The organism is Nocardia sp. NPDC056611 (assembly GCF_042792755.1).
In the GTDB taxonomy this organism is placed as follows: domain Bacteria; phylum Actinomycetota; class Actinomycetes; order Mycobacteriales; family Mycobacteriaceae; genus Nocardia.
Genome location: NZ_JBHTVV010000005.1, coordinates 395,478 through 450,515, shown reverse-complemented (window position 1 = coordinate 450,515; position 55,038 = coordinate 395,478). Strand labels below are relative to the sequence as shown.

Sequence of the window (55,038 nt, the reverse complement as noted above, 5' to 3'; positions counted from 1 at the left end):
CACGCAATTGAAATTGCAGAGTAGATTGTCCAGCGCTCTAGAGGAGACGATGGAGCATGTCCAGCGAACATCAATCTGAGGAGCCGCAATCGGCGCGAGGAGCCAAAGGCTCACGAGATACCGGTGCGGATACACCAGGCGGCGGACCGGCGGATCGACCGGCCGGCACATTCGACGAAGAAGAAGTCACCTCTACACACGACCATAACCCGAAGGAAGAGAACGTCGGCACGACCGGGACCCTACCCCCGAAAGACACGGAACCGGCCGTACCACCCTATGAAGGCAGACAAACAAGCGCCGAAGGAAGAATTACGAGCACAAGTGCAGGTGAAGGGACCGGCGCCAACACCGGAGGCGCCGCACACCCTGTGATCGACCCGAAGCTCAAAGCCCCTGAGCCTGACGACACTCCGGGGGGCGCCACCACCACGCCAGCCGACGAGCAACCCGCGTCACAGGCCGCAGAAAGCGAAGCCTCCGACGAGGGCGTAGAAGGTGACCACTACAACGGCGTGCGCAGAGCCGAGGATCACCCCGGCGAATCCCGTCCGAAATAACCGTGTCGGACCGGACGACTGCGAGAACCCGAGCTCAGCTCGTCGACGGCCACAACGACGAGGAGCGGTCACGACTCCCCGGAGGACGCGACGTCCGCTACGCACTCGATGGTCTGTCCTTGCCCGCTAAGCGTGTTACTGCTCCACCTCAGCGATCAGACGAACGCCCGAACCCGAACCAGCAAGGGGAGGGCGTTCGGAAAACGATGGTCAGCGGTCCGCGTCAGGATGCCGTGTGTGGAGGTGCGGGTCGAGGGCCGAGACCCACGGGTTGGGGCCGCGGGCGTCGTCGATGGTGTCGACGGTGATCAGGTGGTTGGGGCCGCAGACTTCGAGCATGCGGTTCACGCAGCGTGGTCCGACGACCACGCAGAGGGCGCGGTAGTGCGCGCGGGCGTGGTCGTCGGCGTCGATGAGGGCTTCGATTCCGGAGACGCTGAGGAAGGTGACCCCCGACAGGTCCACAACGACCAGCCGGCCGGTGGCGGCGACCGCGTCGGAGAGGTGTTCGCGCAGCTCGTCGATGGTGGTGGCGTCGACCTCGCCGGTGACGCTCAGGATTACGATCGACGGCGAGGGCCTGCTGCGGGTGATGTGCAGCAGCGCTCCCCTGTGGTTCGACTCTCCAGCCGAATCACGCATGCCGATGAATGAATCCGACATCAACATAAGACCCGCTATCCGACGGCGGGGATACGCGGTCAGCGCCACGCAAGGCACCGCTTTCGCCTCGAAAGACACAGGCAGAGCTGCTTTTCAACCGTGATAATTGTATTCCTGCGGTACCCGGTGACACATCCGCAGACAGCCGACCCCGCAGCGGTGAAGGGGCACCACGCCCACGCGATGCCTACAGCCACAGCTCGGTGTCCGGGGAATCGCGATCGGCGCGATGCGACAACTGCTGCGCGAAGGACTCCGTCCACGCCGCCGATTCCGATTCCTCGCCGATCCGACCCGCGCGCCGACCCGGCCGTCCGGATGCGGCTCCACGCTGTTTGTCGGTCTCCGAGCGGGCCTTGTGCATGAAACAGCCAGCACCCCAACACCATTGCCGAGCCACCCGGCATCGGATGACCAGAGCTTATGGATCGCCGGAGACCATCTGGTCACAGATCGGCTCGCCACACGCTGTGCCTGGTTGCCTTCGCGGTCCCTCTCGGCAGTCCAGGCCGTCCTTCAGAGATCACCGCCCGAAGGTGTAGGGGTGGCTGTGCGTCAGCTACGAGCAGTACTACAGCCGCTGGACGCCTATCCCGCCGCGCCGGTCGGTGTGGTCGTGGTCGTTGCCAGCGCAAGGTGACATCTCAAGCACGGCTCGCGCCGTGGTCGGTGAACTTGGCGAAGCTCCCTATCTGGTCATGGTCCGGGTCGAGGGCGCGGGAGAGCCAGAGCTCATACCAATCAAGGAACGTCAGCGGCTTGTGGGTGTCCGGATGAAGCACAGGCAACGCGGCGGCGTGCTCGTAGCTGTGCCACCACACCTGCCCTGCGGCGGGGCCGCGCAGGATCAGGAGGTTGTACATGCCGCATCCTTCGTTCGCGAGGAAGGTTGCACCGCGGTGGATTCGGCCGATGTTCTCCGACCACTGGATCTCGGAGTCCTCAGCGGCGGGTGCGCAGGGCCGATCTGCGGTGAAGGGGAAGTCCGCGGCGTAGTCGATCGCGGCGTCCTCGGCCTCCTGCGCCAGTGGGAGCAGTCCGAGCATCGGTCCGGCCCCACCGTCGCCCACCCTGGTGATCCACTGGAAGTAGTCGGCCGGAAGTCCGACGCCGAGTCTGCTCTCGAATGCCGCGAGCATTTCCGAGTCCGCGGGAGACGCGTGCTCGTAGCGGTGCACGGCTGCCCCGTGGATATTGCATTGGTAGCCGATGACCTCCCGGTCACCGAGCGACACGACCGTGGTCCTCAGATCAGCTGCTCGGAGTCGGTCGAGTCCGAGCAGGATCCCAGCGATCCGGTCCTCGTATGCGTGCTTCATGCCCACATCCTGATGAAGGTCGGAGGGAGGCTCGCGAGGTGGGCAGGCGCACGAAGCGTTCGGGAAACGATCGACCGCCCGGTGGCGGTGCAGGAATCCGATCGGCGGCTAGGTCCAGATTCGCACCAAGAAAGGGGAGTGCGCTGGCAAGACGCCCACTGCCTGCGTAAAAACCGGTGGATCCGTGGTCTTTTCAGGTCAGCTTCCGCTGTTCGGCGACGAGCATGAAGACTTTTGCCGGCCGTAGTGAGCTGTGAGGAGATCCTGCGTGGTGTCGGCGGGTTGGCTGGTTCGGCGGGTGATCTTGAGATCTGCTGGGGTAGAGAGGGTTTGGGTCAAGTAAGGCATGCCTTGCCTTGATGGAATAGGTCCGCAGACGTGGCCAGGGCGCGGTCCGCGAACTCTCTGCGCGCGGTCGGACTGCCGGGATCCCAGCGCGCGGCCTTCCAGGCCCGGGCCACCGCGGCACCGTCCATGACTGCCCGCTCGCTTCGCTCCTGATTCATAGCGAACGACTCAAATAAGCTCCCGAGTGTTTGCCGCGGTACGACATCGCATGTGGTTCCTCATTCCCCAGCGCGGTCATGGCCTGCGGGAGAGCCTGGACAGCATTGTTTTCCGAATACGCCAGCGACCGGTGGAGGGAAGGGAGGGGCGGAGTGCGTGGAAAAGGAGCAGACTGGACAGCAGGAAGGTCATCATGGGAGCGATACAGGGCCTGCTCAATGTGGTGTTGGGGATCCTGACGGCCGTGCTCGGCACGGTAGTCGGGTTGCTCGCGACCGTGGTGTGGATTCTTGGTGCGGTGTTGTGCGCGACGATCCTCCTGATCCCGCTGGGACTTCCTGTCATCAGGCTCGCCAACCGTCTGTTCGGTGCTGCTCGGCAGCTGATGCATATCCCCTGACGCATCTCCCCAGAGCAGCTTGAACGCCTGTTCGTCACTGACGCGGTACATGCGCATCAGCACACCCTCGGCCTGATCGGCTTCCGAAGATCTGTCCTTCGACCTTCCGGTTTACCAGTCCCCCGAAGCGAGCTGTCGGTCGAGTGCCGGTCTGTTCCTCGCCTTGCCCTTACGCGACGACACGCACTCCTTCCCTGGCAGACACGCCGTCTGACACAGCGATCAGGTGGGACGAGTTCGCCAGCCACTCGGGCCCTGATCTTTTGCCGGGCGTGGCGAATTCGGGGGTGCGCGAGGACACTGAAAACGTAGCGCCGAATTCGTCTCCAGGAGCAATGTGATGGCAACCGACAGGCCTTTCGGGATCGATCCGGAAGAATTCGAGCGCGCGTTACGAGCGATGGGGATCGAATTCCGAGACCTCCTCGGAAAGGCCGGCGAGTACATCGATCGCGCAAGTGTGAGTACGTTGGCGTCGCTACTCGGTCAGTTCGGTCAGCCGGAGGGTCCGCGGCCGGCGAAGCCCGAAGGCGAGACCACCGGCGAGACCGGCAGTGGGGTGTGGGTCATCTACAGCATCGACGACGCCGGCGAGGCCAGGGTGGAGCAGGTTTTTCCGAGTGAGCTCGAGGCCTTGCGTGCGCATCGCGACAATACCGATGAACGCCGCCGCGTGCGGTTCCTGCCCTACGGCGTCCCCGCAACTGCGTTGGACACACCCTGACGCTCGTTGGGCGCGACCCTCGTATCGGCTCAGCCGTCGAGGGTGTGCTGCGGTGTACGCACTACCAGTAGTGCCGGTGGCCGAAGACCTCGTAACCGAGAGATCCGACGAGGAACAAGATGGCCGTCGGAGTCAGATCCGGCGGTTGATATCGGACTACATCTTGGTGTAGCGGGCCATAGCGAAGCTGTAGAGGCCATAGGTGATGATGCCCAGGCCCGATACGATCAGGAGAGCCGCTCCGAAGGGTTGAGCTCCCACGGTTTTGAAGGCGCCGTCGAGTCCGGCGGCTTTGTCCGGCTCGGATCGGCTCACGGCGAGGATCACCAGCAACCCGACCGCGGCGATGGCCAGCCCTTTGGCGATGTATCCCACCGTGCCCAATCTTCGTACGAGGTCGCTGGTGGCGCCCTCGAGATCCTCGAGGAAGTTCTGGCTCACTCCTTTGTAGACGTGGTAGCCGCCGATCGCGATGATGATCAGCCCGCCCGCGATGAGGGCGACCGTGCCGGCAGTGGTTTGCATCATGCGGGCGGTGATCCCCCTGCTCTGTCCGCTGCTCGACTTGCCACTCCTGCGGGCGAATTCGAACGCGGTGAGAGCGAACGCGAAATAGACCACCGCTAGCCCAGCCGCCTTGACGCGATCGATCGCCTCGGATTTCTTACTGTCGGTGGCGGATTCGGACGAGCTGCCGAGTGCCGCTTCGGCGAGCCGCCACAGCGCCATCAGCCCGAATGCGACGACGCACACCCACAGGGCGATGACGCCGCCCGGCTTGGCCGCCAGTTCCGCCATGGCTCCGGATTGGTCGGCGGTGCCCGCTGGGCCGCCGAAGGCGATCCGGATGGCGATGTAGCCGATGATCAGGTGAACGATGCCGCTCATGACGAATCCCGCGCGGGCGAATCGTTCGAAGACACCGTTCTGGGCCACCCGGCCCGCGACCGAGGACGAGTTGTCGGACGACGATCCGCCGGTCGACGTCGAGGACTGTTTGTTGTCGGGCATGGCGCTCGCCTCGTACTAGGTGGTCGTGAAACCTCCGCCGACGGCGGTGACGGCCACCGGATCAGAGTGCAAAACGCGATCCAGAGGTCGGTAATCGCAAACCCATCCAGGGGTCAGTAATAGTGGCTTCGGCCGCCGACGGCGTGGCCGGCCATCCCCAACAGCATTAGTGCGACCCCGATGACGAGGACGACGATTCCGATGGTCCAGATGATCGGGATGCTGAAGATGAACCCGACGAGAAGAAGGATGATTCCGAGAACGATCATGGTCAGCTACCTGGTTTCGCTGCTGTCGTGGAGGGGCCTGTGAAGCCCTCTGGTGCTGGTGCTGATATCGATCGAGTGCGCAATGCCAGCACGGGTCACTACGCCCACCTGATTCCGCTGTTCCGGTAGACGTCTCGGGTTCAGAAGCGGCCATGACCACGGCCCGCTTTTCGAAGTTTCCCGGTCTACCGGTTCAGCGGTCGCCTGGCGGATAACCCGGATTCGGACAGTTAAACAACGCAGCCAGTAGGGCGTGTCGGCCCGGATCGACCTTGTCCGCGAACTCCCAGTCCTTGTCGGTTCGTGAATCCGTCGCGCGGGATGGACCCGCCAGCTGGGGCAAGTTGCTCGGGCTGCGGCCGTCCCGACCCGTTTCCCTTCTGCCCGGCTCCTGACGGCCGCCGGCCCCCGCACGTCACGCTGGCCGAACTCGATTGAAGCCATCGAGATCTCGGCCGATAAGGACGAGATTGCTGGGTATACGCCAGGTAAGGCTGTGCGCAACATGGCCTACCCACTCATCGGGTCTCGACCGACCCAGGGCCGCGTCGGTGCAGCGGGAGTCGAGCAAGCAAGCAAGCAAGGAGTAAGCCATGAAAGGTGGCACAAGAATTGCGATAGGCGTGGGAATCGGCTACATCCTCGGCCGCACACGCAAGATGCGTTTCGCGTTGTCGCTGGCGGGTGCGGCAATGGCGAAGCGGTCTTCGGGACTGCCCGGGGAGCTGCTTGGGCGAGGAACTGAACTGCTCAAATCGACACCTGAGGTGGCGGAGCTCACCAACACGGTTCGCGGCGAGTTGGTGGGTGCGGTCCGGTCGGCCGCGGTGACCGCCGCAAGCAACCGTATCGACGCGCTCAACACACGGCTACAGCAGGGCTCAGCCATCGTCTCGGATACAGACCGAGACCGTTCGCACGAAACGAATTCAGACGAAGACCAGGACGGCGACGATACCTCCCGAGACACCGGGGAATCGTCCGCCGGCGAGGACGAAGATCTCGAGGACCGAACCGAGTCCGGAACAGACCACGACGACGAGGAGCACAGGGAGCAGCCCGCGGCACGGGCGCGATCCAGCAGCCCGAGAACCACCCGCGCGCGTAAGTCCGGCTCCCGGACCCCGGTTCGTAGGTCCGGATCTTCGGATCGTCAGCCTGCCTCGTCCACGCGACGCCGTAGTCGCGCCGATGCCGACGAAGCGCCCGTGCGCCGCACGAGGAGATGAGATCGATGCCGAAGACGTTGCACGACAAGACCAACGGAGTCGGCAAGCTCGCTGCCGACGCCGTCGGCAAGATTGCGGACACCGCAACCCATGCGGGGGACAAGGCCGGGAAATCCGTTCGATCGTCCACCCCGACGGGGTTGCTGCAACAGTCCGTGCAGAACCTTGCTGGAACCCTGACGGAACGCGCCGTATCCGGGTTGTCGGACCGGGCATCGCGAACCGCGGACCGGCTCACCGACTACGCGGAAGGCAATGGAGGCAATCTCCTGGCGGCGGTGACCGGCGTGGAGAAACTGGCCGGAGGCGCATCGCCATTGCAAGCGACGCTGAGCGGAGGCGTGAGCAAGCTCGGGCACACGGCCCGGGAGGCGTTCGAGTCTGTCAAGGAGTCGCTGACCGGCGGCAAGGGCAAGGGCGGCACAACGAAGTTGAAGCTGACCAATATCGTCGAGCACATCGACGTCGGCGTGCCGATCGATTTGGCCTACGACCAATGGACCCAGTTCGCGGACTTCCCCAAATTCACGAAGAAGCTCGAACAGGTCGAACAGGTCTCCGATGAGAAGCTCAGCTGGACCGGCAAAGTGTTCTGGTCCAGACGAACCTGGGAGTCCACGATCCTCGAGCAGGTGCCGTTCGAGCGGATCGTGTGGCGCTCCAAAGGTGCCAAGGGCTATATCGACGGTGCCGTCACCTTCCACGAGATCACCCCGGACCTCACCCGCATCCTCGTGGTGCTCGCCTACCACCCGGGGGGAGTCTTCGAGAAGACCGCCAATCTGTGGCGCGCGGCAGGCCGCCGGTGCCGGCTGGAACTCAAGCACTTCCAGCGGCATGTCATGACCGAGGCGGTGCTGCACAGTGACGACATCGTGGGCTGGCACGGCGAGATCCACGACAGCGAGGTCGTCGAAGACGATGAAACCGCACGGCGCAAGGAATCCGAAGAAGATCGCGCCGATGAAGAGGATGAAGAAACGGAAGAGGCCGAGGAAGACGAGGCCGACGAGCAGGACGAGGATCAGCGCGCCACGGACGAAGAAGAACCAGAGCCGCCTCCCAATCGTTCGGCCGCCCGCCGCAGCAGTCCAGCGGCCCGCCGGTCGCATAAGAATGAAGGAGCAAACCGATGACCATCGAACCCGCAGGCGGCGGCGCAACCAGCACGTTGGCTCGACCGAACTCTTCCAGCCTGGCTGATGTCGTCGACACCATCCTCGACAAAGGCCTGGTCATCGATGCCTTCGCCCGTGTATCGCTGGTGGGCATCGAACTGGTGACCATCGACGCACGCGTCGTGGTGGCAAGCGTCGACACGTATCTGCGTTTCGCCGAAGCGGTCAACCGGCTCGAGATCTCGAGCAGCGAACCCAAGGGCCTGACCGACATCGTCGGCGACGTCACCGAAGGCGCCGCCAAACACAAAACCCAAGGCGCACTCGATGCGGCCGGACAGAAGGTCGCCGACTTCCTCGGCGATGTGCAACAGAAGCGTCAGACCGCGCGCAGGCCATCCGAACGTGAGGAGGAGTGATGGCTCCCGGATCAACAGCCGTATACGTCTACGGCATCGTGCCCGCCGACGTCGAGACCGAGCCACACGCCACCGGTGTCGGCGATCCGCCGAGCGAAGTCACGGTGGTGCGGCACGGCGAGATCGCGGCGCTGGTCAGCACGCTCGAGTCCGACCGGCCACTGGGTACACCCCAGGACCTCACCGCCCACGAGAAACTGCTGGACGGATCGGCCGCAGTCAGTCCGGTGTTGCCGTTGCGGTTCGGTGCGGTCATGACCGACACAGAGGCAGTGGAAAACGAACTGCTCGAGGCGAACGAGGACGAATTCCGCGCCGCCTTGGAGGAACTCGAGGGCAAGGTCCAGTTCGTGATCAGAGGGCGCTACATCGAAGACGTGATCTTGCGGGAACTCCTCGACGAGAGCGCCGACGCGGCTCAACTGAAAGACGAGATCCGTGACAAACCCGAAGACGCCACCCGCGATGCGCGAATCGCGCTGGGCGAGCTGATCAATCATGCCATCGAGGCCAAGCGAGCCGAGGACACCGGAAAGGTCGTTTCCGAACTCGAGACACTCGAAGCGCTGGTCAACCAGCGCGAACCCAGCCACGAAGAGGACGCCGTCCACCTAGCGGTACTGGTCGAATCGACGCGGCGAAAAGAGCTGGAGGACATAGTGCGCCGACTCATCGAGGACTGGGACGGCCGGGTGGAGCTGAACTTGCTCGGACCGATGGCGGCCTACGACTTCGTCACGAAACGAGCCCCCGAGGGCTGAGACATGGGTCTGTTCTCATCGATATTCTCGCTGCCCCTCGCGCCGGTTCGCGGTGTGATCTGGGTGGGCGAACTGATCCAGGACCAGGTCGAACGGCAGCTACACGATCCCGTGGCACTGCGGAGCGAACTCGAGGAGATCGACAGTGCCGCAGCGAGCGGTGAGTTGTCCGCAGAACAGGCCGAGCAAGCGCAGCGAGCGGCCCTGGATCGCATGACCGGCTCCGGGGTCGACCCCATCGACCGGAAGGAGTGACTGACGTGGCCCGCGACACCACCTCCAACGACTCCGACAATGCTCACCCGGCATCGAATGAACAATCGGCCCTCAGCGCGGTGCAAGCCGCCGCGGTGGCCATCGACCGCCTCGCAGAACTGACTTCCAACGACCTCCAGGGCGTCACGCGCGTGGAACCGACGGAGGATGGCTGGCTCGTGGAGATCGAGGCACTGGAGGATCGCCGCATCCCGCGCTCGGCGGACATCATCGCACTCTACGAAGTGGAGATCGATTTCGACGAGAATCTGCTGGCCAGCCGCAGAATCAAACGCTACACCCGCGGCAGCACCGACATCGCACCCAGGAATCAGCAATGACGGTCGTCGGAGGCGGCTCCTACGCACCCCAGCCCTACGGGGGCGGGCACCAGTCCACCAACCTTGCCGACATCCTGGAACGGGTCCTCGACAAGGGGCTGGTGATCGCAGGCGATATCCAGGTCAATCTCCTCGATATCGAACTGCTCACCATCAAACTGCGGTTGGTGATCGCATCCCTGGAGACGGCCAGGTCAGTGGGCATCGACTGGTGGGAGACCGACCCCTGGCTCAACAGCAAGGCTCACGCGCTGGAACGGAAGGAACCCGACCTCGAACTCGAGAACCGGGAACTCCGAGACCGGATCGCCGAACTGGAGGCGGCAAATGGACGCCGTCAACCCATCGAACGCGGTCGCGAGCGGAAAAAGAACGATCGTGACCGGTGATTTCGCAGTCTGGCTGTACGCGGTGGCATCCCGCCGCGGCGGCGCGGCGGAACTGAGCACACTGACCGGAGTCGCCGGCGAACCGGTGCGGACGGTCGTCGCGCGGGACCTGACAGCGGTCGTCGGCTCGGTGCCGCTGGACGTTTTCGGGGAGCAACCACTACGCCGCAACTTCGAGGATCTCGACTGGCTGGAGACGACAGCACGAGCACACGACGCGGTCGTATCCGCCATGGTGCGCCGAGGTCCGGCCGTCCCGCTCCGGCTGGCCACTGTCTTCCGCGACGACAACCGCGTGCGTGAGCTGCTCGATGAGCGGCAAGCGGACTTCGACGCCGCCCTGCAGCTGGTGAGCGACCGTACCGAGTGGGGTGTCAGGGCCTATGGCGATCGTGCTGCCCTCACCGCTGCCGTTGCCGAGGCCAGGTCTGCGAAGGAGGTCGGCACAATGACGCCCGGGGCTGCGTATCTGGCCCGGCGCCGCGCGCAATTGTCCGCACAGGAGAGCGTGGAACGCGATGCGGCAGAGCGCGCCGAAGAGATTCACGCGCGTTTGGTTCACCACGCTGCGGCGGGAAGACGTCAGCCGCTGACCGACCCAGCAGTAAGCGGCCGACGGGACTGGATGGTCCTCAACGGAACATACCTGGTAGACGACGACCGGACCGACGACTTCACCACAACCGTCACGACACTCGGCGCCGAATTCCCAGGTATCCGACTGGAACTCACCGGTCCCTGGCCGCCGTATTCGTTCGCCGGCCTGACACGAGAGCCGACATGACCAGGACCGAGCCCACTGTCGACGCCGAGCGTCGCGTCGCACTGGTCGACCTCCTGGACCGAGTGCTGGCTGGTGGCGTGGTCATTTCCGGCGACATCAAACTCGCTATCGCCGACGTCGATCTGGTTCAGATCTCGCTACGAGCCCTCATCTCCTCCATCAGCACCCTGTACCCGCCAGTCGGATCCGTGACGCGCGATGGACTGGAAGGACCGGCCGGCGATGACTGAATTCGGCGGCATCCCACCGCGAATCGACACCGATCCGGAATCGGTCGAGCGCGGGCTGGTCACCCTGGTCCTCACCTTGGTGGAGCTCCTGCGGCAACTGATGGAGCGGCAAGCGCTACGCCGAGTCGACGCGGGCGACCTCACCGACGCCCAGATCGAACGTATTGGCCGCACCCTGATGCTGCTCGAAGAACGCATGGAAGAACTGCGCGATCACTTCGGACTCACTCCGCAAGATCTCAATATCGACCTCGGCCCCCTCGGCCCGCTTCTGCCGGACCCACTCGATCGCTCCCTCGAGTGACCTCGACGGGCGACCAAGCGCGCTGCGCAACATCCACGGCCGCTGAACATAACCAATGCAGAACCGGCTGCCGCGCCTCGAGCCGGTCGGTTGCCCGGTGCCGGTATGACTTTGTCGGGTTCCCTGAACTTCCCTGGGGAGATCCCGCGGCTGAAATCGGCGGCGTTGGGCACCATCGTTATTCGGGCAGCGAGAACCGAAACCGGTGCGATGCGCTGCCATCGCTGTGAACTGCCATGGGCAAGTCGAGGCGTCGGCTGGGATGGCCGTCTTCGGCCGACACCGACACCTCGATCGCCGATGTCACTCCGGTCACCGCTTGAAGGCGTCCTTGACCTTCTCTCCGGCAGACTTCAGGTCGGACTTCACCTGCTTGGTCTTGCCTTGTTGCTCGCGCTTGGGATTATTTGTCGCTTGGCCGGCCTTCTCCTTGGCCTTGCCGCTGAGTTGCTGGGCCTTGTTCTTGGCCTTGTCCGTAACACTCATGGTGTAGTCCTTCCGACTGCGGCCGTGCCCGGCCGCGGTTTACATCACATGCGACACTTCGGCCGCCCGCATATGACCGGACTACCCGAGACGACATTGATCACTCGCTACCCGCTACATGTTCTTGGCGGAAGTCACGCCGACGGCCATTGGGCCGATTTACTCCCGACCGAAGTCCACGAGGGGGAGAGAGATCGCGGCGTGCGGGGTCAACAAGAACCGTGTCGGTCCGGAGCGGCCGGGGGGTCTATCGAAGCACCTCGGGCCAGGCTTGCAGCGGGTCGCGGGAGTACCAGTGCCCATCGCATTTGCGTCCCTCGTCGCAGGCCGCGTGGAAGTCCTCGTCGTCGGGCAGTTCGGGAAATACACGCTCCCCACGGGTCTGCGGTGGGTGTCCGGCCGGGGCAGGTCGCGCCCACGGAGCCCGACCTTGTCGAGGACGTCCTTGTCGTCGCAGTGGGCGAAGCAGCGGACGATAGTTTTGGACCGCTCCGCCGCGATCGGGTTCGGATGGGATCGGCAGCCGCGCGTAGTCGATGGCCTTGTCCACCAACGACACTCGCTGCTGCTGTGCCTGCTGGGCTGGGATTGCGGGCGGCGTTGCCCGCGCTGGTTGGGGTTGCGTTCGGATAGTCGGCGGGCCGACGCAGAACGTGCCGCGTTCGTGCGGGCCGGTTGCTGGTCGTGCGACGGTCGGATCGTCAGATTCGCGTGCGCCGTGGGGCGCAACGGCATTGGTGCCCCCATGATCGAACCGGCGTCGCCGCCGGTCACCTGCCACCGCCGTTCGTCCCCGCGGGGGTGTACATGGCGTATAGAGGCGGGCCTTCTCGTTCTCAGGGTCGGGCCCGGTGTAGGTGACCGACAGCGTCGCGCCGACGTCGAAACTGGTTGCGCCGGTAGTGTTCATCGCCGGTCCGATGGCCTGCTCCCTGCGGCTGGTCGGGTACAGGTTGGGGCGATGCCGTGATGTTCGAGGCGTGCACTGCGACCCGCATCGGCGAGGTTTCTGGTTGCCGGATCCGCGACATCGACACCGCCGAGTGGATGTGGACCTTGCGCCGCCAGACGACACCGGAGCCGGGCGGTCTCAAAGACAAAGGCACGAAAGGGAAGAGGCCCGACGCATCCCGATCATCGGCCACATTCGGCCACTGGTGCTGACCCACATCAACGACGCCCGTGGCCGAGCCGGTCGAACCCATCCGGAGGCGAGCGAACGTGAGTTGCGTGTGGCGCTCATGGACGCGCGGTTGTTCGTCGGTCCACGCGGTGGCCGGATCGCTACCGGCGTTCTGCGGGATGCGACGCACCGGGATGATGTGGTGGCGCGGTTGGGATTCGAGCATCTGCACCGGCACGACCTGCGGCACACCGGGCTCACCTGGTTCGCCGACGCGGGCGTGCCCTTGCATCGGCTGCAGCAGATCGCCGGCCACACCGACCCGCGGATCACCCAGCGCTACCTGCACCCGGACGTCAAAGCCCTGCAGGACGACGGAGAGTTGCCGGCCCGCTTCCTCGCGCTGCCGAATGGTGGCCTCCAGATACCCGACCTACTGGCCCGGAGGGGATCCGATTATCCGCGAGCCAGCCCGAGTGGCCCCAAATCTGTGGGTCGTCGAATAACAGAAAATCCCTTCCGACCGAGGTCGGAAGGGATTTTCTTGGTCGGGCTGACAGGATTTGAACCTGCGACCACCTGACCCCCAGTCAGGTGCGCTACCAAGCTGCGCCACAGCCCGTTGCATTTGCTCTCGCTCGTGCTCGACGAGATTACCTCACTACCCCCCTGAACATCCAAATCGGCTGGTTATCGGCGTGTGGGTGGGGTTGCTGGGGGTTGCGGGGGGAGGGGTGGGGTGGGCTCAGGGTTGTTCTGGCGCAGGGGAATCCGTGGGGGTGCGGACGAAGGGGGCGGCTACGTCGGGGGAGAGGGGGTAGGGGGTGGTGGCTTCGCGGCGGGTGAGGGCTTCGGCGGCTTCGGGTTCGTTGTTGGTGGTGAGGCGGTGGATGGCTCGTTCGAGGATGGGGAGGACTTCGGGGACCTGGAGGGTGCCGTCGGCGCATTGGGCGAGGAGGGACGAGGTGAGGTTGGCGAGGATGACGGCGATGTCTTCGAGGTAGCGGGGGGTGGCGCCGGCGAGGACGGCGGCGGCGATGGGGAAGACGGCGTCGAGGCCGTGATTGTCGAGGCGGTGGCGGGCGGGGCCGGTGCGGGCGCGGTGGTAGGCGGTGAGCATGGTGGGGTGGCGTTCCCACGGGTCGAAGACGTGGCGCATCACCCGGAGCAGGCCGTCGCGGAGGGGTTCGCCGGGGGGTGGGGGTTCCATCGGGAGGTAGGTGTTGTCTTCCATCCAGGCTTCGATGGCGGAAACCAGCAGGTCATCGCGGGTGGGGAAGAACTTGTAGATGGTGGTGAGGGAGACGCGGGCGCGACGGGCGACCTCGCGGAGCTGGACGGCGTCGTGGCCTTCGGACTCCAGGAGGGTGCGTACCTCGAGGAGGATTCGTGCCCGTATTACCTCTTCCGTCTCCTTGGCCATGCCGCTACAGTAACGCCGTTACTCGAGTAACCCGGTTACTCGGGGTGTGACTTCCGTGGAGAAAGAGCACTATGCCTCGTCAGCAGTACTCGCCCGTCCCGGCTGCCCGGCGGCCGATCAGCTACGTCAAAGTCGCCGTCGCGGCCCTCTCGGTCGTGGCCGGTTGCGCCGCGGTGACGCCCGCCGCGGCCGAACCGGTGAGCGACTTCTATTACCCGCCACAGCAATTCGACTCGGCTCCCGGCGCGGTGATCAAGACCGAGGGCACGTCGGTGCTGCCCGCGCTGCCCGCCGCCGACGGGACCTGGCCGCTGGCGGCGCAGCGGGTCATGTACACCTCCCGCACCCAGGACGACACGCCCGTCGCCGTGACCGGCACGTTCATCGATTCCAGCCGCCCGTGGCAGGGGCAGGGCCCGCGCCCGACGGTGCTGATCGCGCCGGGCACGGTCGGACAGGGTGACCAGTGCGCGCTGTCGCTGGCCTTCCCGACCGGCATGTACGCGAGCCTGACCCCGCCGACCTTCTCGGCCAACCAGGAGGTGCTGGCCGCGTTCGCCTGGAACGCGCTCGGCGCGCGGGTCTTCGTCACCGACTACATCGGGATGGGCACGCCCGGCATCCACACCTACGCGAACCGGATCGAGGAGGCGCACGCCGTGCTCGACGCCGCCCGCGCCGCGAACCGGCTCGCGGGCACCGGGGCGGACACGCCGCTCGCGTTCTGGGGGTACTCGCAGGGCGGCGGGGCGAGCGCGGCCGCCGCGGAGATGCAGCCGAGCTACGCGCCGGAACTGAACCTGAAGGGCGCCTGGGCGGGCGCGCCGACCGCGGATCTGTCGGCGATCCTGGACCGGATCGAGGGCAGTTTGATCGGCGGCGCGGTCGGGTTCGCGCTCAACGGCTTCCTGGACCGGTACCCGGACCTACGACCCGAATTCAATTCTCGGGTGACGCCCGCCGGGCAGGGTCTGCTCGATGAACTGTCGAACGCGTGCATCGGCGATGTGATCGCGCTGCATCCGTTCCTGCGCACCAACGCCTTCACCGTCGATCAGCGGCCGCTCGTCGACCACATGCGCGAAATCCCGTCGATCCAGGACATTCTGCGGCAGCAGCGGATCGGATCGATGACCCCGGCCGCCCCGGTGCTGATCACCAGCGGCGTCAATGACGACACCGTCCCCTACGGTCAGGCCAAGCAGTTGGCGAGCGATTGGTGCGCCGCGGGTGCGACGGTCAGCTTCCGCACCAACGAATTGCCGCCCATCCTGTCGGGTGCGACGATTCCCAATCACTTCGGACCGGAATTGATCGACGGTTTCGGCACCAACAACGCGATCGGCTATCTGATGGACCGGCTCAACGGCACACCGCTCTCGGGTTGCGCCTTCGCCTGAGAATTCCCGCCGCCGTTCCCTTCTCGCCGATCACCTAGGTGTCCCATGTCTGAAATCTCGCGTCGCTCCCTGCTGTCCGGAGTCGCCGCCACCGCCGCCCTGCTCGCGAGCGCACCCGCCACCCGCGCGGGCATCGCCGCCCGGATCAACCGGGTCGAGCTCACCCGGGAGGAGCATCGGGTCATCGTCATCGGCTCGGGGTTCGGCGGCGGGGTGACCGCGCTGCGCCTGGCCGAGGCCGGGGTACCGGTGCTGCTGCTGGAGCGCGGTATGCGGTGGCCGACCGGTCCGAACGCCACCACGTTCCCCAATGCCACCGCACCGGACAAGCGGATGCTGTGGCATCGGTCGAGTCCCGAATTGTTCGGCAGGCCGGTCGCTTTCGACAAGTACACCGGTTTGGTGGAGGCGGTGCCCGGCGAGAACATGACGGCCTTGTGCGCGGCCGGACTGGGCGGCGGATCGCTGGTGTACCAGGGCATGTCGTTGCAGCCGACCGAGGCGGTGTTCAGCACTCATTTCCCCGGCGGGCTGGACTGGGCGGAGCTCGACAGCGTCCACTACCCCCGTGTCGCACGCATGCTGGGCTTGGCCGTCGCACCCGACGAACTCGTCGAGACGCCGAACTACAAGGCCGCCAGGGTTTTCGCCGAGCACGCCCGCGACGCGGGGCTGCCCGTGTCGAAGATCCCCATGCCCATCGACTGGAATTACGCGCTCGCCGAACTGCGCGGCGAGATGGCGGCCTCCTACACCAACGGGGCCGGTTCGCTCGGCGTCAACAATGGCGGCAAGCACACCGTCGACGTCACCTACGTGGCCGCCGCCGAGGCCACCGGCCGGGTCACCGTGCGAACCCTGCACGAGGTCACCGATATCGAGCGCGCTCCCGACGGCCGCTGGACCGTGCACGTGAACCGCACCGACACCGCCGGCACGGTGCTGGAGAACAAGATCCTCACCACCAATGCCCTGGTGTTGTCGGCGGGCAGCCTCAATACGACCCGCCTGCTGGTGCGCGCGGCCGCCAAGGGGCAGATCCCCGATCTGCCCGACCAGCTCGGCCGCGGCTGGGGCACCAATGCCGACCGCATCTACGTCTGGACCGCCCCCACCGAGGAATTCGGCCTCGCGCAGGGCGGCCCCGTCGTCTACGGCAGCCTGAACTGGGACGACCCGGACGGCGCGCACACCGTCATCCAGGCCTCCATCCCGCCGTTGTCGGTGGACGCGCACAGCACCATGATGGTCGGCTACGGCGTCAGCGCCGGCCGCGGCGAATTCCGCTACGACTCCGCCGCCGACACCGCGACCCTGCACTGGCCCGCCGACGGCGACGCCACCATCCAGAACAACCACATCGGCCCCGCCGTCCAGCGCATCGCCGGTCCGTCGAGCACCCTGCTCGACACCAACCTCGCGTTCCCCTCCACCTGGCACCCCCTCGGCGGCGCCGCCATGGGCGCGGTCTGCGACCTGGACGGCCGGGTCCTCGGCCAGTCGGGTCTCTACGTCCTCGACGGCGCCCTCATGCCCGGCAATACCGCGGCCTGCAACCCGTCGATGACGATCGCCGCCCTCGCCGAGCGTGCCCTGGATCGACTGGTGAAAACCGATGTGGGGCACGTGATCTGACAGCCGAACGGCCATACCCTCTGCTCCACTATCGTTGATGCGCTGTTTCGGAATGGGAAGAATTGCGCGGTACCGTCGCGTCGGAAACTTTCCACCCGCGATTCGATAAGTGGTCTACTTGACGCACCCCGTCGAAGGGGAACTCAAACATCCACGCCGACAATCGGAGTCGAGCATGTTCCGCATACCGATCGAGGGCCATGAAGCGGTGACCATCATGACGAGCGCGTACGCGCGGGACGTGTTGCGGGTACACGAGGGGTGCTCGATGTCAGTGTGCGCCAGGAAACGTCAGGCAATTGCCGTGATCAATCCGGCGGCGCGGGGGATGGGGGTGCGGTCGTGAGGGTGATTTCGCACGACGCGCCCGACTATCCCGTCATGAATTTGCAAGCGGCGCAGCGGGGTTTGACCGTGCATCAGGGGTGCGGTGAGAGTTGTGATGCGCGGCGGTATTTCCAGGGACTGGTACCCCGGCTCGAGACGATCGCCAAGGAGATCGAGTCGATGCGCGCGCGAACCAGTTGGAACATCTGGTAGCCGCCCGTACGCGGAGCGGTCACCGACGTGAGCGGTGAATGATGGGCAGGGCGAGCACCGGCCAGGGGTTCAGCCGGCGGCCGGGGTCGTCGAGCTGACCGGGCTGGTGGAGGTGATGGTGTAGGCGCCGACGGTGATGGTGATCGCCTGGTCCGGGGTCACCGAGGCTCCGGCTGCCGGGTTCTGCGCGATCACCTTGCCGTCCTTGGTGGAATCGTTGGTCGTCCCGGTGGATTTGGCGACGCTGCCGTGCCAGCCGAGAGCCTGGAGCGCGGAGGTGACGGCGGCGGGGGAGAGACCGATCAGGGTGGGCACGGTGATGGTCGTGGTGGTCGAGGGCCCGGAGGACACGGTCACCTTGACGGTCGAGCCGACCGGCTTCGCGGTCCCGGCGGCCGGGGAGGATTCCAGGACAGTGCCTTTCGCGCTCTTGTCCTCGCGTGGAACCTGTTCGACGACGAACCCGTCCTTCTCCAGGCGCGCCTTGGCCTGCGCGATCGCGGACCCGACGACATACGGCACCGGAACGGTTTTCGGCTGCTGGGATGTGACCGGAGGCGGCGTGTACGGGGCCGCCGTGGTCGGCTGCGTGTAGGGCGCGGTCGTGACCTGCGGAACCTCTGTGGTGGTGGACGGTTCGGTCGTGACCGCCCCGGTGGTCGTCGCCGTGATGGTGGGCGTGTTCGAGGCCGCCGCGTTGCTCGGTCCGGGACGACCGTCGCCCGCGCGCACCAGCAGGTACCCGAGGACCGCGACGGTGACCACCAGGGCCACGGCCAGCAGAATCCGGCCGGGGCCGCGGCGCTTGCCGGGAACGCTTGCGCCCGAGCTTGTCCCGGGACCCGGGCCGGACCTGGTGCCAGTGCCGATACCGGGAACATCATGACGCCCGCTCACATCGGACGGCATGGGCCCGGTCACGAAGCGGGTCGGCGCGGGCCCGGTGCTGATCGAACCGGGTGCGGGCCCGGTGGTTTCGCGCATGGGTGCGGGTCCGGTCATCAGCCGGGTCGGTGCGGGTCCCGTATGGGGACGCGTCGGCGCGGCACCGGAAGCGACCGGACCTGGACCGGAATTCACCCGGGCCGGTGCCGGTCCTGTATTCGGATTGGCCGGCGCGGGCCCGGTGTTCAGCCGAGTGGGCGCGGGCCCACTGTTGAGGCGAGCCGGAGCCGGTCCGCTGTTCACCCGTGTCGGTCCCGGACCGCTGTTCAGCCGAGTGGGTTCCGGCCCCGGCCGCGTGGTGGCGGGACCGTTGCCGGGCCGGATCGGAATCGGCAGCGGCGCCGGAGGCATGGTGGTGGCATTGCGCTCGGGTTGTCCTGCACCGGATCTGGGCCCGCTGACGTGCACCGTCCCCGCCGGGGCGGTCCGCTGCGTCCCCGGCCGGCGCAGGATTCGCGAGGCCGCCCAGGCGAGATGCGTGCAGGTGTCGAAGCGCCGTTCCGGGTCCTTGGCCATGGCGCGGGCGATGAGCTCGTCGAAACCCCGTGGCAGCGTGGGGTTCCGGTCCGAGGGTATCGGCACCGGCTCGTAGGCGTGCCCGTAGATGATCTGCCCGACGTTCTGCCCGGGGTAGGGCGCCTCTCCGGTCAGCATGTGGAACAGCGTGCACCCCAGCGAGTACACGTCGGCGCGCCGATCGGCTTCCCCGGGCCGGGTGAGCCGTTCCGGGGCCGCGTACTGGAAGCTGGCCAGGATCTCCCCGTTCTGGGTGAGCTGTCGGCTCTCGTCGAGGGATTTGGCGATGCCGAAGTCGGTGAGCACGGCCCGTTCCGGACGCCCGTCCGCGAGCAGGATATTGGCCGGTTTCACGTCGCGGTGCAGGATGCCGGTGTCGTGGGCGTGGTCGAGGGCCGCCGCGGTCTCGGCGATGATGCGCACGGCCCGCGCCGGATGCATGGGTCCCTCGCGCAGTGCCCGCGCGACGTCGCTGCCGTCGACGAAGGTCATGGAGATCCACAGCCGGTTGTCTTCCTCGCCGCGCGCGTAGACGGTGACGATGTTCGGATGCTGCAGGCGCGCAACCGTATCGGCCTCGCGCTGGAACCGGGCCCGGTGTTCGCGTTCGCCGCCGGGCAGGGTCAGTAGTTTCAGGGCCACGAATCGTGGCAGGTCGCGGTCTCGGGCTTGATAGACCGCGCCCATTCCGCCGGCCCCCAGCTTTCGCAAGATCTGGTAGCCGGCGAAGTTCTCACCGGGTTCGAGCGTGCCTCCCACGGAGGTGATATCGCGATAGACGTCCGCTCCGAAACGTTCGGCGTGTCGTGCTCGCGCGAGTCGGGCTTTTCGATCATGGTCCTGCCGTTGGGTCGCCGGACGTGGCAATGACCTTGTAGTCTTTCACAATTCGGTGGGCGGCCCCGGCTACTGTCTGGGCTGTCTTGCATCCACCGGGTACTGGAAGCAACCGGTCAACAGCAAAGGGGAACGCCGGACGTGGACGTGGGAGCAGTGGCGGCGGCCGCGCAATCGGGTCGCAGCAGCGAAGCCATCGTCGCCGACACCGAGCAGCAGGTCATCGAGATGCTCACCAACATCGGGCGCTATTACCAGGCGATGTACAACCTCGGCGACATCCGTTCGCCGGGTGCGGAGTTGCGTGCGGCCTGCTCGAAACTGCTGACCGTAGCCAACTGGCTGGACACGGCCCGCGACGAGCAGTATCAGGACGCCCCGCCGTCCGAACCGGGCGCGCCCGCGCCGGAACAGAACCGCTCGCTGCCGCGGGTGGTCGCCGATTTCCTCGCCGAGCATCCCGAGCAGACCTGGACCCCCGCCGAGGTGATCGCGGCATTGCAGGGTCGCGGCGTGGAGCTGCCGATCAGCGCCCGTCATCACGTCGCGGTGGCGCTGGGCCGAATGGCGCAGCGTGACAACAGCAATGTCCGCAAGTTGGACCGCGGCAAGTACCAGTACGCGGCGGACTCGGCCTAGCCTGATTCGCCGCTTCCGGCACCTATGCCGGATTTGTCTGCGCCCCTACGAGATCCAGGCGATGAGCTCGTCGATGTAGGCGCGGAAGAGCGTGGCCATGTCGACCCGGTCCGGGTCGACCAGCCATTGCAGTTGCAGGCCGTCCATCATGGCGAAGACCTGCCGGGCCACCGCCGCGGGGTCGATGTCGGCGCGCACGCTGCCGTCGGCCTGCCCTGCCTCCAGCGCCGCGCCCAGATAGTCCTGGAGTCGCCGGTAGCGGTTCTGGGCCCACCCGTGCGCGGGATGATCGACGGTGACGGCCTCGCTGGTGAGAACCGTGAACAGCCGAACCAGGCCCGGCACGTGCGTGTTGTGATCCACCAGCTGCGCGAGGCGCACGAGGGCGTCCTTGCCGCGCAGCTGCTGATCGAAGCCCAGCCGGTCGTAGTCGAGGCGGTCGCGGTAATCGAGGACCGCGGACAGCAGCGCCGCCTTGTTGGGGAAGTAGTGCAGGACCCCGGGCTGGGACAGGCCGCAGCGTTCGGCGATCTCGGCGATGGAGGTGCTGCGATAGCCGTTGTCGGCGAAGGCCTTCAGGGCCACGTCGATGATCTGCTCGCGGCGGTCGTCGCCCCGGCCGCGGCGTCGGGGGTGGGGCGTCATGTGGTGGGACACTAGTCAAGCGTGTTGATCAGGCAAAATCTGACTATGGTAACGAAACCATAACGTTACCTAATGGTCACTCGGTAAACGCGGTATCCGCTGGCACACTCGGGGCCAGCCGTACAAGGCAGTACGAGGGAAGGGATCGCCGGATGAGTCAGGCCCTGATCACGCCGTTCACACTGCGGGGAGCCGCTGGAAAACTGGCCGCCTGGGAAGCCGCGCCGCCCGCGGGGACCGAATACCGCGGCACCGCGCTGCTGGTGCCGGGCTTCACCGGCTCGAAGGAGGACTTCGAGGAGATGCTGCCGTTGCTGGCGGACGCCGGCTATCGGGCCGTCGCCTACGACCAGCGCGGGCAGTGGGAGTCCGAGGGCCCCGACGAGGTCTCGGGCTACACCCTGGCCGATTTCATCGGCGACCTCCAGGGCGTGGTCGACCAGATCTCGCCGGACGAGCCCATCCATCTGGTCGGGCACTCCTTCGGCGGCTACGTCTCCCGCGTCGCGGTGATCGAGCGCCCCGAACGGTTCCGCACCTTCACCCTGCTCGCGTCGGGCCCGTCCTCGGTGGAGGACATCAACTTCCCGCCGCCGCTGCTGATCGCGCAGCTGGTGGAAGCCGGCGGGCAGGAGGTGATCTGGCAGCAGATGAGCGCGGTCATGGCGCAGGCCGACCAGCGGCCCTCGCCGCAGCGCCAGGAGTTCCTGCGCGAGCGGATCCTGCGCACGAAGCAGGCCAATATCGTCGGCATCCTCACCTGCATGGCCGAGCCGCCGGTGAAAGATCCCGCGGTGCTGCGGGATTCGGGCGTGCCGCTGCTGGTGGCCTACGGCGACACCGATGACCTGTGGGCCCCCGAGGTGCACGAGCGCTTCGCCGCCCAGCTGGGCGCGCGGACCGCCGTCTACCCCGGCTCCGGCCACGTGCCCAACGAGGACGTCCCCGACCGGGTCTGCGCGGACCTGGTGACCTTCTGGAAGGAACGAGCATGACCGACGCCATCGACGACCTGCTCGCGAAACTGGATCTGCCCGCCAAGATCCGGCTCGTCTCGGGCGCGAACTTCTTCCGCTTCGCCGGTGACGAGAGCATCGGCCTGGCCGACATGCCGGTCTCCGACGGCCCGTCCGGCGTGCGCGGCGAGCAATGGGACGAGCGCGACCCCTCGGTGAGCCTGCCCTCCGGCACCGCCCTGGCCGCCACCTGGGACCGCGACCTGCTCACCGACATCGGCGCGCTCATCGCCGCCGAGGCGCGCCGCAAGGACGTGTACGCGGTGCTCGGCCCGACCATCAACCTGCACCGATCCCCGCTCGGCGGACGGCATTTCGAATGCTTCTCCGAGGATCCGATGCTGACCGCCGAGATGGCCGACGCCTACGTGCGCGCGGTGCAGGCGCACGGGGTGAGCGCGTGCCCCAAGCACTACGTCGCCAACGACTCCGAGACCGAGCGCTTCACCGCCGACGTCATCGCCGACGAGCGCACCCTGCGCGAGCTGTACCTGTACCCGTTCGAGCGGTCCGTGGAGGCGGGCGCATGGATGGTGATGGCGGCCTACAACTCCGTCAACGGCACCACCATGACCGAGAACGACCTGCTCGACGAACCCTTGAAGGGCGAGTGGGGTTTCGACGGCGTGGTGGTCTCGGACTGGACCGCCGTCCGCTCGACCCTCGGCGCGGCCAAGGGCAACGATCTGGCCATGCCCGGCCCGTGGGAGCTGTGGGGCGCGCCGCTGGAACAGGCCGTGCGCGACGGCCGGGTCCCCGAATCCGCGATCGACGACAAGGTGCGGCGCATCCTGCGCTTCGCCGAACGAGTCGGCGCGCTGAACGGAACCCCCACGCCCGTCCCGGCATTCCCCGACGAGCGGTCCCGGCAGCTGGTGCGCGAGGCCGCCGCGCTGGCCATGGTGCTGGCGAGCAATGACGGCACCCTGCCGCTGCGCGAGCCCGCCCGGGTGGCGCTGCTCGGCTCCGCCGCCGCCGAACCGCGGTTCATGGGCGGCGGCAGCGCAACCGTGATCCCGGCGCACACCACCTCCCCGCTGGAGGGGCTCTCCGAGGTGCTGCCGGTGGTGTACACCCCCGGCGTCCACCTGAGCGAGAACATGATTCCGATCCCGTTGGACCTGGTCACCGATCCCGAGACGGGCGAGCCCGGGCTGTCGCTGCGGTACCTCGGCGAGGACACCGTGCTCGACACCGAACACCGCACCGCGGGCAGCCTCATGCTGTTCGGCAACCCGAATGCGGTGCGGGCCAAGGTCATCGAGCTGCGCGGGCGGCTGCGCGCCGACGTGGCAGGGGAGTGGCGCATCGGCTTCGCGGGCGTGGGCGCGCTGACCCTGGCGCTGGACGGCGAGCAGGCGCTCGAGGAGACCGTGCTGCCCGACGGCGCCGATCCGGTGGAGATGCTGCTGAATCCGCCGCAGCGCTTCGTGACCCGCACCCTCGCCGAGGGGCAAGAGGTCGAGATCCTGGTGCGCATGGCGCCCGGCGGCGGTTTCCCCGCCATGGGCATCACCTGCGCGGTCGGCCGTCCGCGCCGCTCCGACGACGACGAGTTCGCTGCCGCCATCGACCTGGCCCGCACCAGCGACGTGGCCGTGGTCGTGGTCGGCACCACCGAGCAGATCGAATCCGAGGGCTTCGACCGCACCACGCTGCGCCTGCCCGGCCGTCAGGACGACCTGGTCGCCGCCGTCGCCGCGGCCAACCCGCGCACCGTCGTGGTGGTGAATTCCGGTTCCCCCGTGGAGATGCCGTGGCGCGACGATGTCGCCGCGGTCCTGCTCACCTGGTTCCCCGGCCAGGAATTCGGCGCGGCGCTGGCCGACGTGCTGACCGGTGTCGCCGAACCCGGCGGCCGTCTGCCGACCACGTGGCCCGTGACGATGGCCGATGTCCCGGTGCTGGACACCAAGCCCGGGCCCGACAACGCGCTGCCGTACTCCGAGGGCATTCACATCGGCTATCGGGCCTGGCTGAAATCCGGTGTGGCCCCGGCCTATCCGTTCGGCCACGGACTCGGTTACACCACCTGGGAGCTCGACGAGCTGACGGTGTCCGGCCGCACCGCCACCGTCACCGTCCGCAACGCCGGGGCGCGCGCCGGTCGTCAGGTCGTGCAGGCGTACCTGTCGCGTGCGGGCAGCGCCGTCGATCGCCCGGTGCGCTGGCTCGCCGGATTCGCGGTGATCGAGGCGGGCGCCGGTGAATCCGTCAGTGCCACCATCGAATTGCCGAGGCGCGCGTTCGAGCACTGGACCGCCGAGGGCTGGGCCGTCGAACCCGGTTCCTTCACGCTGCACGTCGGCACCTCGGTGACCGCGCTGCCGCTCACCGCCGACATCGGCTGATAACACGCATCCACCCCGGAGGTCCGGCCGTTCGCGGCCGGACCTCTGACATTCAGTGCCAGCGATTCTGCAGGGCTATCTATCCGGATGCATTGTTGACAAGATCATGTAATATCTGGCGACATCGAAAGGGGCTGCACAGCAACCTTTTTGCACTCTTGATCGACTTCAGGGCGGTAGGGGGTATCGGGGGGAAATCAACTTCAGGCTTCGAAAGATGTCGAAGCGCAGGGGCAGCTCGTCGACGCGGTGGGGGCGTTGATGGCGAGACGCAGGGGCCGGCTGCGCGCGACGTGGTGACCACACGGATTCCGCAGTATCGACTGCCGCTCGCACCAAAGGAATCTAGCGATGTCCGAAAACTTCCCGGATCATCCCGCGGCCCTGTCCTCCACACCCACCGACCTGTCCCTGCTGTTGCGTCCGGCCCCGCCCGGAGGACCCACCGACATGGTGCGCATGCATCCGAGCAACGGCTACCTGCTGTGGGCCGACCTGCCACCCGTGCTCGTGCTGGGCAGCTCCGGCGGCTCCGGCGCGACCACCACCGCGCTCGGCATCGCGGGCGCGGCCGCCTACGACTACGGCGAGCACTCGCCGGTGGTCGTGGACGCCACCACCACCGGCGGTGACCTCGCCGCGCGCGGGTGCGACACCATCGACGCCGCCGGCACGGTCCAGTCCTGGCTGAACATGGCGCACCGCAGCCTGCCGTCAACGGTCATCGACAGCTGCGGCGAAAACAGCTCCGGCGTAGGCGTTCTGCCACGCGGGCCCGAAGCGCTGCCCCGTCGCGAGACCTACTCCTCGGTCCACCGCGACCTGGTCGAGGCGGGGTGCCTGCCCGTGTACGACGGTGGCGCGCCGGTCACCAGCCGCGTGGTCGCGCCGTTGCTGAGCGATTCGCGCATCTCGCTGGTGATCACCCTGGCCGCCCGCCCCGATGCGGTGAACCGGCTCAAACCGGCGCTGATCTGGCTCGACGACAACTACAGCCAGTACCACCTGGCCGACGCGGTCATCGTGGTCACCCGCCAGCACCCCAAGGACGGGCCGCTGGTCACCGAGCACGTGCGCAAGTATCTGGGCGATGTGGTCCGCGCGGTCGCCGAGATTCCCTACGACACGCACCTGGGCTCGGGCGGTCCGGTCAGCTGGAGGCGGCTGGCCCCGCCGACACGCGCGGCTTACCGGCAACTGGTCAATCTACTTCGCTAGCCGCACAAGACCATTCGGTTCGTTTGCTGGGTCGGCCCGGCGGCGTGAGGGTTGCTGGCAGGATTGCCCCATGAATGCCTACGACGTGACGGTGGGTGGCCCGCGCATCTCGACCGCCGGGGCCTCCGCGAAGGAAGCGTTCGATCTCTGGGCGTCCATCCTGAGCGAATCGATGGTGAAATGCTCGATGGAACCGCTCTCGGACGAACCGTTCCACGGCGTACTCGATCCCTGCGTGCGCTCGGAGCCGATATCGATCGCCCGAGTGGCGAATTCGGACACGATCGCGCGCCGCACCCAGCGCCACATCGCCGCCTCCGACGAGTCGTACGTGCTGGCCTGCCTGACCACCGCCGGCGTCTGTGACGTCCGTTGCGGCGGAACCTATCTGCGCTCTCCGGTGGGCACCATGGTCCTGGTCGACGGCGAGCGGCCGCAGGAGGCGATCACCACCGGGTACGAGGGCATCATGATCCGGGTCCGGCGCGACCTGCTGCTGCGCGCCGCGGGCTTGCGTGACGGCGAATTCCCGCCGGCCGGACGGTTGCAGCCGATCGGGCACGAAGCCTTGGTGATCGACTTCTTCCGGCGGCTGGTGCACCTGTCGCCCGAGGCCCTGGGCAATACGGTCATGTTGAACTCCGGCATCGGGCTGCTCGCGGCCGGACTGGCCCTGGGCGGCGGCCGGCCGCCGGACGAATCGGCCGCGAACGCCCTGCTACGCCAGCAGGTGATCGCCTTCCTGAAGGCGCACCTGGGCAACCCGGAGCTGACGCCCGACCGGATCGCCGTCGCCTGCGGACTCTCGCGGCGCAAGTTGTTCCGGCTCTTCGCCGATATCGACGGCGGCCCCATGATGCTGCTGCGCCGCATGCGCGCCGAGCGCGCTCGCGAACTGCTGGTCGCGGCCCCCGACCGCACGATCGCGGCCATCGCCGTCGCCTGCGGCTTCACCGGTGACCGCAACTTCTATCGCGTGTTCCGTGCCGAGACCGGTCTGACTCCTCGCGAATACCGTGACCACGTGCTGATTTGCTGAAGCTCGACAGGGCGACGACCCCGATCGCGACCGTACGGGCCAGGGTGCCCGTGGCACTGCGCCGCGGAGTCGATTGTGCGGCAGAGGTTGTCACGTTCGACCAGCTCGAGGATCCTGGCGAGCACGTGGCCTTCGTCGTCGAGCCCCCGGCCGGGGCCGCGGGAATTCCCTTGGTGCGGGTGCACAGTGAATGCCTGACCGGCGACCTGCTGGGCTGCGACCGCTGTCAGTGCGGCGAACAGCCGCCGCCGGTCGCGTCTGATCTATTCCTGTGCACTCACAGCCGATAATCCATTCCGCGCCAATTGATCTGGGTGTCCGAATGGTCCGATAGCATCGAATGGTTGCTCGGGTACGCGCCATCCGTTCGATCGTCGGGATTCGGCAGGTAGGTGGGATGCGGGTGAGTTCAGGTGCGAAGTCGTGTATCCGCTGCGGTGGCCGCCTGGCGCGCGACAACACCGGCGAGCAGTGCGGACCCTGTGAGCGCGGCCGCGAGCGGCGGCCGCGGCTGGAACCGTCCCAATGGCGGACCGAGGCCATGCGGCAGGCTCTGCTCACCAAGGAGATCGGTACGGTGCTGCGGGCCTGGCGGCGGCACCCCGCGCACGGCGGCCGCCCGGTGCCGCAGGTCGAGCTCGCCGGGTCGCTGGGCATCACCCAGGGTCAGCTCAGCCGGATCGAGAGCGGCCGCCATCGGGTGCGTGACCTGGACAAACTGAACTGGTACGCGCGCACATTGGGCATTCCGGCCGAACTGCTGTGGTTCGAACTCGACGAGTCCGATCCGGCGCCGCCGGTCAGCCATCTGACGCTCGACAATGGCGTGCTGGTCGCGGCGGCCGCCCCGGTCTCGGCGGATCTGCTGGTCGAGTGCTTCTCGGCGGTGCTCGAGCAGTATGTCCGCACCGATCGGGTCGCCGGGGCGCAGCGGCTGATCCCGATCATCACCCAGCAGATGCGCTACGTCGAACAACTCGATGACACCGGGGGCGGCTCCGCGCGCACCGGATTACCGCTGCTGCGAGCGCGTTTCGCCGAATTCCTCGGTTGGCTGTACCAGGACGCGGGCGATCTCGCGACGGCGAGCGAATGGACCGGGCGGGCCGCCACACTGGCCGGTGAATGCGGCGACGAGCGATTGCGGTCCTACACCCTGGTGCGACAGAGCAATATCGCCGTCGAATCCGGCAACCCCGCGATCGCGATCGAATTGGCGCGGGCGGCGCTGCGCGATTCCGCCGAGCTGCCCCGGGTGCGCACGCTGGCGCTGCTGCAATTGGCGCACGGGCACGCGCTGCGAAGGGAGGGAAACGAATCCGATCGGGCCATCGGGCAGGCCTGGGAAGCCACCGCCGATACCGCCGCGGGGGACGGTGATCTGACCGGCTATTGCACACCGGAATTCATTCGCATGGAAACCGCGAACAGTTGGGTGCACCTGGGCAAGCCGGAAGCGGCGGTGGAGACCCTGCTGAAAGCGCTGCCGCTGTGGCAGATCGAGGATCGCCGCGATCTGGGGCGAGGTCTGGCGCTGCTGGCGGTGGCGCAGGCACGGACCGGTCAGGCCGATCAGGCGCTGGAGGCGGCCCGGCACGCGCTCGCGATCGCCTCCGAGACGCACTCCAGCCGGACCCTGCGGCAATTGCACCGGCTGCCCGAGGAATTGACCGGTGCCGGGGGTGCCGACCAAGCGCGGGAATTGCGCACTATTCTCCATCGCACGCTGCGTGTGCAGCACTGATAATGCGAGGTTGATTTGCTGAAAATTAGCGAAATGTCGGACTCGGGTGTCACTAGGGGTCGCACCGGCTGTCGCCGGACATCGGTCGAGGTGACCCTTGCGTTTCGGTGACCACTCTGACATGCAGAAACTGTTAGGTTGATCTTGTTCGAATGCATCTCACGAGACATGGATTCGAGGACAGATGAAGAATGCTGGTAAGTTGCCAACCCTGGCTATCGCCGCCCTGCTGCTGACCTTCATCGGGCTGCTGCTCATCGGGCCCGTGGCCGCCGGATTCCTGATCCAGGCGAGCGTGGGCGGTCCGGCCGACCTCGCCACCTTCGCCCCGCTGGTCGGCATGGCGCTGGTCGTCGCCTTCGCGCTGGGTGCGGGGATCTGGATGTTCTGGACGCTGCTACGGCGCTGAGATCGATTGCGGGATCAGAGATCCGCCACCACGGCCACCACGGTGGCCGCGGTGGTGACCGCCGGCGAGATCGCGTCAGGCGAAGTTCTTTTCGATCAACTGGGTGACAACCGACGGGTAGCGGTCGGGGAAGTCCATCGGCACGATGCCGTAGTGCGCGGCCTGGCCGCGGTGCGCGGTGAGGTAAGCGTCGACCTTCGGCATGATGGCAGCGGCATTGTCCTTGGGCCAGGCGTTGTCGGCGAAACTGGTGAAGTTGATGTACTCGACGGTGTTGGCGGGATCGGCGGCGGCCTTGTCGAAACAGTCGCGGACGTAATCGAATTTGTCGCCGCCCGACGAGCCGAAGTTCGAGGAGCCCGAATCCAGTCCGGCCAGGCCCTTGTTCTTGTACCGGTCCTGGAGGTAGATCCGATCGGTGCTGAACACGCCGTTGTCGCCGCCGGGCCACTGCAGGCAGCCCAGGGAGTTCGCGAACTGCGCGATGAGCACGATCCGGCCGCGCGCCTCGCCCAGTGCGGGGAAGCGGTTCTCCAGCCAGAACAGCGAGCGGTAGCCCTTGGCGTCCAGGTAGCCGTTGAAGATGCGCTCGAAGTTCGAGCCCACGTCGTTATTGGTGCCGTCCTCCTTCTTGACCCGCATGATCAGGACCTCGCTCGGATTGCGGGCCAGGAAGGTCCGGCACTGATCGAGCACGGTGTCGAAGGTGATGCCCTGGTAGAAGCCGCTGTGGTAGACGCCGAAGGAGTCGGCGGTATGGTCCTGCAGACCATTGCAGCGCATGTCGAGAAAGCGGATGCCGTGCGCGAACTGGTCGGGCAGCGACCAGTTCTGGGTGTGGGACCATTCGGTGCCGTTGGCCGGATCGGTGGCGCAGGAGTCGTGGGTGCCGGGAATGGTCAGGCGCAGCAGCGGCGTGGTGTCGGCCAGTGCCGACATCCACGCCTGCGGGGCCGCCGCCACGGTCCGGGCGTGCGGAATCGCCTGGGCCGCCGCACCGGTCAGGCCGGTGGCGACCGTGCCGGCGACGGCGGCCAGGGTGGTGCGGGCGAAGTCTCGGCGCGTCAGGCTCATAGAGCGGGGAGCCTAACCTGGACGACGGTCCAAGTTTGCCGAATTGCCCGAATTGGTGGGGTCAGTCCTGTTCCGTGCTCAGGGTGATGGTCGTCCAGCCGCCCACGTGGATGCGATCGCCGTCCCGCAGGGGAATGGCGGTCTTGGGCGCGATCGGGGTCGGGCTCTCGTTGATGCAGGTGCCGTTGGTGGACCCGAGATCGGTGACGGTCAGGGTGCTGCCACTGATATGGAGGATCGCGTGCGACCGCGACACCGCGATATCGGCGGGCGCGACCGACAGATCGATATCCGGGTGCACACCCTGCGAGACACTGCGCTTCCCGATCAGGATATTGGGCCCCCGCAATGGGATTCGGCGATCGGGGTAGTAGTCGGGAAAGTCGACCCGGTCCAGGTCCGGACCCTTCTGGGCCCGCATGCGCGCGTAGTGCCCCGGATCGGCGGTCACCGTCGCCACCCAGACCGGGCCCCCGTTCGGGTTCTGCCGGGTCTCGCCCTCGGTCTGAGCGGTCGACCCCTCGGGCTCCGCGACAGTCCCCGCTGACCGCTCGTGCCCGCCCGTCGTGGTCGGCGCGGGCGGTGGCGGCGGCAGCGCCGAATCGTGCCCGCAGTTCTCACAGAACCGCCCCTCGGCAGGCACCCCGCAGGACGGGCACAGCGCCGGAGGCGTTGCGGCGGTGGCCGACCCGTCCCCGACCGGCGCACCACAGGTGTCGCAGTAATCGCTGGCGGTGGTCTCGTGCCCGTCGGTGCAGAACGCCATCACGGCTCCTTGCGGACGCGGGCCGTCTTCGTAGAGCGCACGTCGAGGGCCATCTCGTCGGCGGGATCGACCTTGTTGCGCAGCCGGATGGTGCCGGTGCGCTCGTCGACCACGTCGACCACGCTGAGCAGCAGCTTGGCGGTGTTCTCATTGCCGGACTCGGTCGCCAGGTGGTAGGCGCGCTGGAGTTTGGCGGTGGCCGTGGCGAAGTCGCCCTGCTTGCGCGCGGCCAGGCCCTCCTGCACGGTCTGGGCCAGTTCGGCCTGGCCGGTGTAATGGGCGACGCGGCGGCTGATGATCGCCGACTTGTCGGTGTCGGTGGTCCAGGCCGCCTTCACCAGACCCTGCCCGAGGATCTCGCCGTCGGCCAGCACGCTCACTCGTGCGGTCAGTTTCTCCCGACCGGCCGCCGCGGGCTCGACGTCGAGCTGCACGTGGTAGTCGCGATCCTCCGCCCCCCACGAACCCAGCGCGTACTCGCCGATCTGCGGACCCGCCTCGACCCGGCGCGCGGTGAGGTCCTCGATGAACGGCGCGACCTGTTTGATGAACGCGATCCGCGCGCCCACCGGCGTCCACACCCGCAGCGTGAGCTCCGGAATCGCCTTCTCCATGGAGGTCTCCATCATGGCCGCGAAATCCTGGGCCAGCTGGTCCGCGGTCTTCACGATGTCGACGGTGCCGTGCAGCGCGGAGGCGATGGCGCGCAGCTCGTTCGGCTCCCAGTCCGCACCCACGCCGCGGCAGTCGCAGGTGAAGACACCCGTCGACAACTGGATCTCCTCGGCCAGCCGCTCCGGCGTCTCGTGCTCGTTGCGGCCGTCGGTGAGCAGGATCGCGTGCACCATCGCGCCCGGGTGCTGCTTGGCGATCAGCCGCGACAGGCCCAGCCAGGTGCCGATGGCGGTGCCGCCGTGCGGGGACAGCTTGTCCAGGGCGCGACGGGCATTGGCGCGCTCCTGCCGGCTCGCCACCGCGGACGCGCCGCTGTGCGGAAACACCACCTGCGCCTTGTCGGTGCCCTCCACGATCGCGAACCGGGTGCCATCGGGCATGACGTCCAGGGCGGCCAGGGTGGCCTGGCGCGCGCCCGCGAACTTGCCCGCGCCGCCCATCGAGCCGGAGGTGTCGATGATCAGGATCTCTACCCGGGGCGCGGGCGCCACCGACACCACCAGATCGTCGGTGGCCTCCACGGTCACGATCGCGTCGACCGTGCGCGCGCCCTCGGCGAGGAATTCGTTCTGGTCGACCGCGACCGAAAGGCCTTGGTTCTCAGCGGAAGTCACGGGGTGTCTCCTGACGGTGCTAGGGACGGGACGGGGACGAGCGCGACGGTGATGTTGTCCTTGCCGCCCGCGCCGAGCGCGTGCTCCACCAGGGCGCGCGCCGCGGGCAGCGCGGGCAGCGAGCTGGTGAAGCGGGACAGGGCCGCCGCCTCGGGGAGGTAGTTCCACAGGCCGTCGCTGCACAGCAGCAGCACGCCGGGTTCGCTGGTACGCAGGGTGCGCACGCAACTGGGGGACCACTGGTGTTCGGAGTCGGCGCCGAGCCAGCGGGTGAGCACGTGCGCGTGCGGGCCGTCCATGGCGGTGGCCGCGTCCAGCAGGCCGTTGTCCACCATGGCCTGGGCCAGGGTGTCATCGACGGTGAGCCGTTCGGAGTCGTCGCCGGGGCGCAGCCAATAGGCCCGGCTGTCACCGACGTTCGCGACGGTGACGGCCGCGCCGCCGTCGGGCTGGAACTGCACGATCGCCGAGACATAGGTGCACGACGGGGACTTGCCGTCCGGGGTGCCCACGGCCGTGACCGCGTCGGCGGCGGCGGTGAGCCCGGCCAGGGCGCACTCCTCGGCAGACCGGTCGGCCGCGAGTGCGGCCAGGGTGGCGTCCAGGCCCGCGCGGACCGCCGCGCCCGAGGCGGCCTGCGGATCCTCGGAGGTGGACACCCCGTCGCAGACCGCGATCACCGCGGTGGCGGGACGATCCGGTGACGAGCTGTCGAGCACGGCCGCGGCGACCGCGTCCTCGTTGCGGGCATGCAGCAGACCACGATCGGTCACCAAGCACGCCGTGCCCAGATCCGCTTCGAAGCGATCGCGCTCCGGGCCCAGCTCACCGCAACTGGCGCAGTAGCCGTCCGGATCGAACGCCGTGCCCCCGCAGCCGTGGCAGTCGGGCGCGGGACCCGCCGCCAAGCCGGCGCCGTCCCCGCCCTCGCGGCGCGCAGCGCGGGCCGCGTCGGCCACCGGCACCGTGGAGCCGGAACCGGGCCGGAACTCCCTGGGCGGCAGTGCGATCAGCCGGACCCCCAGTTTGCTCCCGCACGCCTCGCAGAAGCGGTCGGTGTCCGCGGCGAAGGTGCCGCAGCGCGGGCAGCGGGCCGTCACAGCAGCGTCCTCGGGCGCACGGCATTGGCCTGTTCCACCAGGGCGATGCGCTCCCACATGTCGTCGGTCTCGTGCGCGAGATCGCGATAGCAGCGTTCCAAACCGGTCCGTACCCCTTGTTGATCGAACGCCACCCCCAGCAGCGGGGAGTGGTCGGTGGGCACCCTGCCCGGCTTATCTGGTCCGTCGTGGCGCAGCCAGCGCAGCGCCGCGTCCAGGACTCGCAGCCGGGCCTGTGCGGCACGGCGTTTCGAGTCCAGGGTCAGCTTGCCGATCCGGGTCCCCGCGTCGCGCACCAGTTGTTCGGTGAGCTCGGCGGGATCGTTCACGGCCAGCAAGGTCTCGACGGCGGTGACACCCGCCTCGGTGTGCACCGCCGAAGCGGCGTCGACCTGATCCAGCACCGCGACCGCGCCCGGGTTGTCACCGGCCGCGCGGCGCGAGCGGGCGGCGCCGAAGGCCGCGCTGGTGAAGGTGCGGTCGGTACGCCACACCAGGTCGTAATAGGCTTCCGCGCGGGCCGCTTCGGCGGTGGCGCCGTCGGCGGCCAGCAGCTCGGCGGTGACGGCCAGGGCCAGCTTCGGAGCCGCCTCACCCGGCAGCGCGCTGTAGAGGGCGTCGAATTCGGCGGTGGCGGCGGCCCAATCGCGCTGCAGCAGGCGGGCCTGACCCGCGAACCAGGTCAGCCGCCAGTCCCCGGCGAGCGTGGACTCCACCTCGTCGAGGCGGCGCAGGGCGTCGTCGGCGTCACCGAATTCCAGTGCGGCGCGGATCAATCGGAGCGGGATCTCGACCGACTCGGCCTGGCCGGTGACCACCGACTGCAGGCCCGCGTTGATCTCGCGCTCCAAGTCCTCGGGGGTGACCGCGCTGGTCGAGGCGAGCAGGGCGGCGCCGCTGTCGCCCGGATCGATCAGCGGGACCGGTAGCGCGGCGATGATGTCGCGCGGATCATCGGCCAGCTGGTCGCCGACGCCGAATACCGCGCGCGGCGGGCCGAACCGGGTGGACAACCCAGGCCGGGGCCGCCCGTCGTCGCGGGCCAACACCTCGCGCAGCACGCCGGTGAGCTGATCGCCCATCTCGGTCATGGAGGTGAAGCGCGCGTCGGGGTCGATGTCGGTGGCGCGCAGCAGGAACCGGTAGAGCGACTCGTGGCGGGCCATCAGTGGTTCGGCGTCCGGGCCGGGCAGCGGGCCCAGCTCGTTGTTCACCGGCGGGATCCGCATGATCAGCGCCGCCAGCGTGCGGCCCACCGTGTACACCTCCGACGCCACCGTCGGCCCGGTCTGCGCGATCTCCTTGGCCTGGTAACCCGGTGTGCCGTAGATGGTTTCGGTCTGGTCGTGCAGGCCGATCACCGCGCCCAGGTCGATGAGCTTGAGCTGCTCCTCGGTCTGCATCACGTTGTCGGGCTTGAAATCGCAGTAGGCCAGGCCGCGATCGTGCAGGTACTCCAGCGCGGGCAGCATCTCCAGGATGTAGGCGATGGCGCGCGCGGGCCGCAGATACTGCTGATCGGCCGTGCGCTGCTCGCGCAGGATCTGCTTGAGCGACTTGCCGCCCACGTACTCCATGACGATGTAGCCGACCGGCTTGCCGTCGGGGCCGGTGTCCTCGGCGAAGTTGTAGATCCGCACGATATTCGGGTGATCGACCTGCGCGAGGAACCGCTTCTCGGCCACCGCCGCCCGCATGGCGTCGGCGTCACCGGTATTGAGCAGGCCCTTGAGCACCACCGGGCGATTGTCGACCTTGTGGTCCACCGCCAGATAGATCCAGCCCAGGCCGCCGTGCGCGAGCGGGCCCAGCACCTGGTACTGGCCGCCGACCAGATCGGCGCTCGACAGCTTGGGGGTGAAGGAGAAGCGGGTGCCGCAATGCGCGCAGAACCCCTCGGCCCGGCCCGGCTCACTATTGCGGCTGCGGCCGACCGGGCGGCCGCACTTGCCGCAATCACGGTGGTGCTCGGGCACTTCCGGGTCGGCGAGGACCGCTTCGGTGGGATCGCGGCGGGGGACCGAGGGGACCTTCACCATGCCCGCGCCGAGGCGGCCGCGGCTCGCGCCGGAGGAACCGGAGCGGCCGGTGCGGACCGAGCGCCCACTGCGGGAGGCCCGGCTGATCGCCGTGGATCCGGTGCCGGTGGTCGCGCTACCGGCCTGCGCGGTGGTGGCCGTCGCCGGGACCGGAGCGGGCGCGCTGCCGCAGACATCGCAGTAGCCGTCGAGAATCGTTCCCGTGCAACCTGGTTCGGTGCAGCTGTCCGACGCCGCACCGGCCGCGCTCGATTCGCCCGCGGTGCCCGCCCCCGGGCTCGGGGCGGTGCCGCAGACGGCGCAGTACCCGTCCTCGATGGTCCCGGTGCAGCCGGGCTCGGTGCAGTTCATGATCGCCTCCCCGATTTGTGCGCGATGAGCTGGCGGTAGTCCGTGATGGCGCGGGTGACCGCGGCCAGGTCGCAGGGCCGGCGCGCCAGCAGTCCGGCGGCGATGCGACTCGAGGCCAGCACATCCTGTTCCTCGCTGACGCCCAGGCGCGCGGCCTTGGCGCGATAGGAGCTGAAGCGTCCCTTCAGTTCCAGTCGCCGGTCGAGCAGTCCCTGGGCCAGTTGCTCGTTGCGGGTCGCGGTGTCGAGGGCGGCGGCGATGCGCTGGCGCAGTTCCCACAGCGCGGCCGGGGTGGGCTGCTCGGCGTCGAGCGCGGTCAATTCCGCGCTGTAGACGGAACTGTCGTCGGCGTGGCGGGGCAGGGGCGCGGCCAGGATGATGCTCTCCACTTCGGCGCGCGCGTGGTCGGCGCGCTCATAGGTCTTGCGCAGCACGTCGATCAGCGTCCGGACACGTTCGACCGCGGTGTCCCAGTCCGCGGACATGGCCCGCAGATCGGCCAGGACGGCCGCAGCCTCGCGCATGCGGCGCGACAGCTCGGTCAACCGGCGGTCCAGGGCGTCCGGCGCCAGCGCGAGGGGATCGGTGGCGACCTGCACCGACAGTTCGTCGAGATCGGCTGCCAGCGACCGCAATTGCGGCATGGGCGAGCCGACCCGGTCCAGTTCCGCGCGCAGCGGCGCGACCTCGGACATCACCCGGTCGTTGACCGCCTCCACGGCTTCGAGCACCCGCACCACGAGCGGGAAGGCCGCGTGCATCCGCTCGAGCAGCTCGGCGATCCCGATCAGCTGGACCTGTTCGCGCGGCCCGCCCAGCGCGCGCTGCGACATGGGAATCGCGGTGCGCGCCAGCTCGATCGGCTGCCCGCGCAGCAGCCGGGTGAGCTCCTCGCGGTCGAGGGCGTCCAGTCGCCGCCGGGCCCGCGCGGCCCGCGCGTGATCCAGCACCGTGCCCAGGCGGCCGAAGTCCTCCCACAGCAGTTCCAGCGCCGCGCGGGCCGGAGCCCAGCGCTGCTCGGTCACGCCGGTGGGCGGGAATCGCCGCAGCAGGACCAGACCGGGATGCTTGTCCAGTTCCACCAGGGTCGCGGCGATGATCTCGATCTCGCGGGCCCGCTCGGCGATGTCGCGGTCGATCTCGGCGACGCTGAGAATGTGCCCCGGATTCGGTTGCATGGCCGAACTCAATCGCTGTACTTGGGCGCCGGGGGACCGTTGGACGGCCCGAGCACGCTCAGCCGCTTGTTGTAGAGCCGCTGCCAGGTGCCGTCGTTGCGCACCCGCTCCAGCACGCCGTTGACGAAGCGCACGAAATCGGTGGCCTGCTGCTGGATCCCGATGGCGTAGTTGTCCGAGGCCATGGCGTCGCCGACCACCTCGAGATTCGGGTCCTGGATCTTCAGGCCGTACAGCAGCGGCAGGTCGGTGCTCGCGGCGTCGACCTCGCCCTGTTGCAGCGCGGTCAGGCAGTCCAGCCAGTTGTCGATGCCGATCACGATGGGGCGCTGCGGGAGCGCGAAGACGGCGTCGAGGGTGGTCGAGTTGGGGATGCCGCACACCTTCTTGCCGCCCAGGTCGGCGGCCGAACGGATGCCGGAGCCCTTGGTCACCAGTACCCGCTGGTCGGTCTCGAAGTAGACCGTGGAGAACTGGACGTCCTTGCGGCGCGCGCAGGTCGCGGTGAAGCTCTGGACCACCATGTCGACCTGGCCCTTGGTCAGCGCCTGCACCCGGTTCGCGGTCTCGATGGGCTTGAGCTCCACCCGGTCCGGATCGCCGAACAGGTCCCTGGCCACCTCGTGCGCCAGATCGATGTCGAAGCCCTCGATCTCGCCGGTCGCCGGATTGCGGTAGCCGAACAGGAATTCGTTCTGGTTCACCCCGACCCGGATCTTGCCGTTGGCGACGATCGCCGCCATGGTCGATCCGGCCGGCATGGAACCCGGCTGCGGCTGCGGGCCCTGCGGCCGCAGGCTCGCGGTCGGGTTGCAGGACTGGTCGACCCGCTGGTTGGGGCCCGCGGTCAGCACCTTCGCGCCCGCGGGCAGTCGATTGTCGGGAGGCAGCTGGAAGGGCGGGGCCTCCGGCGTCGAACCGCACGCGGCGGCCAGCAGCGCCACCGCCGCCAGCACCATGATCCGCATCCGCTTCACAAGAACTCCTTCAACCGTGGCCACACCCCGACGACGATCGAGCCCGCCGCCGCCAGCAGGAGCGCCAGCGTGCCCAGGGGACTCAGGGTGAGAGCGTTTCCGGCCGTGTTCACATCGTCGCGCACTTCCTGGCGGGTGCGCTCGAGTTCGGTCTTCAAGGCGGCATCGAGGGCGGCGAACTGGGCCGCGGATCCGGTGCCGTCGGCCTTCACGGTCTGGTCCACCGCACCGCGATAGTTATTGCTCAAATAGGCGGCCACTTCTTTCTGATGGCCGTCCTGCCAGCCGGAGAAAGCCTTGGACGCGGGCGAGTCCGCGCTCACCAGATCCCTCAGATCGGCGCGCAGTGTGGCGCTGCCCGCGGCGAAGCGGTCCTCGCTGGCCTTGCTGTCGCTGCGGGTGATCAGTTGCAGGGTCTCCTCGGTGCGGGCCTGCTGGGCCAGAATCCGAGCCTGCGCGATCTTCTCGAAGCGGGCGGTCGCGCCGGTATCGATCGATGCGGAGGCCGCGACGGTGGTGGTCAGAATCCAGAGCAGGGCGATCACGGTGAGGCCCGCGGCGGTGACCACGCCCGGATTGATCCAGCGGTTGGTGCGGTTCACCAGTAGCCAGGAACCGTAGCCGCACGCCGCCAGCAACAGCACCAGCAGGCCGACGCTCCACAGCGGCAGGCCGGTGATGGCGCGCTGGTCGCGGTGCAGCTGGTCGAGGCGGATGCCCTCCAGTTCGGCCGCGTTGGTCAGCAGCGAGCCCTGCATGAGCGCCGAGGCCTGGCGCAGGTAGGCGGAACCGACCGGCAGACCCTGGCGGTTATTGGCGCGGGCTGCCTCGACATAGCCGGTGTAACTGGGCAATTCGGACGAGATCTTGGCGAGGATCGTGCGGGTCTCGTTGTCCGAGGCGCCGGTGGTGGCCTCGGCCAGCGCGGCCGCCGCGTCGGTGAGCGCGTTCTCGTAGCGCATCCGGACCTCGGGCGACTCGATGCCGCCGGACAGGTACGCGGTGGAGGCCGCGGCGTCGGCGGTCGACAGCGCCACGTAGAGGCGTTGTGCGGCATTCGCCAGCGGCTCGGTGTGCGCCAGCACGGTGTCGTGGCGAGAGAGCTTGGCGCTTTGCTGATTCGCCGTCACCAAGCCGCCGATCAAGGCGAGCAGGGCGAGGGTCGCGCCCACCACGCCGATGACACCCGGTGCGGTGCGCGCCAGGCGTCGCGTCCATTCCGCGGCATTGCGAATGGTCGCCGGTAAGCGACTCCTCAACTCCGATTCCCCCGTTCGACCGGCCGGTTCTCCCCGTATGGCCAGATCGTACGGGAGTGATCGCACGCTGTCGATCGAGTTCCAATCGGTTGGAATTCGATTGTTCGGGAGCCGATTTCGAATGTCCGCGCATTCGTGACCGGACCGTGAAATCAAGATTTCACCGCCGGTAATCGCCGGGAAACGTTCCGGCGCAACAGGCGATTCACTCGATGTGACTCAGACACCTTATGTCACAACGCCATCAGTTCCGAACGATGTCACCGTATACCCATTCGCGCAATCTCCGACTTCGAATATCGGGAAGCGGATGAGTTTCGAGGTACGGCTGACTTTCGCGCCCCTGATGCCGACGCCGCCGCCCGGCGAACCGCGCCGGTTCAGACCGGAAGGGCGATGTGCGGGTCGTTCGAGCGGTAGGGCTCGGCGTGGGGGCCGGTGGCGAGGCCGCGCAGGACGGTGGCGATCGCGTGGTGGATGGCCGCTTCCCGATCGGCGTCGGTGGCGTCGGCCAGGGGGGCGTCGATGAGGAGGGTCGCCAGGCCGTGGACCGCCGCCCAGGCGGTGAATTCGGCGCCGGGGCGTTGGCGGGGATCCATGAAACCCACGGTGACCAGGGCGTCCAGTCCGACGCCGATCAGCTGGAAGATCGGGTCCTCGGTGACGTCCTTGTCGATGTCGATGTCGATGGTGCAGAAGGCGGTTCGGAACAGGCCGCGTTCGCTGTCGGCGTACTCGATGTAGGCGCGGCCGGCGGTCGCCAGCCGGGCGATGGCGGTGGCGGTCGGGTCCGGTTGTTGCGGAACGCCTTTCATCGCCGTGTCGAGGGCCTCGAACAGGGCCTCGGCCGCTCGGTCGTGGACCGCGGCCAGCAGCTCCTCCTGCCCCTTGAAGTGGCGGTAGGCGGCCGTGGCCGTGACGCCGACCGCGCGGGCGGCGGCTCGGACGGTGACGGCGGTGGGCCCGCCGATCTCGGCGAGCTCCGCGCTGGCGCGAACGAGGGCGTTGCGCAGGTCCCCGTGGTGGTAGGGGGCCTCGCGAGCGGGTCGTTGCGGCGCGTCTTCAGTGATGGCCACGACATTGATGTTGACACCCGTACAGATTCGATGGCAAGTTAACACCCATAAAGTTCACACCCGTCAACATTCGTGTCTGCACGAGGGGAATCAACCATGAGCGCAGTGCTGGGGAGGATCGGCGACTTCGCCTTCCGACGCCGGGGCCTGGTCGTCTCGATCTGGATCGCGCTGCTGATCGCCGTGATCGGTGGCGCCGCTGTCGGGGGCGGCCACCTCGACGACCGGTTCACCGTGCCGGGGGCCGAATCGCAGCATGCGCTGGACACCTTGGCCGAGACCGCGCCGGGCGCGGCGGGGGCCACGGCCCAACTGGTCTTCACCGCGCCGCCGGGTCACCTCATCTCGGAAGCGCCCTACCGCGCGGCCATCGCGCACACCCTGGGGACCGCCGGAACCCCTCCGGGCGCGGTCGGGGTCACGACGCCGCAGCAGGCGGGAACGATCTCACCCGATCAACGGACCGCGATCGGGATGGTGTCCTTCACCGGTGACCGCTCCCAGGTGAGCGACGCCGCCCGCACCACCGTGGAGCGGTCCGCGGACTTGGCGCGGGACGCCGGACTCGACGTGTCGGTCGGCGGCACCGTGTACGGCGTCGGCCAGATGCAACCGGGTCTCACCGAAGTCCTCGGCCTGGGTGTGGCCGTGCTGGTGCTGCTCATCACCTTCGGATCGCTGCTGGCGGCCGGGATGCCGCTGCTGTCGGCGATCTTCGGCATCGCCGTGACGGTGGGCGGGCTGCTGGGGGTGGCCGCGGCCGTGCCGGTGTCCTCGACCGCCCTGACGCTGGCGCTCATGCTCGGGCTGGCGGTCGGGATCGACTACGCGTTGTTCATTCTGTCGCGGCATCGATCGCAGCTGGCCTCGGGGCTCTCGCCCCGAGAATCGGTCGTGCGGGCCAACCAGACCGCGGGCAGCGCGGTCGTTTTCGCCGGAACCACGGTGATCATCGCGCTCGCGGCGCTGAGCGTCATCGGGATTCCATTCCTGACCGTCATGGGCCTGGCCGCCTCGGGCGCGGTGCTGGTCGCCGTCGCCGTGGCGATCACGCTGCTCCCCGCGCTGGCCGGATTCGCCGGTCCTCGGCTGACGCCGCCGGCCGGGTCGCGGGCCGAGCGCCGGGCCGCGACCACCAGCGCGAACAGTCTGGGTGCGCGCTGGGCTCGCCTGGTCACCGCGCGGCCGATCCTGACGGTGGCGGCGGTGGCGGGAGCGCTGATCGTGCTGGCGATTCCCGTGGCCTCCCTGCGAATGGCGCTGCCCGACAATGGATCCGCGGCCGCTACGACCGGGCAGCGCGCGGCCTACGACACCATCGCCGAGAAGTTCGGTCCCGGATTCAACGGCCCGCTCGTGGTGGTCGTCGACGCCGGCGGTGATGCCGGAGCGGCCGCGCGGGTGGCCGAGACCGTGCGCGGGCTGCCGGACGTCGCCTTCGTGGCGCCGCCGCAGCCGACGCGGCGGACCGGGCAGTCGCTGGTTTTGGTCGTCCCGGGCAGCGCGCCGGAATCCCGGCAGACCGCCGACCTCGTGCACTCGATCCGCGGCCAGGCCCCCGCCGCGGTCCCCGGCGCCCGGGTGGCCGTCACCGGTGACACGGCGGTCACCATCGATGTCTCGCAACGGCTTTCGGCGTCGCTGCTCCCGTTCCTCGGCGTCGTGGTCGGGTTGAGTCTGCTGCTGCTGGTCGTGGTGTTCCGCTCGATCGCGGTGCCGGTGAAGGCGGCGCTGACCTTCCTGCTGTCGGTCGCCGCCGCGCTCGGGGTGACGGTGGCGGTGTTCCAATGGGGTTGGGCCGCCGATCTTCTCGGTGTCGCGAAGACCGGACCGGTGGTCGCGTTCCTGCCGATCATCCTGGTGGGTGTGCTGTTCGGGCTGGCCATGGACTACGAGGTGTTCCTCGTCTCCGGCATTCGCGAACAGTGGCTGCGCGAGGGCGACGCGACGGGGTCGATCGTGGAGGGCACCCGGCACAATGCCCGGGTGGTCACCGCGGCGGCGACCATCATGGTCGTGGTCTTCGCCTCGTTCGTGCCCACCGACGACGCCATGATCAAGCCGATCGCCTTCGCGCTGGCCGTGGGTGTGCTGGTGGACGCGTTCGCGGTGCGGCTGACCCTCGTCCCCGCCGTGCTGGCCCTGCTGGGCCGGGCCGCGTGGTGGCTGCCGCGCCGGCTCGACCGGATCCTGCCGGAATTGAATATCGAAGGGCCGCAGGAGGATCAGCCGGTGCGTCGCGAGGAAGAGCGCCTGCCCGAGCCGGTCTCGGTCTGATCGAGCGGAGGGTCAGGCCGACTGCCACAACTCGATGCGGTGGCCTTCGGGATCGGTGACCCAGCCGAATCGGCCGACACCCTCCATGTCCTCGGTCTCCTCGGCGACGTTCGCGCCCTTGGCCCGCAATTGCGCGAGCATGGCGTCCAGGTCGCGGACCCGGAAGTTGAGCATGGTCTGCTGGTCGCGAGAACCGAAGTAATCGGTGTCGGCCGGGAAGGTCGAGAAGACGGTCTGACCGGGTTCCTGCTGCCACAGGCCGTGCTCGTCGCCGCCGAGGCCGAGGTTCTCGCGGTACCAGGCGCCGAGGGCGTCGGGGTCCTTCGCGCGCAGGAAGTAGCCGCCGATGCCGAGCACTCGTTCCATAGGGTCATCTTGCCCGGCCGGGTGCAGTGGCGGTGGCTGCCACTCCGGGGGGATCGGTGAATCAGTGTGCGAGCGGGGAGGCTTCGACGGCGTCGAGCAGGGGACCGGCGAGCAGGCCGACGACGATGGAGCCCATCGCGGCGAGGTAGGCCGTGACGCGGGGGATCGGTGCGGAGGCGGGCAGGTCCGCATGTCCCTTCAGCGCCGGGATGATCCAGCGGAGGTAGTAGAAGACGCTGGCCACCGCGTTCAGGACGGCGATCACCACCAACCAGGCGAGGCCCGCGTCGAAGGCGGCGGTGAAGACGGTGAGCTTGCCGAGGAAGACGCCCGTCGGCGGGGTGCCCACCAGGCCGAGCAGGCAGACCACCAGTGCGACAAGGAGTCCGGGGCGGGCGCGCAGCAACCCGGTGTAGTCGGTGAGCGTGCGCAGGCGGGGGAGTGCGCAGACGACCGCGAACGCGCCGAGATTGGTGAGCGCGTACGCGGCGAGGTAGAGGAGGACGCCGCCGAGGGCCAGGGCGGAGCGGCTCGCGGCGGCGACACCGACCAGCAGGTAGCCGACCTGGGAGATGGTCGAATAGCCGAGCAGGCGGCGGACATCGGTTTGGAAGAAGGCCGCGAAATTGCCGAGCGTCATGGTGGCGGCCGCGATCACGGCGATCAGGATGCGCCAGTCCAGATCCCCGGCGTCGAGGACTTCGGCGGCGAGCCGGTAGATGGCCACGACCGCACCGAGTTTCGGCACCGTGGTGACGAGGGCCGCGACCTCCGGGCGGGTGCCCTGGGTGACATCGGGAACCCAGAAGTGGGCCGGGACCGCGCCCGCCTTGAACAGCAGTCCGCCCAGCACCGCGACGGCGCCGATCCCCAGCGCGGCGCGCGGTGCGGTGGCGGCCGTCCGCATGAGCATCGGGTAGGCGGTCGCGCCGCCCGCGCCCAGGACCAGGACCGCGCCGAAGAGCATGGTGGTGCCGAAGAGCGCGCCGAACAGGTAGAACTTCAGGGCCGCCTCGGTGCTCAGGGCGTCCTTGCCGAAACCGGTGAGCGCGTAGAGCGGAATGCCGGCCAGCAGGTAGGCGCTGATGAGGATCAGCAGATCGGTGGCTCCGGCGAGCAGGATCGTGCCGACACCGGTCAGGGTGAGCAGCACGATGAACTCGGATTCGCGTGCGGTGGAGCGGGTTCCGGGTAGCGACAGGGCCAGCAGGATCAGCAGGGAGGCCGCGACGGTCACGCGGACGGCATGGGTGCCGACGTCGATGCTGTAGCTGCCGTCGAAGACGGTCTCGGCCGGGTCGTTCCAGACCTTCACCGTCAGGACGATCGCGGTCACCGCGCCCGCCGCGGCCAGCAGGCGCACCGGCCACTGCCTGTCCCGGGGCAGGAAGGAACCCAGGACCAGTCCCAGGACCGCGGAAAGCGCCAGCGCCGCTTCGGGAATCAGGGTGAGGAGGTCCTGGACCATCATGTCCTCGGACATCGGTCCCATCCCGCCCATATCAGCGCACCACCAGGACGCCGAGAGCGCGGGCGGCGGGCTCCACGACATCCAGCAGCACGCGCGGCGCGATGCCGATCGCCACCGACAGCGCCATCAGGGGAATGATCGAGATCGCCTCGGGCGCGGTGAAATCGGCGAAGCTCGCCTCCGTGCGCGGGGCTCCGAGAAAGAGCCGCTGATAGGCGCGCAACAGCAGCGCCGCCGTGATGACGATGCCCGGGAACGCCAGCGCCGTGAACACCGGTGCGGGAGCGAAGGATCCGACGAAGATCTGAAACTCGGCGATGAATCCCGAGAAGCCCGGTAGGCCCAACGAGGCGAAGAACGCGGCCGCGGTGACGGCGGCGAACACCGGCGCCTGCCCGGCGAGTCCACCGAAGGCGTCCAGCTCGTAGGTGTGGCGGCGTTCGTAGAGGACGCCGGCGAGCAGGAACAGCGCGCCGGTGATCAGGCCGTGGCTGACCATCTGCGTGACCGCGCCGGTGATCGCGAGGGTGCGCGCGTGCTCGGAATTGCCCGCCACCAAACCCGCCGCGCCGACCGCCAGCACCACGTACCCCATGTGATTGACCGAGGTGTAGGCGATCATGCGTTTGACATCGCGCTGCGCCATCGCGACGAGCGCCCCGTAGAGCACACTGATCACGCCGATGACCACCAGGACCAGGGCGTAGCGCCGCCACGCCTCCGGTAGCAGCGGCATGGCGATCCGCAGGAAACCGTAGGTGCCCAGCTTGAGCAGGACGCCCGCCAGGATGGCCGAACCCTCGGCCGGGGCCTCGGTGTGCGCGAGCGGCAGCCAGGTGTGGAACGGGAACGTGGGCGTCTTGATCACCAGGCCCACGCCGATGGCGGCCAGCGCCACCGCGCCGCGAGCCGTATTGCCCGCCAGTGGATTCGCCGCCGTCAGCTCGACCATGTCGAAGGTGTGCGGGTCCGCGGCCAGGTACAGCACGATGAAACCCAGCAGCAGGGCCAGCGAACCGACGAAGGTGTAGAGGAAGAACTGCAACGCCGCCTGCCGGGCCCGCTCGTGACCCCAGCCGTTGATGACGAAGTACATGCCGACGATCGTCAGATCGAAGAACACGAAGAACAGCACCAGGTCCAGTGACACGAACACGCCCAGGCACACCGACTCCAGGAACAGGAACAGGGCCGCGAACCAGCGCAATCGATCCCGGCGCCGCCAGGCGTGGCACGCGCAGGCCAGGAACAACACGGTGGTGAGCGAGACCAGCGGGAGGCTGAGGCCGTCGACGCCGATGTGGTAGCCGGAGCGCAGCGTGGGGATCCACGTGCGGTGTGCCTCGTAGGCGAATTCGCCCGCGGCGGGCGGGTTCCGGGTGAAGCCGATCCACAGCGCCACCGTCAGCGCGACCTCGGCGACACCGACACCCACCCAGGCCGCGCGGACGACGCCGTCGCTCAGCCGGGGCACGGCGAGCAGCGCCGCGCCCGCCAGCAGCGGCAGGAACACCAGAACGCTGAGCACGTTCACCTCGTCTCTCCTCGCGGCGGGGTCACCGCAGCACCATCAGCACGACCGCCAGCACCATGAGGGCCACCACCGCCTGCGCGTAGTACTGGTGCACCAGACCGGTTTCCGGGCGGCGCGCCCAGCGGCCCAGGTCGCGGGCGGCGGTGGCGATGGCGGACACCGCGGCCTCGATCGCGCCCTCGACGCGGCGGTCGACGGTGCGGGCGGCGGACAGGCCGGAGGTCGCGGCGAGCTGGATGCCGCGGGCGAGGACGCGATCGTCGAACACGGCGAGGAGGTTCGCGAGCGCGAGAGTCGGTGTGGCCACCAATTTCCGGGCGGCGGCTTCGAGGCCGAGCCAGTTCGCCGCCGCGGCGGGGGAGGGCAGGTCGCCGCGGCGGCGGATCAGCGTGGCGACGACGGCCACCGTCAGGATCGCGACCGCGCCGGACAGGGCGAGCCCGGACCACGTGGCGGCCGGGGCCGCGCCCGTGTGCACGATGCGGGCGAACCGGTCGTGCACGCTGGGTGCGACGGCGACGCCGCCCGCGATCACGGCGGTCGCCAGCGCCGCCGGCGGCAGCCACTCGGCTGGACTCACCCCGCGGGTGCCGGGTTCCTCGGTGTCCCAAACCTTCTCGCTGCCGGGAGTCTTCGGCAGCCACACCAGGGTGAGGGCTCGGGCGGCGTAGACCGCCCCCAGGATGGCCGCGGCGAAACCCGCCACATGGAGCGGAGCCGAGACCTCGCGGGACACCGTGAGCACGGCGTCCTTCGTCGGCCACAGGGCGAACGGCGGCACGCCCGCCAGACCCAGTGCGCCGATCGTGAAGGGCACGCCCACCAGGGGGTACGCGCGAGCCGCGCCACGCAGCCCGGCGAGCTGCTTGGTGCCCAGGGCGGTGAGCCACGCGCCCGCCGCCAGGAACAGCAGGCTCTTCACCACCGCGTGCGCCACCAGATGACCACTGCCCGCAGCGATTCCGCCACCGTCGGCCCTCACGTCGGCGGCCCGGCGCGCGACCATCGCTCCCGACCCGGCGGCCAGCACCATCAAGCCGACCTGGGCGCAGGTGGAGGCGGCGAGCAACTGCTTGAGATCCCGCTGGCACACCGCGACCGCGCCGAGCGCCACCGCCGTCAGCGCGCCGGCCCACGCGGTCACCGGACCGGCCCAGCCGGTCGAGGCCAGCAGCGGTTCCAGGCGAATCAGCAGGTAGGCGCCCGCCGCGACCATGGTCGCCGAATGCAGCAGGGCCGATACCGGACTCGGGCCCGCCATGGCCCGCGACAACCAGAAGCTGAACGGCAGCTGCGCCGATTTGCCCAGCGCCGCCAGCACGATGCCCGCCGCCGCGGCGTCACGCCAGCCGTCGGACAGGGCGGGCATGGCGTCCAGCGCGAGAGCCGCCGAACCGCCCGCGAGGGTCGCGCCGGCGGCCAGGTACATGCCGAGATCGCCGGTGCGGGTGGTCAGGAACGCCACCAGGCCCGAGGCCGCGCGCTGCTCGTCGCGCCAATGGAAACCGATGAGGGCGTAGGAGGCCGCGCCCATGAGCTCCCAGGCGAACAGCAGGGTGAGCAGGGTCTGCGCGGTCACGGTGGCGAGCATGGCGGCGGCGAACATCAGCATCAGGCCGTGGAATCGGGCCCGGGGTTCGGATGGGGCGAGATCACCCGCGGCGAAGAGCAGAACGCAGAGCACGACCGCGGCCACGGTGACGATCAGGACCGCCGACAGCCCGTCCACGCCCAGGCGGATCGGTGCGCCCGCCAGGAACGGGGCCGAAACCCGCTGGCGGTGAACGGCATTCGTGATGGCCAGGCCCAGGGTCGCCGCGGCGACCGTCACCGCCGCCGCGGGCGCGAGCCGGTCCGCGCCGCGGCCGCACAGCAGCAGCGCGGCGCCGCTCAGGGCGGGAACCGCGATCAGCCACCACAGCACGGGCTCAGCCCTTCAGATCCGCGGCCGAGTCGACCATGTCGACATCGCGGGCCCGGAAGATGGCCGTGGTCACCGCGAAACCCGCCGCCATCTCCGCCGCCATGGCGGTGACCGCCACCAGCACCAGGACCTGGGCGTCGGCGGTGGGCCAGGAGAAGTACCAGAACGCGGCCGCGGCCACGATGACCGCGTTGATCATGAGCTCCAGGCCCATCATGATCATGACGATGGACTGCTGGGACAGCACGCCGAACAGTCCGACACTGAACAGAGCGGCCGCCAGTACCAGGAATTCGGGCAGATTCACCGGCCGACACCTCCTTCGACGGGATCGTCGGGGACCCGGCGGTCGAGCCGATCGCCGAAGCGGTCGTAACGGCCGCGATGGGTGGCCAGCACCACCGTGGCCACGATCGTGGTGAACAGCACCAGGCCGACGATGATCATCACCAGCATCTTGGAACCCATGATCGCCTCACCCAGCGACGCGGTCGGGTCCGGCGGGAGCGGGCGGTCGCGGGTCGGCCAGTCGACCAGCAGCGCCACCGCGGTCAAGGCGGCGAACACGGTGGCCGAGATGGCCGTCGCGCCTGTGCGGTTGTGCACCATGGTCATGGGCATCAGACCCGCCGGGTTCATCATGTACATGATCATGAAGACGACCATGATCAGCATCTCCATGATCATCATCAGGATGATCAGGACACCCAGATAAGCCAGATCCACCAGCAGCACCGTGCCCGCCACGAACGCGAACGACAGCAGCAGCGCGAAGGTCGCGCGCGCCATGGAGTCCACCCGGAACACCGCGATCCCGGAAGCCACCGCGCCCACCGCGCACAGCCAGAAGATCACCTGGGACCACATGTCGCGTCCTCCCGTCTCACAATGCCAGGACCGAAACGACCAGGGCCTGTAGCAGAATCAGTGGCAGCAGCACGATCCAGGCGACCTCCATGTAGCGCGACATCCGAATCGCGGGGAACCGGCGTCCCACCCACAGCAGCACCGCCAGCACGGCCACCGTCTTCACCAGTGACCACAACCAGCCCGGCAGCCACGGGCCCGCGCCGCCGCCCAGGAACAGCGGCACCGCCATCGCCGATCCGGCGACGAAAAGCGCTCGGCGGGACAGGGTCACGAGCAGCCGATCCGGACCCGACAGCTCGGCCACCGCGCCACCCGCGATATCCCGCCCCAGGGCGGTGGCGAACGGCGGGCTGAACGACATAGCGGGCACCGACAGCAGATAGACCAGGAACGCCACCGGCATGATCACCACGAACCACTGATCCTGCTGCGCGGCAACGATATCGGCGACACTCAGCGACCCGGCCGCGACCGCCGCGCAGATCAGCGCGAACATGTGCGGCAACTCGTAAGCCAGCCCCTGCGCGACGAACCGATACCCGCCGACCAGTGAGAACGCCGAATTCGCACCCCACCCGGCCAGCCACACCGCCGCCCACGACCCGATCTCGAGCGCATTGAACCAGGCCAGGCTCACCGTGGAATCGAGCACCACACGATCGCCGATCGGAACCAGCGCGGCAGCGCCGAGGGCAGCCACCAGCAACACGAAACCAGCGGCGCGCCCCAGCAATACATCCGACCCGACGATCCGCCGCCGCTGCTGAACCAGGAGCAATGCCGCCGACCGCAGCGGCGCGAAGGCCGCGACCGCAGCGTCCGCACCGGAGACCCTCGCCCGAGCCAACGCCTCCGCGGTCTCCACACCCCACACGAGGACCAACACCAGCACCGGCAGCACCGCGGCCATCCACCACGGCGCGAGCTCAACCATGCGCGACTCCCGCCCCGGCCGCATCCCATACGGCCACCTCGACATCCACCCCGAGCCCGGCCACGATCAACCGCGCTTCCCCCAACTCCGCCCCGGTCAGCAGACGCGGGAGGTGTTCCACGATCCACCGATTGCGCGCGCGTTCGAGAGCGACGAATTCCCCTGCCTCCGAGGTGAAGTCCGCGACCCGACCGCCCCCGACCGCCTCGGCGACCCAGGCCAGCAGCCGATCATGGGTATCACCCACCAACCCCGGCGGAGCCCCCTCGCCCCCATCGACCCGCCCGGCATCGCGCAGCGACCACCGCAGTACCCGAGACCGCGCGACCCGCCGCGCCCACCGATCCAGCCCCGCATCGACCGCGAACAGATTGCTGTCCAACAACTCCGGCGAATGATCCATCGCGCCGGGCCCGTCCCCGTGCTGCTGCGCACCCGGGCTCCCCACACCCGCCAGCACGTCATCCCGGAACCGCCGTCCCGCCGCCGCGGCGTCCTCCCACCCGGCGACCTCCAGCAGCGTCGCCACCACATCCAATGCCCGCGCGGCCCGCCACCGCCGCAACTCCCGTTCCCCCACGGCCTCCCCGCGCTCGGCACGCAACCATGGACCGAGCCAATACGGCTCGCCCCCATGCCCCGCCCCCGGCACCGAAACCGCCACTCCCGAAACCACATCCCCCTGCAACCGCGCCCTCACCACCAACCCGCCCGGCCAATCCACCAGCACCGGCCCCAACGAAACCGTCAGCGCATCCAGCGCGAGTCCATCCCGATCGGCCTCCCGATCCGCCATCACCAACCCACCCGGCAGCGGCATCCCACCGCCATGCCCGCCGTGCGCCCCGTGCCCGCCGTGATCCGTATGCCCGCCGTGCGCGTCGTGGTCGTCGGCCTCACCCATCGCCGTCGAATGTCCAGCGTGCGCATCGGTCATGTCCTGCGTGGAGTGCGGTGGGTGGGAGGCGTGCTCGTCGTTTCCCGCATGCGCACTGTGGTCGGGCATATCCCCGGGCGGCTCGTCGCCTCGGTGTTCGCCGTGCCCGCCCATCTTCAGGGAGTGGCCGGCATGCTCACCCGGCGACGCCGCGCGTCGCGAGCGTAGGTCTGTCGCCGCGGCGGCGAGAGCGGCCGCAGCCGCGGTGGGATCGGTGACGTCGATCCGTAGTCGAGGCAGCGGCATGGCCTCGTGGATTCGCCTCACCGCCGCCTCGAACTCGTCCCCGCCCGTTCCGGCGACGACCAGAAGATCTGCGGCAGCCGGGCTTTCGGCCTGTCGCCACCCGTTCTCGCGCAGCACCCGCTCGATCGCGAGCCGAGTCTCCGTGCCCCCGGGCGCGACCGCCACCAGCGGCGCCACCGCGATCCGCCGCCGAAGCCACCCGCTCATGTCCATCGCAGCGCCCCCTCCCGCCACGCGTACAGCACCGCGATCAGCAGCACCGCCAGGAACCCGAACATCTCCACGACCGCCGAGGCCCCGATCTCGCCCACGACCACCGCCCACGGATACATGAACGCCATTTCCATGTCGAACGCCAGGAAGATCATCGTGATCGTGTACCAGCGCACATGGAATCGCGACACTGCATGTTCGACAGCCGCGGCCCCCGACAGATAGGGCATCCGCTCGACAGCCTCCGAGGCAACCCGCACCGCCCGAGCGCCCGCGAACAAGACCCCGGCCGACACCGCCACCACGCCGATCAGAACAGTCAGATTCGCTACCACGCGCCCGACCACCTTCCGTGCCCGTCGCGATGCAGACTACTAGCCGACTACGTAGTCATCCGGCATTGACGAGGGTGGATCGCGGCCGGGTCGCCCGGGCGGATCGGCTCTACCGAATCGGCAGGGCGGTCAGGATTTCCTCGGTGGCGGCGGTGACTCCCAGGCGGGGGAAGATCTTCTCCATCGAGTGGGCGTGGGAGACGGGGTCGCGGTCGGAGGTGGCGTCGGTGGCGATCACGACGTTGTAGGCGTGCTCGTGGGCGGCGCGGGCGGTGGATTCGACGCCGATGCTGGTGGCGATGCCGCCCAGGACGACGGTGGTGATGCCGCGGCGGCGGAGATGGAGGTCGAGGTCGGTGCCGTGGAAGGCGCCCCACTGGTGCTTGGTGATTCGGATGTCGGCGGGGTGGGGGTCCAGGTCGGGGAGGATTCCGTCCCAGCCCGGGGGCGGGGTGAAGGCGCCGGCGGGTTGCATGGTGCGGCCGGGCGGCAGGTCGGAACCGTCGGGGGAGAAGGAGACTCGGACCAGGACCACGGGGAGGCCGGCCGCGCGGAAAGCCTTGGCGAGGGCCGCCGAGTTGGCGACCACGTCGTCGGTGGGGTGCGGCTGGGTGGGGGCGGCCACGATGCCGCGCTGCAGGTCGATGAGGACCAGGGCGGAGTTCGGGTCCAAGAGAGTGTCCGTCACAGCGGGATCCTTCGGTGGGAGTGGGGGATCGGGTTCAGTCCTCGACCAGGCGGGCCAGCAGGGGGATCGCGGCGATCAGCGAATCCTGTTCGGCGGGGGAGAGTTTGGTGGTGATGGCGGTCGCCAGCCAGTCCTCCTTGGCGTGGTGGGCCAGGCGCAGGAGGCGTTCGCCCTCGGCCGACAGGGACAGCAGGATCTGCCGTTGATCGGTGGGGTGCGGGGTACGGGTGACCAGGCCGCGGTCTTCGAGGGCGGCCAGGGTGGTGCGCATGGACTGCGGGCGCACGCGCTCGGCGCGGGCCAGGTCGGCGACCGAGAGGGGGCCTTCCTGGCCGAGACGGCTCAGGGCCACGGCCTGGGAGGGTGTCATCTCGAAACCGGCTCGCGCCGAGCGGAGGTGGCGCAGCAGCCGACTGGCCACGACGCGGAGTTCACTCGCGGCGGCCGTGACGTCGGCCGATGGACCGGCCTCTGCGTTCGAGCTCACCCTCCCAAGGTGGCACAAGGAAGGAAGACTTGCAAGTTTACCTGTCAAGTTTGCTGCGGGTGGTGATCGAGTCGGACAGGCGGGCGTGGAGGAAAGCGGTGATATCGGTGCGGGCGGCCTTGGCCTGCGGCACCAGACCGGGCATGGCGATGAAGGCGTGCGGCGCGCCCGGGTACTCGGACAGTTGGACGGGGATGCCGAAATCGTGGAGGCGTTCGGCGTAGCGGCGGCCCTGGTCGGCCAGCGGGTCCAGGGTCGGGATCACGACCAGGGCGGGCGGCTGGCCGGTGAGGTCGGCGTACAGCGGCGAGAGCGGGCGCGGGTCCTCGCCCGGCGGGACGGCCAAGCGCCGGAACAGTTTCAGTCGGGGCAGATTCAAGGTCGGGGTCTCGGCGTAGTGGGTCATCGTCGGGTAGTCGAACATGGTGTCGGTCAGGTCGAAGGCCGGGTTGATCAGCACCTGCGCCAGCAGGGGCAGCCCGGTCGCGGCGGCTCGGATCGCGGTCAGAGCACTGATCAAGGCGCCGCCGCTCTCGCCCGCGAGAATGACGCGCGCCGGGTCGATGCCCCATTCTCCGGGCTGATTCAGGATGTGCCGCAACACATCCCAGTCGTCATCGACGGCGGCGGTCAGCGGGGTGTCCGGCGCGATCAGGCGATGCTCGACGGAGACGATCACGGCGGGCAGCTCGGCCGCGAGATGGCTATTGCCCCAATCGCATTGGGCCGCGGTCCCCGCGAAGCCGCCGCCGTGCACGTGGAGGACGAGCGGCAGGGCGCCCGTGTGCTCTCCGACCGGACGGTACACCCGGATCGGGACCGCGCGATCGGGGAAGGTCACCTGCTGCCATTCGATGCTGGTGCCGCGCGCCGGAAGCCCGGTGACCACTCGCATGAGCTTCGAACCCGCCAGGCGATTCGCCCCCGCCACGTGGGCGGTCAACTCCTCGGGCGTCAGGGCCTCCCAGTCGGGGTCCTTGCGTAACGAGTGCAGGATGCGGATTCCGCGCGGTGGCTGGTCGTACTTGCCGGGCCGGGTCTGGTTCTCACCGTCGTGTCTGGACATGGATCCCAGCATCGGCGGGTTTCGTCGGGGTGTATTGAAGAAATGTTCCCGGCGCGACTCAGCGCGCGCCCGCCCGCCCACGCGACCGGGTCGACCGCCAGCCACGGCGCGTCGGCGAGAGCCGTCGGCGTCAGGCCCGCGAACGTCATCGTCTCCCGGCTGAAATGCGATTGATCGGCGTATCCGCTCTCCGCCGACACCCGCGCGGCGCTGCTGCCCGCGGCGAGCCGATGGGTGGCGTCGTCGAATCGGACCAGCTGCGCGGCGCGCTTGGGCGTCAGACCGATCTGGGCTCGGAATCGCGACCACAATCGCTTGCGACTCCACCCGATCTCGTCGGCCAGTGCTTCGACGCGAATCTGCCCGCCGCTCAGGATGATTCGCCGCCAGGCGTAGCTCACCTCCGGGTCGACGGCAGGTCCGCTCCGTTGCCTCGCGGTCAAGGCGTCGTCCAGGATCGCGAATCGTTCGTCCCAGGAACGGCTCTCGTGCATGCGCTCGCGCAGCAGCTCGACCTCACGCCCCCACAGTTCGCCGAGCCCGATCACGCCACCGGACACCTCCGGCGAGCCGCCCAGCGTCGCGTACGCCACCACCGGCGAGAGCCGCACCTGCAGCAGGTCCACCTTCTGCGCCTGCCCGTACACCCCGATCGGGCACAGGCCCACCACGCCGCTGCCCGTGGCCCGGCTCCCGCCGGCATCCTCGGCCATCACCATGTCCCCGAGGTCGATGAACATCGTCACCGCCGGGAACGGCACCACCGGCAGATGGTCCGGGCCCGCCGCGCGCGCCCGGAACCCGGCCATGCTGACCCCGGGGCAGCGGCCCGGCAGTGTCGGCACGGTGACATCCACCAAGGTCCCGGCGACAACGACCGAATCGGCAGCCATGGGCCCATGGTACGAGCCGCCCGCGTCGAGGCCGGAAACGCGATGGCCGATTCCCGCCGGTCATCTCGGATCGGCTGGGCCAGAGTAGGGGACAGAAGCGAACGAGACGACGCAGGAGGAAGCGATGAGCGTGTACACGACAATGGCCAGCCCGGTCGGCGAGCTGCTGCTCGCGGGCGAGCGGCGCGGGACCGGGGTGGAACTGACCGCGGTGTCGATGGCGGGCAGTAAAAGCCTTCTGGTGGAAGGTGACTGGGAGGCCGACGCGGATGCCTTCGCCGACGTCGTCGACCAGCTGACCGCCTATTTCGCCGGGGAGCGGGACAGTTTCGACCTCCGGATGGGCGGCCGCGGCACCGATTTCCAGCGCCGGGTGTGGCAGGCCCTCGACCAGATCCCGTATGGCGTCACCGTCACCTACGGGGAGATCGCGAACCGG

General features: G+C 68.6%; 59 protein-coding genes and 1 tRNA gene (1 of these 60 cut by a window edge). 28 read left to right on the top strand and 32 right to left on the bottom strand.

The window, feature by feature from the left end; translation table 11 throughout:
• The first annotated feature begins 56 nt into the window (after positions 1–56).
• Entirely contained in the window at positions 57–560 is a 504-nt protein-coding gene (locus tag ACFRAQ_RS27575) for a hypothetical protein (RefSeq protein ID WP_379104657.1), read from the top strand.
• A gap of 210 nt (positions 561–770) precedes the next feature.
• Here the strand turns inward: ACFRAQ_RS27575 and ACFRAQ_RS27570 are convergent, their stop codons facing one another.
• From ACFRAQ_RS27570 to ACFRAQ_RS27560, 3 genes are all read right to left on the bottom strand, one after another.
• Positions 771–1,202 (bottom strand): STAS domain-containing protein, encoded by a 432-nt coding sequence (locus tag ACFRAQ_RS27570; protein ID WP_379104655.1) that lies wholly within the window; start codon positions 1,200–1,202, stop codon positions 771–773.
• 208 nt (positions 1,203–1,410) lie between these two features.
• Positions 1,411–1,587, bottom strand: a complete 177-nt coding sequence (locus ACFRAQ_RS27565; protein ID WP_379104653.1) for a hypothetical protein — start codon at positions 1,585–1,587, stop codon at positions 1,411–1,413.
• Positions 1,588–1,867: 280 nt separating this feature from the next.
• Positions 1,868–2,542: an SMI1/KNR4 family protein gene (locus tag ACFRAQ_RS27560; RefSeq protein WP_379104651.1), complete on the bottom strand. Its 675-nt coding sequence runs from the start codon at positions 2,540–2,542 to the stop codon at positions 1,868–1,870.
• Between the two features lie 700 nt (positions 2,543–3,242).
• Between ACFRAQ_RS27560 and ACFRAQ_RS27555 the strand changes: the two genes are divergently transcribed.
• Both ACFRAQ_RS27555 and ACFRAQ_RS27550 read left to right on the top strand, forming a co-directional pair.
• Positions 3,243–3,449, top strand: coding sequence for a hypothetical protein (locus ACFRAQ_RS27555; RefSeq protein ID WP_379104649.1), 207 nt, complete (start codon positions 3,243–3,245; stop codon positions 3,447–3,449).
• Between the two features lie 340 nt (positions 3,450–3,789).
• Positions 3,790–4,173 (top strand): hypothetical protein, encoded by a 384-nt coding sequence (locus ACFRAQ_RS27550; RefSeq protein ID WP_379104647.1) that lies wholly within the window; start codon positions 3,790–3,792, stop codon positions 4,171–4,173.
• Positions 4,174–4,329: 156 nt separating this feature from the next.
• On the opposite strand, the gene ACFRAQ_RS27545 is transcribed toward ACFRAQ_RS27550, so the two are convergent.
• Positions 4,330–5,061 (bottom strand): DUF1206 domain-containing protein, encoded by a 732-nt coding sequence (locus ACFRAQ_RS27545; protein WP_379104645.1) that lies wholly within the window; start codon positions 5,059–5,061, stop codon positions 4,330–4,332.
• On the opposite strand from ACFRAQ_RS27545, the gene ACFRAQ_RS27540 reads away from it, so the two are divergent.
• Positions 5,060–5,203, top strand: coding sequence for a hypothetical protein (locus ACFRAQ_RS27540; RefSeq protein ID WP_379104642.1), 144 nt, complete (start codon positions 5,060–5,062; stop codon positions 5,201–5,203). The genes ACFRAQ_RS27545 and ACFRAQ_RS27540 overlap by 2 nt on opposite strands.
• 94 nt (positions 5,204–5,297) lie before the next feature.
• Here the strand turns inward: ACFRAQ_RS27540 and ACFRAQ_RS27535 are convergent, their stop codons facing one another.
• Positions 5,298–5,453, bottom strand: a complete 156-nt coding sequence (locus ACFRAQ_RS27535; RefSeq protein WP_379104640.1) for a DUF6131 family protein — start codon at positions 5,451–5,453, stop codon at positions 5,298–5,300.
• A gap of 593 nt (positions 5,454–6,046) precedes the next feature.
• On the opposite strand from ACFRAQ_RS27535, the gene ACFRAQ_RS27530 reads away from it, so the two are divergent.
• From ACFRAQ_RS27530 to ACFRAQ_RS27485, 10 genes are read left to right on the top strand one after another with little or no spacing between them, the layout of a single operon-like run.
• A complete protein-coding gene (locus tag ACFRAQ_RS27530; RefSeq protein WP_379104638.1) occupies positions 6,047–6,682 on the top strand; it encodes a hypothetical protein in 636 nt (211 codons plus the stop codon).
• Positions 6,683–6,687: 5 nt separating this feature from the next.
• On the top strand, positions 6,688–7,818 hold the full coding sequence (locus tag ACFRAQ_RS27525) for an SRPBCC family protein (RefSeq protein WP_379104636.1): 1,131 nt from the start codon (positions 6,688–6,690) through the stop codon (positions 7,816–7,818).
• On the top strand, positions 7,815–8,219 hold the full coding sequence (gene gvpJ / locus ACFRAQ_RS27520; protein ID WP_379104634.1) for a gas vesicle protein GvpJ: 405 nt from the start codon (positions 7,815–7,817) through the stop codon (positions 8,217–8,219). Before ACFRAQ_RS27525 ends, gvpJ begins: the two co-directional genes overlap by 4 nt.
• On the top strand, positions 8,219–8,980 hold the full coding sequence (locus tag ACFRAQ_RS27515) for a GvpL/GvpF family gas vesicle protein (RefSeq protein WP_379104632.1): 762 nt from the start codon (positions 8,219–8,221) through the stop codon (positions 8,978–8,980). Before gvpJ ends, ACFRAQ_RS27515 begins: the two co-directional genes overlap by 1 nt.
• Positions 8,981–8,983: 3 nt before the next feature.
• Positions 8,984–9,235: a gas vesicle protein GvpG gene (locus tag ACFRAQ_RS27510; protein WP_379104630.1), complete on the top strand. Its 252-nt coding sequence runs from the start codon at positions 8,984–8,986 to the stop codon at positions 9,233–9,235.
• Positions 9,236–9,240: 5 nt separating this feature from the next.
• Positions 9,241–9,576 (top strand): gas vesicle protein GvpO, encoded by a 336-nt coding sequence (gene gvpO / locus ACFRAQ_RS27505; protein ID WP_379104628.1) that lies wholly within the window; start codon positions 9,241–9,243, stop codon positions 9,574–9,576.
• Positions 9,573–9,965 carry a gas vesicle protein gene (locus ACFRAQ_RS27500; protein WP_379104626.1) on the top strand — a complete coding sequence of 131 codons (393 nt, stop codon included), beginning with the start codon at positions 9,573–9,575 and terminating at the stop codon, positions 9,963–9,965. The genes gvpO and ACFRAQ_RS27500 overlap by 4 nt, the downstream gene beginning before the upstream one ends.
• Positions 9,955–10,749, top strand: coding sequence for a GvpL/GvpF family gas vesicle protein (locus ACFRAQ_RS27495; RefSeq protein ID WP_379104965.1), 795 nt, complete (start codon positions 9,955–9,957; stop codon positions 10,747–10,749). Before ACFRAQ_RS27500 ends, ACFRAQ_RS27495 begins: the two co-directional genes overlap by 11 nt.
• Complete coding sequence (locus ACFRAQ_RS27490; RefSeq protein WP_379104624.1) at positions 10,746–10,979, top strand: gas vesicle protein; 234 nt, start codon at positions 10,746–10,748, stop codon at positions 10,977–10,979. Before ACFRAQ_RS27495 ends, ACFRAQ_RS27490 begins: the two co-directional genes overlap by 4 nt.
• Entirely contained in the window at positions 10,972–11,283 is a 312-nt protein-coding gene (locus tag ACFRAQ_RS27485) for a gas vesicle protein K (protein WP_379104622.1), read from the top strand. The genes ACFRAQ_RS27490 and ACFRAQ_RS27485 overlap by 8 nt, the downstream gene beginning before the upstream one ends.
• Before the next feature lie 312 nt (positions 11,284–11,595).
• Here the strand turns inward: ACFRAQ_RS27485 and ACFRAQ_RS27480 are convergent, their stop codons facing one another.
• Positions 11,596–11,769: a CsbD family protein gene (locus ACFRAQ_RS27480; RefSeq protein ID WP_357278060.1), complete on the bottom strand. Its 174-nt coding sequence runs from the start codon at positions 11,767–11,769 to the stop codon at positions 11,596–11,598.
• Positions 11,770–12,926: 1,157 nt separating this feature from the next.
• Between ACFRAQ_RS27480 and ACFRAQ_RS27475 the strand changes: the two genes are divergently transcribed.
• Entirely contained in the window at positions 12,927–13,475 is a 549-nt protein-coding gene (locus ACFRAQ_RS27475; protein WP_379104619.1) for a tyrosine-type recombinase/integrase, read from the top strand.
• On the opposite strand, the gene ACFRAQ_RS27470 is transcribed toward ACFRAQ_RS27475, so the two are convergent.
• Positions 13,438–13,514: transfer RNA gene (locus ACFRAQ_RS27470), tRNA-Pro, on the bottom strand. The two genes, ACFRAQ_RS27475 and ACFRAQ_RS27470, sit on opposite strands and share 38 nt — an antisense overlap.
• A gap of 123 nt (positions 13,515–13,637) precedes the next feature.
• Positions 13,638–14,315, bottom strand: a complete 678-nt coding sequence (locus ACFRAQ_RS27465) for a TetR family transcriptional regulator (RefSeq protein WP_379104617.1) — start codon at positions 14,313–14,315, stop codon at positions 13,638–13,640.
• A 71-nt stretch (positions 14,316–14,386) separates the two neighbouring features.
• On the opposite strand from ACFRAQ_RS27465, the gene ACFRAQ_RS27460 reads away from it, so the two are divergent.
• From ACFRAQ_RS27460 to ACFRAQ_RS27450, 3 genes are all read left to right on the top strand, one after another.
• Positions 14,387–15,715: a lipase family protein gene (locus ACFRAQ_RS27460; RefSeq protein ID WP_379104615.1), complete on the top strand. Its 1,329-nt coding sequence runs from the start codon at positions 14,387–14,389 to the stop codon at positions 15,713–15,715.
• 45 nt (positions 15,716–15,760) lie between these two features.
• Complete coding sequence (locus tag ACFRAQ_RS27455) at positions 15,761–17,350, top strand: GMC oxidoreductase (RefSeq protein WP_379104613.1); 1,590 nt, start codon at positions 15,761–15,763, stop codon at positions 17,348–17,350.
• Between the two features lie 261 nt (positions 17,351–17,611).
• Positions 17,612–17,890: a hypothetical protein gene (locus tag ACFRAQ_RS27450; RefSeq protein ID WP_379104611.1), complete on the top strand. Its 279-nt coding sequence runs from the start codon at positions 17,612–17,614 to the stop codon at positions 17,888–17,890.
• 69 nt (positions 17,891–17,959) lie between these two features.
• Here the strand turns inward: ACFRAQ_RS27450 and ACFRAQ_RS27445 are convergent, their stop codons facing one another.
• Complete coding sequence (locus ACFRAQ_RS27445; protein ID WP_379104608.1) at positions 17,960–20,110, bottom strand: protein kinase; 2,151 nt, start codon at positions 20,108–20,110, stop codon at positions 17,960–17,962.
• 219 nt (positions 20,111–20,329) lie between these two features.
• On the opposite strand from ACFRAQ_RS27445, the gene ACFRAQ_RS27440 reads away from it, so the two are divergent.
• On the top strand, positions 20,330–20,827 hold the full coding sequence (locus tag ACFRAQ_RS27440; protein ID WP_379104605.1) for a hypothetical protein: 498 nt from the start codon (positions 20,330–20,332) through the stop codon (positions 20,825–20,827).
• Between the two features lie 45 nt (positions 20,828–20,872).
• Here the strand turns inward: ACFRAQ_RS27440 and ACFRAQ_RS27435 are convergent, their stop codons facing one another.
• A complete protein-coding gene (locus ACFRAQ_RS27435; protein WP_379104603.1) occupies positions 20,873–21,472 on the bottom strand; it encodes a TetR/AcrR family transcriptional regulator in 600 nt (199 codons plus the stop codon).
• A 152-nt stretch (positions 21,473–21,624) separates the two neighbouring features.
• On the opposite strand from ACFRAQ_RS27435, the gene ACFRAQ_RS27430 reads away from it, so the two are divergent.
• The 7 genes from ACFRAQ_RS27430 to ACFRAQ_RS27400 all read left to right on the top strand — a co-directional run bounded on the left by ACFRAQ_RS27430 (position 21,625) and on the right by ACFRAQ_RS27400 (position 29,249).
• Positions 21,625–22,467: an alpha/beta fold hydrolase gene (locus ACFRAQ_RS27430; RefSeq protein WP_379104601.1), complete on the top strand. Its 843-nt coding sequence runs from the start codon at positions 21,625–21,627 to the stop codon at positions 22,465–22,467.
• Positions 22,464–24,839 carry a beta-glucosidase gene (locus ACFRAQ_RS27425; protein WP_379104599.1) on the top strand — a complete coding sequence of 792 codons (2,376 nt, stop codon included), beginning with the start codon at positions 22,464–22,466 and terminating at the stop codon, positions 24,837–24,839. The genes ACFRAQ_RS27430 and ACFRAQ_RS27425 overlap by 4 nt, the downstream gene beginning before the upstream one ends.
• A gap of 351 nt (positions 24,840–25,190) precedes the next feature.
• Positions 25,191–26,057 (top strand): MinD/ParA family protein, encoded by an 867-nt coding sequence (locus ACFRAQ_RS27420; protein WP_379104597.1) that lies wholly within the window; start codon positions 25,191–25,193, stop codon positions 26,055–26,057.
• 70 nt (positions 26,058–26,127) lie between these two features.
• Positions 26,128–27,096: a helix-turn-helix domain-containing protein gene (locus ACFRAQ_RS27415; RefSeq protein ID WP_379104595.1), complete on the top strand. Its 969-nt coding sequence runs from the start codon at positions 26,128–26,130 to the stop codon at positions 27,094–27,096.
• Between the two features lie 44 nt (positions 27,097–27,140).
• On the top strand, positions 27,141–27,386 hold the full coding sequence (locus ACFRAQ_RS27410; RefSeq protein ID WP_379104963.1) for a hypothetical protein: 246 nt from the start codon (positions 27,141–27,143) through the stop codon (positions 27,384–27,386).
• A gap of 113 nt (positions 27,387–27,499) precedes the next feature.
• Positions 27,500–28,840, top strand: coding sequence for a helix-turn-helix domain-containing protein (locus ACFRAQ_RS27405; RefSeq protein ID WP_379104593.1), 1,341 nt, complete (start codon positions 27,500–27,502; stop codon positions 28,838–28,840).
• Between the two features lie 202 nt (positions 28,841–29,042).
• Positions 29,043–29,249 carry a hypothetical protein gene (locus tag ACFRAQ_RS27400; protein WP_379104590.1) on the top strand — a complete coding sequence of 69 codons (207 nt, stop codon included), beginning with the start codon at positions 29,043–29,045 and terminating at the stop codon, positions 29,247–29,249.
• Positions 29,250–29,324: 75 nt separating this feature from the next.
• Here ACFRAQ_RS27400 and ACFRAQ_RS27395 read toward each other — a convergent pair whose 3' ends face one another.
• The 9 genes from ACFRAQ_RS27395 to ACFRAQ_RS27355 all read right to left on the bottom strand — a co-directional run bounded on the left by ACFRAQ_RS27395 (position 29,325) and on the right by ACFRAQ_RS27355 (position 40,358).
• Entirely contained in the window at positions 29,325–30,323 is a 999-nt protein-coding gene (locus tag ACFRAQ_RS27395; RefSeq protein WP_379104587.1) for a phosphatidylinositol-specific phospholipase C, read from the bottom strand.
• Between the two features lie 61 nt (positions 30,324–30,384).
• Entirely contained in the window at positions 30,385–31,089 is a 705-nt protein-coding gene (locus tag ACFRAQ_RS27390; RefSeq protein WP_379104584.1) for an FHA domain-containing protein, read from the bottom strand.
• Positions 31,089–32,378 carry a VWA domain-containing protein gene (locus tag ACFRAQ_RS27385; RefSeq protein ID WP_379104581.1) on the bottom strand — a complete coding sequence of 430 codons (1,290 nt, stop codon included), beginning with the start codon at positions 32,376–32,378 and terminating at the stop codon, positions 31,089–31,091. The genes ACFRAQ_RS27390 and ACFRAQ_RS27385 overlap by 1 nt, the downstream gene beginning before the upstream one ends.
• Positions 32,375–33,478 (bottom strand): PP2C family serine/threonine-protein phosphatase, encoded by a 1,104-nt coding sequence (locus tag ACFRAQ_RS27380; protein ID WP_379104578.1) that lies wholly within the window; start codon positions 33,476–33,478, stop codon positions 32,375–32,377. The genes ACFRAQ_RS27385 and ACFRAQ_RS27380 overlap by 4 nt, the downstream gene beginning before the upstream one ends.
• Positions 33,475–35,868, bottom strand: coding sequence for a tetratricopeptide repeat protein (locus tag ACFRAQ_RS27375; protein WP_379104576.1), 2,394 nt, complete (start codon positions 35,866–35,868; stop codon positions 33,475–33,477). Before ACFRAQ_RS27375 ends, ACFRAQ_RS27380 begins: the two co-directional genes overlap by 4 nt.
• On the bottom strand, positions 35,865–37,046 hold the full coding sequence (locus tag ACFRAQ_RS27370; protein WP_379104574.1) for a hypothetical protein: 1,182 nt from the start codon (positions 37,044–37,046) through the stop codon (positions 35,865–35,867). The genes ACFRAQ_RS27375 and ACFRAQ_RS27370 overlap by 4 nt, the downstream gene beginning before the upstream one ends.
• Positions 37,047–37,054: 8 nt before the next feature.
• Positions 37,055–38,014 carry a glutamate ABC transporter substrate-binding protein gene (locus tag ACFRAQ_RS27365; protein WP_379104961.1) on the bottom strand — a complete coding sequence of 320 codons (960 nt, stop codon included), beginning with the start codon at positions 38,012–38,014 and terminating at the stop codon, positions 37,055–37,057.
• Positions 38,015–38,019: 5 nt separating this feature from the next.
• Positions 38,020–39,282: a hypothetical protein gene (locus tag ACFRAQ_RS27360; RefSeq protein ID WP_379104573.1), complete on the bottom strand. Its 1,263-nt coding sequence runs from the start codon at positions 39,280–39,282 to the stop codon at positions 38,020–38,022.
• Positions 39,283–39,662: 380 nt separating this feature from the next.
• On the bottom strand, positions 39,663–40,358 hold the full coding sequence (locus ACFRAQ_RS27355; protein WP_379104571.1) for a TetR/AcrR family transcriptional regulator: 696 nt from the start codon (positions 40,356–40,358) through the stop codon (positions 39,663–39,665).
• Positions 40,359–40,454: 96 nt separating this feature from the next.
• Between ACFRAQ_RS27355 and ACFRAQ_RS27350 the strand changes: the two genes are divergently transcribed.
• Entirely contained in the window at positions 40,455–42,635 is a 2,181-nt protein-coding gene (locus ACFRAQ_RS27350; protein WP_379104568.1) for an MMPL family transporter, read from the top strand.
• 12 nt (positions 42,636–42,647) lie between these two features.
• Here ACFRAQ_RS27350 and ACFRAQ_RS27345 read toward each other — a convergent pair whose 3' ends face one another.
• The 13 genes from ACFRAQ_RS27345 to ACFRAQ_RS27285 all read right to left on the bottom strand — a co-directional run bounded on the left by ACFRAQ_RS27345 (position 42,648) and on the right by ACFRAQ_RS27285 (position 54,599).
• Positions 42,648–43,001, bottom strand: coding sequence for a VOC family protein (locus tag ACFRAQ_RS27345; protein ID WP_379104566.1), 354 nt, complete (start codon positions 42,999–43,001; stop codon positions 42,648–42,650).
• Between the two features lie 61 nt (positions 43,002–43,062).
• Positions 43,063–44,484 (bottom strand): NADH-quinone oxidoreductase subunit N, encoded by a 1,422-nt coding sequence (locus ACFRAQ_RS27340; RefSeq protein ID WP_379104564.1) that lies wholly within the window; start codon positions 44,482–44,484, stop codon positions 43,063–43,065.
• Positions 44,485–44,503: 19 nt separating this feature from the next.
• Positions 44,504–46,000: a NuoM family protein gene (locus ACFRAQ_RS27335; RefSeq protein ID WP_379104959.1), complete on the bottom strand. Its 1,497-nt coding sequence runs from the start codon at positions 45,998–46,000 to the stop codon at positions 44,504–44,506.
• A 28-nt stretch (positions 46,001–46,028) separates the two neighbouring features.
• Positions 46,029–47,930, bottom strand: coding sequence for an NADH-quinone oxidoreductase subunit L (locus tag ACFRAQ_RS27330; protein WP_379104562.1), 1,902 nt, complete (start codon positions 47,928–47,930; stop codon positions 46,029–46,031).
• Between the two features lie 4 nt (positions 47,931–47,934).
• The gene (nuoK, locus tag ACFRAQ_RS27325; protein ID WP_379104559.1) at positions 47,935–48,237 is read right to left on the bottom strand and encodes an NADH-quinone oxidoreductase subunit NuoK; all 303 of its coding nucleotides are present in this window, start codon (positions 48,235–48,237) and stop codon (positions 47,935–47,937) included.
• Positions 48,234–48,797 carry an NADH-quinone oxidoreductase subunit J gene (locus ACFRAQ_RS27320; protein ID WP_379104556.1) on the bottom strand — a complete coding sequence of 188 codons (564 nt, stop codon included), beginning with the start codon at positions 48,795–48,797 and terminating at the stop codon, positions 48,234–48,236. The genes nuoK and ACFRAQ_RS27320 overlap by 4 nt, the downstream gene beginning before the upstream one ends.
• Before the next feature lie 16 nt (positions 48,798–48,813).
• Positions 48,814–49,734 (bottom strand): complex I subunit 1 family protein, encoded by a 921-nt coding sequence (locus tag ACFRAQ_RS27315; RefSeq protein WP_379104553.1) that lies wholly within the window; start codon positions 49,732–49,734, stop codon positions 48,814–48,816.
• The gene (locus tag ACFRAQ_RS27310) at positions 49,727–51,124 is read right to left on the bottom strand and encodes a hypothetical protein (RefSeq protein WP_379104551.1); all 1,398 of its coding nucleotides are present in this window, start codon (positions 51,122–51,124) and stop codon (positions 49,727–49,729) included. The genes ACFRAQ_RS27315 and ACFRAQ_RS27310 overlap by 8 nt, the downstream gene beginning before the upstream one ends.
• Positions 51,121–51,465 carry an NADH-quinone oxidoreductase subunit A gene (locus ACFRAQ_RS27305; protein ID WP_379104549.1) on the bottom strand — a complete coding sequence of 115 codons (345 nt, stop codon included), beginning with the start codon at positions 51,463–51,465 and terminating at the stop codon, positions 51,121–51,123. The genes ACFRAQ_RS27310 and ACFRAQ_RS27305 overlap by 4 nt, the downstream gene beginning before the upstream one ends.
• 109 nt (positions 51,466–51,574) lie before the next feature.
• Complete coding sequence (locus ACFRAQ_RS27300) at positions 51,575–52,153, bottom strand: hydrolase (RefSeq protein WP_379104547.1); 579 nt, start codon at positions 52,151–52,153, stop codon at positions 51,575–51,577.
• 34 nt (positions 52,154–52,187) lie between these two features.
• The gene (locus ACFRAQ_RS27295) at positions 52,188–52,640 is read right to left on the bottom strand and encodes a MarR family winged helix-turn-helix transcriptional regulator (RefSeq protein ID WP_379104545.1); all 453 of its coding nucleotides are present in this window, start codon (positions 52,638–52,640) and stop codon (positions 52,188–52,190) included.
• 37 nt (positions 52,641–52,677) lie between these two features.
• Positions 52,678–53,706, bottom strand: a complete 1,029-nt coding sequence (locus ACFRAQ_RS27290) for an alpha/beta hydrolase (protein WP_379104543.1) — start codon at positions 53,704–53,706, stop codon at positions 52,678–52,680.
• Positions 53,595–54,599 (bottom strand): helix-turn-helix domain-containing protein, encoded by a 1,005-nt coding sequence (locus tag ACFRAQ_RS27285; protein ID WP_379104540.1) that lies wholly within the window; start codon positions 54,597–54,599, stop codon positions 53,595–53,597. The genes ACFRAQ_RS27290 and ACFRAQ_RS27285 overlap by 112 nt, the downstream gene beginning before the upstream one ends.
• Positions 54,600–54,723: 124 nt before the next feature.
• On the opposite strand from ACFRAQ_RS27285, the gene ACFRAQ_RS27280 reads away from it, so the two are divergent.
• Positions 54,724–55,038, top strand: the 5' portion of a protein-coding gene (locus tag ACFRAQ_RS27280) for a methylated-DNA--[protein]-cysteine S-methyltransferase (RefSeq protein ID WP_379104538.1). 171 nt of this gene lie beyond the right edge of the window; only the first 315 of its 486 coding nucleotides appear in the window; its start codon is at positions 54,724–54,726; the stop codon falls past the right edge of the window.

Excerpts from the sequence above, each read along its gene's own strand:
- ACFRAQ_RS27310 (WP_379104551.1), bottom strand. The coding sequence starts at position 51,124 with ATGAGCGGGTGGCTTCGGCGGCGGATCGCGGTGGCGCCGCTGGTGGCG.
- ACFRAQ_RS27565 (WP_379104653.1), bottom strand. The coding sequence starts at position 1,587 with ATGCACAAGGCCCGCTCGGAGACCGACAAACAGCGTGGAGCCGCATCC.
- ACFRAQ_RS27315 (WP_379104553.1), bottom strand. The coding sequence starts at position 49,734 with ATGGTTGAGCTCGCGCCGTGGTGGATGGCCGCGGTGCTGCCGGTGCTG.
- ACFRAQ_RS27500 (WP_379104626.1), top strand. The coding sequence starts at position 9,573 with ATGACGGTCGTCGGAGGCGGCTCCTACGCACCCCAGCCCTACGGGGGC.
- ACFRAQ_RS27555 (WP_379104649.1), top strand. The coding sequence starts at position 3,243 with ATGGGAGCGATACAGGGCCTGCTCAATGTGGTGTTGGGGATCCTGACG.
- ACFRAQ_RS27480 (WP_357278060.1), bottom strand. The coding sequence starts at position 11,769 with ATGAGTGTTACGGACAAGGCCAAGAACAAGGCCCAGCAACTCAGCGGC.
- ACFRAQ_RS27420 (WP_379104597.1), top strand. The coding sequence starts at position 25,191 with ATGTCCGAAAACTTCCCGGATCATCCCGCGGCCCTGTCCTCCACACCC.
- ACFRAQ_RS27375 (WP_379104576.1), bottom strand. The coding sequence starts at position 35,868 with ATGAACTGCACCGAGCCCGGCTGCACCGGGACCATCGAGGACGGGTAC.
- ACFRAQ_RS27415 (WP_379104595.1), top strand. The coding sequence starts at position 26,128 with ATGAATGCCTACGACGTGACGGTGGGTGGCCCGCGCATCTCGACCGCC.
- ACFRAQ_RS27430 (WP_379104601.1), top strand. The coding sequence starts at position 21,625 with ATGAGTCAGGCCCTGATCACGCCGTTCACACTGCGGGGAGCCGCTGGA.
- ACFRAQ_RS27560 (WP_379104651.1), bottom strand. The coding sequence starts at position 2,542 with ATGAAGCACGCATACGAGGACCGGATCGCTGGGATCCTGCTCGGACTC.
- ACFRAQ_RS27530 (WP_379104638.1), top strand. The coding sequence starts at position 6,047 with ATGAAAGGTGGCACAAGAATTGCGATAGGCGTGGGAATCGGCTACATC.
- ACFRAQ_RS27540 (WP_379104642.1), top strand. The coding sequence starts at position 5,060 with ATGACGAATCCCGCGCGGGCGAATCGTTCGAAGACACCGTTCTGGGCC.
- ACFRAQ_RS27425 (WP_379104599.1), top strand. The coding sequence starts at position 22,464 with ATGACCGACGCCATCGACGACCTGCTCGCGAAACTGGATCTGCCCGCC.
- ACFRAQ_RS27485 (WP_379104622.1), top strand. The coding sequence starts at position 10,972 with ATGACTGAATTCGGCGGCATCCCACCGCGAATCGACACCGATCCGGAA.
- ACFRAQ_RS27490 (WP_379104624.1), top strand. The coding sequence starts at position 10,746 with ATGACCAGGACCGAGCCCACTGTCGACGCCGAGCGTCGCGTCGCACTG.
- ACFRAQ_RS27350 (WP_379104568.1), top strand. The coding sequence starts at position 40,455 with ATGAGCGCAGTGCTGGGGAGGATCGGCGACTTCGCCTTCCGACGCCGG.
- ACFRAQ_RS27345 (WP_379104566.1), bottom strand. The coding sequence starts at position 43,001 with ATGGAACGAGTGCTCGGCATCGGCGGCTACTTCCTGCGCGCGAAGGAC.
- gvpJ (WP_379104634.1), top strand. The coding sequence starts at position 7,815 with ATGACCATCGAACCCGCAGGCGGCGGCGCAACCAGCACGTTGGCTCGA.
- ACFRAQ_RS27370 (WP_379104574.1), bottom strand. The coding sequence starts at position 37,046 with ATGCAACCGAATCCGGGGCACATTCTCAGCGTCGCCGAGATCGACCGC.
- ACFRAQ_RS27290 (WP_379104543.1), bottom strand. The coding sequence starts at position 53,706 with ATGTCCAGACACGACGGTGAGAACCAGACCCGGCCCGGCAAGTACGAC.
- ACFRAQ_RS27390 (WP_379104584.1), bottom strand. The coding sequence starts at position 31,089 with ATGGCGTTCTGCACCGACGGGCACGAGACCACCGCCAGCGATTACTGC.
- ACFRAQ_RS27570 (WP_379104655.1), bottom strand. The coding sequence starts at position 1,202 with ATGCGTGATTCGGCTGGAGAGTCGAACCACAGGGGAGCGCTGCTGCAC.
- ACFRAQ_RS27340 (WP_379104564.1), bottom strand. The coding sequence starts at position 44,484 with ATGTCCGAGGACATGATGGTCCAGGACCTCCTCACCCTGATTCCCGAA.
- ACFRAQ_RS27455 (WP_379104613.1), top strand. The coding sequence starts at position 15,761 with ATGTCTGAAATCTCGCGTCGCTCCCTGCTGTCCGGAGTCGCCGCCACC.
- ACFRAQ_RS27285 (WP_379104540.1), bottom strand. The coding sequence starts at position 54,599 with ATGGCTGCCGATTCGGTCGTTGTCGCCGGGACCTTGGTGGATGTCACC.
- ACFRAQ_RS27575 (WP_379104657.1), top strand. The coding sequence starts at position 57 with ATGTCCAGCGAACATCAATCTGAGGAGCCGCAATCGGCGCGAGGAGCC.
- ACFRAQ_RS27320 (WP_379104556.1), bottom strand. The coding sequence starts at position 48,797 with ATGTGGTCCCAGGTGATCTTCTGGCTGTGCGCGGTGGGCGCGGTGGCT.
- ACFRAQ_RS27515 (WP_379104632.1), top strand. The coding sequence starts at position 8,219 with ATGGCTCCCGGATCAACAGCCGTATACGTCTACGGCATCGTGCCCGCC.
- ACFRAQ_RS27545 (WP_379104645.1), bottom strand. The coding sequence starts at position 5,061 with ATGAGCGGCATCGTTCACCTGATCATCGGCTACATCGCCATCCGGATC.
- ACFRAQ_RS27460 (WP_379104615.1), top strand. The coding sequence starts at position 14,387 with ATGCCTCGTCAGCAGTACTCGCCCGTCCCGGCTGCCCGGCGGCCGATC.
- ACFRAQ_RS27535 (WP_379104640.1), bottom strand. The coding sequence starts at position 5,453 with ATGATCGTTCTCGGAATCATCCTTCTTCTCGTCGGGTTCATCTTCAGC.
- ACFRAQ_RS27395 (WP_379104587.1), bottom strand. The coding sequence starts at position 30,323 with ATGAGCCTGACGCGCCGAGACTTCGCCCGCACCACCCTGGCCGCCGTC.
- ACFRAQ_RS27525 (WP_379104636.1), top strand. The coding sequence starts at position 6,688 with ATGCCGAAGACGTTGCACGACAAGACCAACGGAGTCGGCAAGCTCGCT.
- ACFRAQ_RS27550 (WP_379104647.1), top strand. The coding sequence starts at position 3,790 with ATGGCAACCGACAGGCCTTTCGGGATCGATCCGGAAGAATTCGAGCGC.
- ACFRAQ_RS27365 (WP_379104961.1), bottom strand. The coding sequence starts at position 38,014 with ATGCGGATCATGGTGCTGGCGGCGGTGGCGCTGCTGGCCGCCGCGTGC.
- ACFRAQ_RS27510 (WP_379104630.1), top strand. The coding sequence starts at position 8,984 with ATGGGTCTGTTCTCATCGATATTCTCGCTGCCCCTCGCGCCGGTTCGC.
- ACFRAQ_RS27465 (WP_379104617.1), bottom strand. The coding sequence starts at position 14,315 with ATGGCCAAGGAGACGGAAGAGGTAATACGGGCACGAATCCTCCTCGAG.
- ACFRAQ_RS27435 (WP_379104603.1), bottom strand. The coding sequence starts at position 21,472 with ATGACGCCCCACCCCCGACGCCGCGGCCGGGGCGACGACCGCCGCGAG.